This is a genomic window from Brevundimonas sp. UBA7507 (assembly GCF_002478355.1).
Taxonomy (GTDB): Bacteria; Pseudomonadota; Alphaproteobacteria; order Caulobacterales; family Caulobacteraceae; genus Brevundimonas; species Brevundimonas diminuta_D.
Genome location: NZ_DLNP01000018.1, coordinates 165,673 through 220,609 on the forward strand (window position 1 = coordinate 165,673; position 54,937 = coordinate 220,609).

Sequence of the window (54,937 nt, forward strand, 5' to 3'; positions counted from 1 at the left end):
ATCAAGGAGTCCGAGGCGGACGCTGCGGCGGAAGGCGCCGACGGCGACATGGCTGTGGTCGACGCCCTGATCGCCGAGCGCGATCAGTGGAAGGATCGCGCACTGCGCGCCGTGGCCGAGGCCGAGAACGTCAAGCGCCGCGCCGAGACGCAGCAGAACGACGCCCGCGCCTACGCCATCCAGCGCTTCGCCAAGGATCTGCTGAGCGTGGCCGACACCCTGGAGCGCGGCCTGGCGACGGCGCCGAAGGATGCGGACGGTCCGGCGGCCGCCATGGTCACGGGACTGGAGCTGACGCAGAAGTCCCTGCTGTCGGCCTTCGAGGCCAACGGCCTGACCCGCGTCGATCCGGCGCCGGGCGACGCCTTCGATCCGCACCTGCATCAGGCGATGATGGAGCAATCCTCGGACACCGTGCCGGGCGGGGCCGTCATCCAGACGCTGCAGCCGGGCTACGCCCTGTTCGGCCGCACCGTGCGCGCGGCCATGGTGGTGGTCGCGGCCAAGGGCTCGGGCCCGGCGGCGGGCGGCGCCTATGCGGACCCGAACACGACCGGCGGGAATTTCGACGCCAAGGCCTGATGGTCTTCGCGCGCTGAAACGACGACGGCCCGGCGCAGACGCGTCGGGCCGTTTTTCTTTGCTTGGCTTCCCGTGCCGCGCTTGCGGCCAAAGCACTGGGCCCCGGCGTCCGCCGGGGTGAGCGCAAGGAAGGGTCAGTTTTTCAATCTCGAATTGAACAGCGCCAGCAGCCGCCGCCAGCCTTCCTTCGCGTCCGCCTCGCGATAGGAGGCGCGATAGTCGGCGTGGAAGCCGTGCGGGGCGTCGTCATAGAGGATGATGGAGCTGTCGCTCCGGCCCGCGGCGCTCAGGGCGTCGTTCATCGCCTTGACCGTGTCGTTGGGAATGCCGCTGTCTGCACCACCGTAAAGACCCAGCACCGGCGCCTTGAGTTCGCCCGCCAGGTCGATGGGCCAGGGGCGGCCCGCCGCCATCTGCTCGTCGGTGGCGTTGGCGGCGGGGGACAGGCGGCCGTACCAGGCGACCCCGGCGTCCAGCGTCGGGAAGCGGGCCATGGCCTGCCACACCACCTTGCCGCCCCAGCAGAAGCCGGTGATCCCGACCTTGTCGGCCTTGGCCCAGGACTGGGCGCCGATCCAGTCCAGCGTGGCGCCGATGTCGCCCATCACCTGGTCGTAGCCGGCGGCGGCGACGATGCGTTGGATCGCCTGCATGTCGCTGAGCGGGGCGGGATCCTGGACGCGGACGAAGAAGGCGGGCGCCACGGCCGCATAGCCCGCCTTGGCCAGGCGGCGGCAGACGTCGCGGATGTACTCGTGCACGCCGAAGATCTCGGACACGACGATGACGACGGGGAAGTGGCCGGCGCCTTCGGGTCGGGCGACATAGGCGGGCAGGGCAAAGCCGCCGGGCGCTGGATAGGCCGCGTCGGCCGTGATCAGGCCCGCCGTGTCGGTGGCGATCGGCTGGGCCGACTGGCTGAGGGCGGCGGGGGCGTAGGCGGCGAAGAACAGGCCGCCCGCCGTCGCTGCGCCCAGGCTGCGGCGGCTGGGGGCGATCTGGTCGGGGCTCAGGCCCTCGGGCCGGGTGATCAGGGTCATCTCGGGTCTCCGGTCGGCGCTGTGGAAGGCGTGACAGTGCCCCGGCTTTTTGCGCGCCGTCGAGTCTTTCCGCCTAGCCCGCGACTCTCAGGGTCAGGTTGACTCGTCCGCCGCCGGGCAGCAGCCGCGACGAGCCCGCCAGCAGCCGGTCGATCCCGTGACGCGCCAACCGCGCCGGGCCGGTCAGGGCGCAGACGTCGCCGGAGGCCAGGCGCACGGCGGCGGTCGCGCCGCCCTCGGCCGGGCCGATGCGGAACACCGCCGTGTCGCCCAGGGAGATCGACAGCACCGGCGCCGTCAGATCGCGCTCGTCCCGGTCCTGATGCAGGCCCATCTTCGCCTCGCCCTGATAGAGGTTGATCAGGCAGGCGTCGGGCGGGCTCGGCCAGCCGGTCAGGGCGTCCCACAGGCTCAACAGCCGGGCCGGAATGGCGGGCCACGGCGCGCCGGTGGCCGGATGGGTCGGCTGGTAGCGATAGCCCTGACGGTCCGACACCCAGCCCAGGGCGCCGAAATTGCTCATCCGCACCGAGAAGGGCCGCCCGCCCGGCGTGACGGGGCGATAGAGGGACGCCGCCTCAAGTCCTCGCCGCACCTCGACCAGCAGTTCGGCCTGTTCAGCGGCGTCCAGCAGGCCGGGCCACAGGCGAAAGCCGGGCAGGGCCGTCGGCGCTTCCCTCAGCTCTTTTCTGGACGGTTGCGGGCGGTTTTGCGGGATCATCGACCGAATTTAGCGGCGCCGCGCCGCCTTGTCCGTCATAAGGCGCGGAATCTGGCCGGAACCGGGCGGAAGGCCTTGCAGCCCCTGCGGTCTTTCCCATATCCGAGCCAATCCGGCGATAACCCCCTTTTCGTTAGGGGTTTGTCCGCCGACCCCATCCACCGCCGAACCGGGCGTCGTCCGGCGAGGCATGATTTCAAAAGCCCAACTGGGGGCGGTCACGCGCGGCGCTTGATGTTACGAGGCCGCCGCATCGCCCGCCGCAAGGAGTGAAAAAGACAAGCCCATGGCCAAGATCATCGGCATCGACCTCGGCACGACCAACTCGTGCGTCGCCGTCATGGACGGCAAGAACCCCAAGGTCATCGAAAACGCCGAAGGCGCCCGCACCACCCCGTCGGTGGTCGCGATCCAGGACGGCGGCGAAATCCTCGTCGGCCAGCCTGCGCGCCGTCAGGCGGTGACCAACCCCGCCAACACCTTCTTCGCCATCAAGCGCCTGATCGGCCGCAACTATGACGATCCGGTGGTGGCCAAGGACAAGGGCATGGTGCCCTTCGAGATCGTCAAGGGTCCGAACGGCGACGCCTGGGTCCAGGCGCACGGCAAGGACTATTCGCCCCAGCAGGTCTCGGCCTTCACCCTGGGCAAGATGAAGGAGGCCGCAGAGGCCTATCTGGGCGAGAAGGTCACCCAGGCCGTCATCACCGTTCCGGCCTACTTCAACGACGCCCAGCGTCAGGCGACCAAGGACGCCGGCAAGATCGCCGGTCTGGAAGTCCTGCGCATCATCAACGAACCGACCGCGGCCGCCCTGGCCTATGGCCTGGAGAAGAACGACGGTCAGAAGATCGCCGTCTACGACCTGGGCGGCGGCACCTTCGACGTCTCGATTCTTGAGATCGGCGACGGCGTGTTCGAGGTGAAGTCGACCAACGGCGACACCTTCCTGGGCGGCGAGGACTTCGACCTGCGTCTGGTCGACTACCTGGCTGACGAGTTCAAGAAGGAGCAGGGCGTCGACCTGCGCCAGGACAAGCTGGCCCTGCAGCGCCTGAAGGAAGAGGCTGAAAAGGCCAAGAAGGAGCTGTCCTCGACGACCCAGTACGAGGTCAACCTGCCGTTCATCACCATGAACGCTTCGGGCCCGCTGCACCTGAACATCAAGCTGTCGCGCGCCAAGCTGGAAGCCCTGGTCGACGACCTGGTCCAGCGCACCATCGAGCCCTGCGCCAAGGCGCTGAAGGACGCGGGCCTGAAGGCCTCGGACATCGATGAAGTGGTGCTGGTCGGCGGCATGACCCGCATGCCGATGGTTCAGGAAGCCGTGAAGAAATTCTTCGGCAAGGAGCCGCACAAGGGCGTGAACCCCGACGAGGTCGTGGCCCTGGGCGCCGCCGTTCAGGCGGGCGTGCTGCAAGGCGACGTCAAGGACGTGCTGCTGCTGGACGTGACCCCGCTGACCCTGGGCATCGAGACCCTGGGCGGCGTGTTCACGCCCCTGATCGAGCGCAACACGACGATCCCGACCAAGAAGGCCCAGACCTTCTCGACCGCTGACGACAATCAGTCGGCCGTGACGATCCGCGTCTTCCAGGGCGAGCGCCCGATGGCGGCCGACAACAAGATCTTGGGCCAGTTCGACCTGATGGGCATTCCGCCCGCGCCGCGCGGCATGCCGCAGATCGAGGTCGCCTTCGACATCGACGCCAACGGCATCGTCCACGTGACGGCCAAGGACAAGGCGACGAACAAGGAGCAGTCGATCCGCATCCAGGCCAACGGCGGCCTGTCGGACGCCGACATCGAGAACATGGTCAAGGAAGCCGAGGCCAACGCCGCGGCCGACAAGGCCCGCAAGGAACTGGTCGAGGCCCAGAACGGCGCCGACAGCCTGGTCCACTCGACCGAGAAGGCTCTGGCCGAGCACGGCGACAAGATCGACGAGGCGACCAAGGCGACCATCCAGTCGGCTCTGGACGATCTGAAGTCGGCCAAGGACGGCACGGATCCCGAGGCCATCCGCGAGAAGACCAACACCCTGGCTCAGGCCTCGATGAAGCTGGGCGAGGCCATGTACGCCGCCCAGCAGGGCGGGGCCGACGGCGCCGCTGAAGGCCAGCCTGCCGACGACGGCGTGGTCGACGCCGAGTTCGAGGAAGTCTCGGACACGGACGAGAAGAAGGACGCCTAAACCGGCGTCTCGCTGATGTTCGGCCCCGCTTGCCAGACGGCAGGCGGGGCCGTTTCATGAAACTTGCATCATTCGACCGGGCGCCCATGTCATCAGGCAGGCCGTCGGTCATCCGCGAACGGAGCGCCTCCAGATCAAGAGAGGCCGAACAGAACCCTGACGCGGCGGGAAAGTAAGAGGACGAACGCCTGATGGCGCAACGTGACTATTACGAGATTCTGGGGGTCGAGCGGACGGTCGATGCGGCCGTGCTCAAGAGCGCCTATCGCAAGCTGGCGATGGAGCATCACCCCGACCGCAACGGCGGCTCCGAAGAGTCCGTGGCCCGCTTCAAGGAAATCTCCGAAGCCTACACCGTCCTGTCGGACGAGCAGAAGCGCGCGGCCTATGACCGTTTCGGCCATGCGGGCGTGGGCGGCGGCGCGGGCGGGGGCAATCCCTTCGGCCAAGGCGGCCAGGGCTTCCACGACATCAATGACATCTTCTCCCAGGTCTTCGGCGACGCTTTCGGGGACGCGTTCGGCGGCCGGGGCGGCGGCGGACGCCAGAACCACGGGCCGCGTCGCGGCTCGGACCTGCGCTACGACCTCGAGATCACGCTGGAGCAGGCCTATAAGGGCGCCGAGGTCGAGATCGCCATCCCGACCCTGATGACCTGCGAGGTCTGCGACGGCTCGGGGGCCAAGGCGGGCACCAAGCCGACCATCTGCTCCACCTGCGGCGGCGCCGGGCGCGTGCGCCAGGCCAACGGTTTCTTCCAGGTCGAGCGCACCTGCCCCCGCTGCGGCGGTTCGGGCGAGATGATCGCCGATCCCTGCACTACCTGCCGGGGGCACGGCCAGGTCCGCAAGACCCGCAAGCTCAGCCTCAAGGTGCCGGCGGGCGTGGACGACGGCTCGCGCATCCGCCTGTCGGGCGAGGGCGAGGCCGGCCAGCGCGGCGGGCCGCGGGGCGACCTCTATGTCTTCCTGTCGGTGCAGCCGCATGAACTGTTCGAGCGCGACAATCTGGACCTGCTGGTCACGGTGCCGGTGCCGATGACGGTGGCGGCCCTGGGCGGCATCGTCGACGCCCCATGCCTGGTCTCCGACGCCTGCGACGGCAAGTGCAAGGCGGCGGTCGAGGTGCCTGCGGGCGCCCAGACCGGCAAGACCGTCCGCATCAAGGGCAAGGGGATGCCGCACCTGAACGGGCGCGGCCGCGGCGATCTGGTGGTCGAGCTGTTCGTGGAGACGCCGACCGATCTGACCGCGCGTCAGAAGGAGCTGTTGTCCGAACTGGCCGCCTCCCTGGGCGAAACCCAGACGCCCCGCAACACCAGTTTCGCGGGCAAGGCCAAGCGTTTCTGGGCCGACATCCTGGGCGGCGACGCCGATAATCCGAAAGAGACCGCGTGAGCGACATCTTCCACGCCGGCATCTCCGGCGCCCGGGGCCGCATGGGCCGCGCCGTTTCACAGGTTCTGGACGCCCGCGAGGACGTGGTGGTCGCTGCCCGTTTCGACCGCGGCGAGACGGTCGACCTGAAGCTGTGCGACGTCATCATCGACTTCTCGACGCCTGAGGCTTCGGTCGCCCTGGCCAAGGCCTGCGCCGAGGCGGGCGGCCCCGCCCTGGTCATTGGCTCCACCGGCCTGACGCCGGAGCAGGAGGCCGAGATCGAGGCCGCCGCCGACAAGATCGCCATCGTCATGAGCGGCAACTTCTCGTTGGGCGTGAACATCCTGATCGGCCTGGTCGAGCACGCGGCCCTGCGGCTGGATGCGCGCGACTGGGACATCGAGGTGCTGGAGACCCATCACAGACGCAAGGTCGACGCTCCCTCGGGCACGGCCTTGATGCTGGGCGAGGCGGCGGCCAACGGCCGTGGCCGCGACCTGAAGGAACTGCGCAGCGCCCCTTACGACGGCATCACTGGCCCGCGCGAAACGGGCAAGATCGGCTTCGCCTCCCTGCGGGCGGGCGGGGTGATCGGCGACCACACGGTCATGTTCGCTTCGGAAGACGAGATGCTGACCCTGTCGCACTCGGCCATGGATCGCAGCCTGTTCGCCAAGGGCGCCGTGGCCGCCGCCGCCTGGGTGCGCAACCGCCGCCCCGGTCTCTACGACATGCAGGACGTGCTGGGCTTCCGTCAGGCTTGATGCTGGGGGCGCTAGCGCGCCCCTGCGCTATCGCTCGCCGCGCGGCGGCTCGCTGCTTGAGCGCAACGTGCTTCGGGTCAGGCGGGTTCGGCCAGAAGGGCGCCCATGGCCGCGCGCCAGGCGCCCAGATCGTTGGAGCGGCTGTCGATCAAGCGGCGGAGCGCCTCGCACCGGCCACGCGCCGGCGCCGTCATGCCCCAAGCCGGGAAGGCGCGGCGCTCGATCTGGCCACGAGCGACGACCTCGATTTCTTCATGCCGCTCATCGAAATGCAGATGGAGCATTAGAATATCCAGAGCTGTCGGCGTTCCTTCGAGAACCTGCACGAACACGCCGTCCTGCAGGGTCAGCGCGCCGGTGATGCCGTTGCGAGCGTTCAGGAAGGCGGCGATATGGACGATGTCCGTCATCGCCGACGCCTCCTCCTCCGGGGCCAGTCGCGAGCGGCTGCAATAGACGATCTGGTCCAGCGTGTTCATGGCGACCACGCTAGACCATTATCTACGGGTGTGAAAGCAAAGTCGCGGTCAACGTCCGGTTGAGCCGAAGCCTCCGGCTCCGCGTGCGGTCTCGTCCACCGCATCGACCTCGATCATTTGCGCCTGTTCGTATCGGGCGATGACCATCTGGGCGATGCGGTCGCCGCGCTTGATCTCGAACGGCAGCTCGCCGTGGTTGATCAGGATGACGCCGACCTCGCCGCGATAGTCGCTGTCGATGGTGCCCGGCGAATTGGGCGCCGAGATGCCGTGCTTCAGCGCCAGGCCCGAGCGCGGGCGCACCTGGGCCTCATAGCCCGGCTCCAGCGCGATCTTCAGGCCGGTGGGGATCAGCTTGCGTTGACCCGGCTCCAGCACCACGGTCTCGCCCTCGCCGAGGGCGGCGCGCAGATCCATGCCGGCCGAACCGGCGGTCTCATAGGCGGGCAGGGCCAGGCCCTCGGCGTGGGGCAGGCGTTCGACGCGGATGACGGTCATGTCGGGGAGGGTCTCTCTCAGGCCTTGAAGTGATCGGCGATGCGCAGGGCCAGCTTGCGCGCCACCTCGGTCTTGGACTGGCGCGGCCAGGGCTCGGCGCCGCCCTGGGTGAATAGGGTCACGGCGTTGCCGTCCGAGCCGAAGACCTCGTCGGACACGTCGTTGCCGACGATCCAGTCGCACCCCTTGCGCGACAGCTTGGCGCGGGCGTTGGTCTCCAGGTCGCTGGTCTCGGCGGCGAAGCCGACCACCAGTTTCGGGCGGCGCGGGCCGGGGGCGGAGACGCCGGCCAGGATGTCGGGGTTTTCGATCAGGGCCAGGGACGGCGGGCCGCCCGGCTTCTTCTTGATCTTGCCCGAGGCGACGCCGTCCACGCGCCAGTCGGCCACGGCGGCGCTCATCACGGCGATGTCGGCGGGAAGAGCCGCTTCGACGGCGGCCTTCATCTCTGTCGCGGCCTCGACCCAGACGCGGTTGACGCCGACGGGCGCATCCAGCGCCACGGGACCGGAGATCAGCGTCACCTGCGCCCCCAGCTCGGCCAGGGCGGCGGCGACGGCGTAGCCCTGCTTGCCGCTGGAGCGGTTGGTCAGGCCGCGCACAGGATCGATGGGTTCAAAGGTCGGTCCTGCGGTGACGACGGCGGTCTTGCCGGCCAGCGGGCGGCCGTCCGGTCCGGCCAGCAGGCGGGCGATCGCGTCGAAAATGACCGGCGGCTCGGCCATGCGGCCCGGTCCGAACTCGCCGCAGGCCATGATGCCGTCGTCCGGCCCGACCACGGCCATGCCGTGAAAGCCGTCGAAGCCTTTCAGCCGCGCGACATTGGCCTGAACCGCCGGGTGCAGCCACATGCGCACGTTCATGGCCGGGGCTAGCAGCACCTTCTTGTCGGTGGCCAGAAGGGTGGTCGAGGCCAGGTCGTCGGCCATGCCGTTGGCGGCCTTGGCGATCAGGCCGGCCGTGGCGGGCGCCACCACCACCAGATCGGCCCAGCGCGACAGCTCGATATGGCCCATGGCCGTCTCGTCTTCCGGCATGAACAGATCCTGCCGCACCGGATGGCCGGTCAGGGCGGCCAGGGACATGGGGGTGACGAACTCGGCCCCGGCCTTGGTCAGGACGGTCATCACCTCGGCGTCCGCCTTCCTGAGCAGGCGGATCAGCTCCAGCGCCTTATAGGCGGCGATGCCGCCGCCGACGATCAGCAGAACCTTGCGGCCGGAAAGCGAGGGTGCGGTCATGCGGAAATCTGTAGCCGCGTCGCGTGACGGCGTCGAGACAAAGCGGTCTTGTCGGTGCGGGCGCAAATGGAACATTGCCGGAACAAAAAACTTGTGCCTAACTGTGTTCGACGGAATGTCGGGAGGGGTTTTCATGCGGATGCGGGTGACGGCGGCGCTGGCCGCGACGGTGCTGGTGCTGGCCGGGTGCGACAACGGCGGTTCGGCGGTGGAGACGCGCGAGAGAAGCGCGGCCGAGCCGGTCGGCCTGACCTCGGCGGCGCCGCCGGATGCGGCGGTCGAGACGCCTGCGGTCGAAGCGGCCAAGCCGCCGGTCACGGCCAACCGGCGCGAAACCGCCGACGCCAAGGTGCAGAGGCTTTATGAGCGCAACGGCGCGGCCTTCGGCGCCAAGTCGGCCGACGACTACCTGCAGAAGGTGCGGGCCTTCACTGAGGAAACGCCGAAGGGAACCGAAACGGTCAAGCGGCCGAACGGCGACACCCTCTTCTATCAGGCCTCGACCAACACCTTCGCCGTCGTGGATCGCAACGGCGTGCCGCGCACCATGTTCAAGCCGGACGACGGCCCGGCCTATTGGGCGCAGCAGAAGGAGCGGGCGCCGACCTTCGGCCAGCGCCGCAACGCGTCGGGCGTCGCCGAGTAGGGGGCGTCGGCCTAGGCCGGATCGAACGTCAGGGGCGCGCCCCAGAACTGGGCGACCAGGTCCGACTGCGGGCCGGGCGTGCCCGTGGTCAGGAAGGCGCGGCGCGACGACGAGCCCAGATCGTACTCCGGGTGGCGGTCGAAATAGCGCTCCAGCGAGTCAGCCACGGCGGCGGGCTGGCTGATGACTTGGACGCCGGGCGGCAGGGCCTGGGCGAACAGGTCGGCCACGATCTCATAGTGGGTGCAGCCCAGGATGGCCTTGTCCGGATGGCGGCCGATGCGGCGGCGCAGGGCGTCGACATGGTCGTCGACGACCACCTTCAGCTCCTCGGGCGGGGCGCCCAGCTCGATCAGACCGGCCAGGCCGGGGCAGGCCTCGGTGAAGACGGCCAGGTCGTCGCGCCGCTTGTCGATCTCGATCTCATAGACGCGGCTCATGGCCGTGGCGGCGGTGCAGAAGACGCCCGTGATGTCGATCGCCTGCTTCTTCTCGCCTTCCAGGCGGCTTTCGCGCTCGGCTTCGAACGACCAGGGCAGGCCCGTGGCCGCCTCGATGGTCGGGACGATGATGCCCAGGACGTTGACCGGGCGGCCCAGCTTTTCGCGCATCCCCGGAATCCAGGTCTGCTGCAGACGACGCAGGGCGATGGCCGAGGCCGTGTTGCAGGCCAGGACGACCACGGAGGCTCCCGCCTCGAACAGGCGTTCGCACCCCGCGCGGGTCAGTTCGACGATGTCCTCGCCGCTGCGTCCGCCATAGGGAGCGTGGGCCTGGTCGCCCAGATAGATGAAGTCCCGCGTCGGAAAGCGGGTCGTGAGTTCGCGGTGGACCGTCAGGCCCCCCACGCCGGAGTCGAAAACGCCTATCGCCATGCAGCGGCCTTTAGACCCACGGGGTTTCGCCGTCCAATAGTTAGGACTAAACCGGATTTATGCGACGTCGGGGGCCGCTGCGCCGAAGGACGTCCGAAACAGCAATGGTTGGGAGACCTGGATGCACAGACGCCATCTTCTCATCGGGGGCGCGAGCCTCTTCGCCCTGTCGGGCTGCGCCTCGGCCGGGGCCGTGGAGAACGCCGTGAGCGGCGCCGTCATCGCCCTGACGACCGCCGATGAGGCCCACATCGCCCGCGCCGTCCTGCCGGCGACCGCGCCGCGCGCCGAGCTGCTGCAGCCCTGGACCGGCCCCTATGAAGGCGTGCCGCCGTGGGACAAGGTGACGGCGCCCAAGATGCGCGAAGCCATCCTGGAAGGCATTGAACTGCAACGCGCCGACATCGCCGCGATCGCGAACAACGCTGAAGCCCCGACCTTCGCCAACACCATGGCGGCGATGGAGATGGCGGGCGAGCCGCTGGACCGCGCCCTGAACGTGTTCAGCGTCATGACGTCGAATATCGGCGGCGAGCAGTGGGACGTTCTGGAGACCGAGCTGTCGCCGATCCTGTCGGCCGCCTCGGACGAGATCACCTTCAATGAGAAGCTGTTCGCCCGCATCAAGGCCGTGGCCGACGGCGCCGACGCGGCGGGCCTGAACGCCCAGCAGAAGCGTCTGGCCGAGCGCAGCCGCGACGCCTTCGTGCGCAACGGCGCCGCTCTGGACGCCGCCGGCAAGGCCGAGCTGGGCCGCATCAACACTGAACTGTCGAACGCCTTCACCAGCTTCGGTCAGAAGGTGGTCGCCGACGAGAACACCTGGACCGTCATCACTGATGAGGCCGGTCTGAAGGGCTTGCCGGAATCGAACAAGGCCGCCGCCGCGGCTGCGGCGCGCACGCGCAACGTTCAGGGCTGGGTCATCGTCAACACCCGCTCCAGCGTCGATCCCTTCCTGACCTTCGCCGACGACCGCGCTCTGCGTCAGCAGGTCTGGACCAAGTTCGCCAAGCGCGGCGACAACAACGACGCCAACGACACCAAGTCGACCATCGCCCGCATCGTCGCCCTGCGTCAGCAGCGCGCCCGCCTGCTGGGCTTCGGCAACCACGCCGAATGGCGCATGCAGGACACCATGGCCAAGACCCCGGCCGCGGCGATGGACCTGATGCAGCGCGTCTGGGCCCCGGCCAAGGCCCGCGTCGCCGAGGAAGTCGCCGACATGAAGGCGATCGCCGGTCACGACATCGAGCCGTGGGACTACCTCTACTACGCCGAGAAGGTGCGTAAGGCGAAGTACGACCTCGACCAGAACGAGCTGAAGCCCTACTTCGAGCTGCACGCCGTGCGCGCGGCCTCCTTCTACATGGCCGAGCGCCTGTACGGCTTCGTCTTCAAGCAACTGCCCAAGGGCCAGGTCTCGACCTTCGAGCCGGACGTGACCACCTATGAGGTCACGGACAAGGCCACCGGCAAGCTGATCGGCCTGTTCTACGCCGACGACTTCGCTCGTCCGGGCAAGCGTTCGGGCGCCTGGATGACCACCTACCGCTCGTTCTCGAAGCTGACGGGCTCCAAGCCGATCCTGGCCTCGAACAACAACAACTTCGTCAAGGCGCCGGACGGTCAGCCGCTGCTGATCTCGCTGGACGACGCCGAGACCCTGTTCCACGAGTTCGGTCACGCCCTGCACTACTTCTCGTCGGTGGTGACCTATCCGTCGTTCGGCAACACGCCGCGCGACTTCGTGGAATATCCGTCGCAGGTGCACGAGCACTGGGTGCTGAGCCGCCCGATCCTCGACGGCTACATGAAGCACGTCGAGACTAAGCAGCCGATGCCGCAGGCGCTGGTGGACAAGATCGAGGCCTCCTCGACCTTCAACCAGGGCTACGCCACGGTCAGCTACCTGTCCTCGGCCCTGGTCGACATGGACCTGCACACCCAGGCGACGCCGCCGACGGATATCGACGCCTTCGAGAAGGCCTCGCTGGGCCGTCTGGGCATGCCCAAGGAGATCGTGATGCGGCACCGCCTGCCGCAGTTCAATCACCTGTTCACCTCGGACGCCTATTCGGCCGGCTACTACTCCTACCTGTGGTCGGAAGTGATGGACGCCGACACCTGGGCCTACTTCGAGGAGTCGGGCGACGTCTTCAACCCGGACATCGGCGGCCGCTTCAAGTCGATCATTCTGGCGCCGGGCAACACCACGGACCGCGGCGACGCCTATCGCCAGTTCCGCGGCCGCAACCCGGACGTGGCGGCCCTGCTGAAGGTGCGCGGCTTCCCGACTTCTTAAGAGGGGGCCTACCGCCCTTCGGGCTGCTTGAGGCCCGTTAGGCGCCTAGGGCCGCGTCGGGTCGAGAAGGCGAAAGCCTTATGACCGCGGCCCAACCAAAGAGAGGGCCTGGCGGAGAAATCCGCCGGGCCTTTTCTATTTCGGCCGGGGTGGCGTAAGCCTTGGCTGTGTCACGGGCTGCGTCGGGTCGAGAAGGCGGAGCCTTCTGATCGCGGCCCAGCAAAGAAGGAGCGCCCATGAGCGTCGTCGCCTCCTACGTCTACAAGGACGGCAAGCGGGTGCGCGAAGCGCCGCTGACGGCTCAAGGGCTGAGCCTGGCCAAGGGCGAATACCTCTGGATCGGCCTGCATGAGCCGTCGGACGAGGAGTTCGACGTTCTGGTCCGCCGCTTTCACCTGCACCCTCTGGCGGTCGAGGACGCCTTGTCGGCGCATCAGATCCCCAAGCTGGAGGTCTACGGCTCCGAACTCTTCATCGTCGCCCGCACGGCCCAGGCCAAGGGCGACCGCATCCTGTATGGCGAGACCCACGTCTTCCTCGGCCCCAACTACGTCATCACCATCCGTCATGGATCGGCGCGGGCGCACACCCAGTTGCGCGCCCAACTGGAGGCCTCGCCGCACCAGTTGAGCCACGGGCCGGACTTCATCCTGCACGGGGTGCTGGACTTCATCGTCGACGGCTACATCCCCATCATCGACGCCATTGAAGACAAGGTTCTGGAGATGGAGCAGGTCGCACTGGACCGCTTCCTGTCGCGCGACGACATCCCCCGCCTGTTCCAGTTGCGGCGCGAACTGGTGAAGTTCAGCCGGGTGTTGGGGCCGATGGAGGAGCTCTGCGTCAAGTTGCAGTCGCTGGACCTGCCCTGCATCGACCGCGAGGTGCGGCCCTATTTCCGCGACGTGGCCGACCATGTGCGCCGCGTCGCCAGCCGCGCGGCGGGCCTGCGCGACATCCTGGCCTCGGTGTTCGAGGTGTCCAACCTGCTGGAGCAGCAGCGCCAGGGCGTCATCACCCGCAAACTGGCCGCCTGGGCCGCCATCCTGGCGACGCCGACGGCGGTGGCGGGCATCTACGGCATGAATTTCGAGCATATGCCCGAGCTGCGCTGGACCTATGGCTATCCGGCGGTGCTGGCCTTGATCGTGGCCATCTGCATCGGCCTTTACGTCACCTTCAAGCGGACCCGGTGGCTGTGATCAGCCGCTGTTCCTAAGACCCGCCGCCACGCCGTTGATGGCGAGCAGGATGCCGTTGCTGACGCGCGGGTCGTCGTCGCCCGCGCGGCGACGCCGGATCAGCTCGATCTGCACATGGTTCAGCGGCTCGACATAGGGCATCCGCTGGCGGATCAGCCGGTCCAGTTCGGGCTGGCCGCCCAATAGAGTCTGTTGGCCGGTGATCGACAGGACGGCCGCGACGGTGCGGTCCCATTCGGCGCGGATGGCGTCATAGATGCGCTCGGCCAGGGCGGCGTCGGGGACCAGCCCGGCGTAGCGGCGCGCGATGGCCATGTCGGCCTTGGCCATCACCATCTCCATGTTCTGGACCACGGTGCGGAAGAAGGGCCAGGCCTCGGCCATGGCGCGCAGTTCGGCCGGGTCTTCGCCCTGAACCGCCGAGCCGAAGCCGAACCAGCCGGGCAGCATGACCCGCGACTGCGACCAGCTGAACACCCAGGGAATGGCGCGTAAGTCCTCGATGGCGGGGGAGGCGGTGCGGCTGGCCGGGCGCGAGCCGATCTTCAGGTCGGCGATCTCGGCGATGGGGGTGGCGGCGCGGAAATAGTCGACGAAGCCGGGCGTCTCATAGACCAGCGCGCGATAGGCCTTCATCGAGGCCGCCGACAGGCGCGCGGCCGTGGCCCCATGCTCAAGGCTGTAGCCCGCGTCGGACTGCGGTCCCAGCGAGGCCAGCAGAGTCCCGCAGGTCAGGGCGTCGAGGTTGCGCTGGGCCACCTCCGGCTCGCCGTATTTGTTGGCGATGACCTCGCCCTGTTCGGTGACGCGGATGCGGCCCGCGACGGTCCCGGCGGGCTGGCCCAGCACGGCCGAGAAGCTGGAGCCGCCGCCGCGCCCGACGGCGCCGCCCCGGCCGTGGAACAGTTGCAGCCGCACCCCCGCCGCGCGCGTGACCTCCAGCAGGGCGCGCGAGGCTTCGTGCAGTTCCCAGCCCGAGGTCAGGTAGGAGCCGTCCTTGTTGCTGTCCGAATAGCCGATCATCACCTCCTGCACCCCGCGCGCTTCGGCCACGGCGCGGGCCGAAGGTTCGGCGAGAACGCGCTCCAGCGTGGCGCGGGCGGCGCGCAGGTCGTCGATGGTCTCGAACAGCGGGGCGGCCTGAATGGGGCAGGCTCCGGGGACGGCCGGGTCGTAGAGGCCGACTTCCTTGAGCAGAAGATAGACCTCCAGCATGTCCGAGGCGGCGTCGGTCTTGGACACGATGTGAGTGCGGATCGCCTGCGGGCCGAAGATTGAAAGGGCCTCGGCGGCCGCCTGAAGGATGGCGCGCTCCTTCAGCGTCTCGGGCGCATAGTCGGCGTAGGGCGAGAAGAGGGGGCGCGGGCTGGCCAGTTCGCGCGCCAGCACGGCCAGGCGTTCGGCTTCGGCCAGAGCGGCGTAGTCGGCGCAGACGCCCGCGACCTTCAGCAGGTCGGCGACCACGCGCTGATGCACGTCCGAATTCTGGCGCAGGTCCAGCGTCGCCATGTGGAAGCCGAACACGTCCGCCGCCGTGATTAGCCGCGCCAGCCGGTCGTCGGCGAAGACGGCGCCGTGGGTCCGCACCAGGCTGTCGTGCAGGACGGCCAGGTCGGCGCGGAAGGCGTCGGGGCCGTCGTAGGGTGGCGCGGCGAAGCGGGCGGGGCGCGGCGTCGGCTCGCCGGTCAGGATCGGATAGGCCGCCGACAGGCGGGCGTAGATCTGGCTGAGCGTCCGGCGATAGGGCTCGTCGGCGCGCTGGATGGAGGCGTCGCCCGACCCTTGCGCCAGGGCGGCCAGTTCGGGCGTGACGCGGGTCAGGTCGATGGACAGGCTGAGTTCGGCGCCTAGGGCGTGCACCTCGTCCAGGTAGAAGCTCAGCGCTGCACGGGCCTGGCTGCGGAAGGCGGCGCGCAGGGTGTCGGCGTCGACATTGGGGTTGCCGTCGCGATCTCCGCCGACCCAGGAGCCGATGCGCACGAAGGGCGTCAGGTCGGTCGCGCCCAGCAGGCGGCGCCACTCGGCCAGCTGGGCCGGGGCGACATGAAGAAAGATGCGCTGCAGCCAGTCGACCACGGTGTCGATCTCGTCCTGCACCACCAGGGCCGAGGCGCGGGTCAGCCGCGTGGCCCACAGGATGACGATCTGGCGGCGAAGCGCGGCCTTCAGGGTGTAGGCGTCGCAGGCGATCCCGTCGCGGTCGCAGCCGTCCAGCAGTTCGCCAACCGCCGTGGTGCGGTCGATGACGCTCTTGCGGCGCACCTCGGACGGGTGGGCGGTCAGCACCGGCGAGATCAGGGCCTGGGCCAGCAGGTCGCGCACGGCGTTCCTGTCGGCGCCCGCCTCGGCCAGACGCTTGAGCGCGCCTTCGGGGGTGTCGGCCCGTTCGCCGGCCTCGGCCTGGGCCTGGGCGCGGCGCTTGCCCGCCCGATCCTCGGCGACATTGGCCAGCAGGGAGAAGGCGGCGAAACCATGCGTCAGGCCGATGGCCTGATCCAGCGACAGCTCGCCCAGCAGCCGCTCCAGCTCCGAAGCGTCGTCCGAGGCCGGGTCGCGGTGATAGGCCACCGAGGCCCGCCGCACCGCCTCGATGCGGTCGTAGAGATTCTGCCCGCCCTCGTCGCGGATCACTTCGCCCAGCAAGGCGCCCAGAAGCCGGACCTCGTCGCGGAGGCGATCATGGGGAAACTCGGGGGCTTGGGTCATGTGGCCCTTCTCTCAGCGGGGAGGCCGGACAGGAACCGTATCAGCGGGATCCGAGCGCGCCAGCTCATGCTGCAACGCAGAAACCCTTTGTGTGGTCGCCTTTCGTCGCGAGAAACGGAGTCGACATCGCCTTGCTTTTCCGCCATAAGCCGCGACTTCCGGCGCAATTGAACCTGCGCCTCCACCGGGACGACCCCATCCTTTCATGGATGGATGAGCCCGGAGAGGGCCTCTGTCGACGTGATCGTTCGCAGAGGTCGCCCGCCTATGGGCGTTTCTCATGGAGGCTGACGGCCCAGGCGCATGAAAGGGTTTGAATGTTCGAGGCTCTGAACGAGCGGCTGACAGGCGTCTTCGACCGGATCACCGGGCGCGGCGCCCTGTCCGAAAAGGATGTCGAGGAGGCCCTGCGCGAGGTTCGCGTCGCCCTGCTCGAGGCCGACGTCGCCCTGCCGGTGGTCAAGGACTTCATCGCCCGCGCCAAGACGGCCGCGACCGGCGAGGAAGTCATCCGCGCGGTCAAGCCCGCCGATCAGGTCATCAAGATCGTCTATGACGGCCTGGTCGACATGCTGGGCGGTGAAGAGCCGGTTCCGCTGAACACCAATGCGACCCCGCCCGCCGTCGTGCTGATGGCCGGTCTGCAGGGCTCGGGCAAGACGACGACCTCGGCCAAGCTGGCCCTGCGTCTGTCGAAGTTCGACAAGAAGAAGGTCATGATGGCCTCGCTGGACACGCGTCGTCCGGCGGCCATGGAGCAGCTGGCCACCCTCGGCCAGCAGATCGAGGTCGCGACCCTGCCTATCGTGGCGGGCGAGAGCGCGGTCCAGATCACCCGCCGCGCGCTGCAGTCGGCCAAGCTTCAGGGCTTCGACGTCCTGATCCTCGACACCGCCGGCCGCATCACCCTGGACGAAGGGCTGATGAATGAGGTGGCCGAGGTCGCCGAGATCGCCAAGCCGGTCGAGACCCTGCTGGTGGCCGACAGCCTGACGGGTCAGGACGCGGTGCGCACCGCCGCCGCCTTCCACGAACGCCTGCCGCTGACGGGCCTGGTGCTGACCCGCGCCGATGGCGACGGGCGCGGCGGCGCCATGCTGTCGATGCGCGCCGTCACCGGCCTGCCGATCAAATATCTGGGCGCTGGCGAAAAGGTCGATGCGCTGGACGTCTTCGACGCCCGCCGCGTCGCCGGCCGCATCCTGGGTCAGGGGGACATCGTCGCCCTGGTCGAGAAGGCCGCGGGCGAGCTGGATCAGGCCAAGGCCGAGAAGATGGCCCGCAAGCTGGCCAAGGGCCAGTTCGATCTGGACGACTTGGCTGGTCAGCTGAACCAGATGAAGAAGATGGGCGGTCTTCAGGGCATCATGGGCCTGCTGCCCGGCGTGGCCAAGATGAAGGCCCAGATGGCCGAGAACAACGTCTCGGACAAGATGATCGACCGCCAGCTGGCCGTCATCAGCTCCATGACCAAGGCCGAGCGCAAGAAGCCGGACCTGCTGAACGCCAGCCGCAAGAAGCGCGTGGCCAAGGGCGCGGGCGTCGAGGTTCAGGACATCAACCGCCTGCTGAAACAGCACCGGCAGATGGCCGATATGGTCAAGTCCCTGTCCAAGGGCGGCGGCAAGAACCTGCAGAAGATGGCCTCCATGATGGGCGGCCTGCCCGGCATGGGGGGCGGCGGTCCCGACATGAACCGTCTGAAGGCGCTGGGCGGCGGCAAGATGCCGGAACCCTCGGCCGATGAAATGAAAGCCATTCAGGACCGCCTGGCGGGTCTGGGCGGCGGACAACTTCCGGGGGGCCTTCCGGGTCTGCCGGGCTTCCCCAAAAAGAACTAACGCCTTTCTAGAAAGAGACTGAAAATGCTGAAGATTCGTCTGGCCCGCGGCGGCGCCAAGAAGCGCCCCTACTACCACATCGTCATCGCCGACTCGCACAGCCCGCGCGACGGCAAGTTCATCGAGCGCGTCGGCAGCTACAACCCGATGCTGCCGAAGGACAGCGCCACCCCGCGCATCGTCCTGAAGGCTGACCGCATCTCGGAATGGCTGGCTAAGGGCGCTCAGCCGACCGACCGCGTGGCCCGCTTCATCAGCCAGAGCCAGGACGAAGTTCTGGTCGGCAAGGTCAAGTGGACCCAGAGTAACAACCCGAAGAAGGGCGAGCCGGGCAAGAAGGCCCAGGAACGCGCCGCCGAGCGCGCCCAGCGCGAAGCCGACCGCCTGGAAGCCGAAGCCGCCGCCAAGGCCGAGGCCGCTGAAGCCGCCGCCGCCGCTGCCGCTGCTCCGGCCGTGGAAGAAGCGCCTGCTGAAGAAGCCCCTGCGGCTGAAGTCGCCGCCGAGGCGACCGAAGAGCAGGCCTGAGCCTTATCTTCTCATCCGGCCCCGGCCGGTTGAGACGGGAAAGCAGCGTCCTTCCGGGGCGCTGCTTTTCTGCTATCTGGACGCATCGCATCGGCAAACGGAGCCCGGCCATGAGCAGCGAAGACAGACTGATCCTGGTCGGCCAGATCGGCGGCGCCTTCGGCGTGAAGGGCGAGGTCCGGATCAGCGCCTATACCGCCGACGCCATGGCCCTGGTCGGCTATTCGCCGCTGCTCGGCGCCGACGGCAAGCCGGTGCTGACCCTGCTTTCGGCGCGGCCGGACAAGGCCGGGGTGGTGGCGCGGGTCAAGGAGATCACGACGAAGGAAGAGGCCGACGCCCGACGCGGTCAGAAGCTGTTCGTCACCCGCGACGCCCTGCCTGAACCGGAGGAGGACGAGTTCTACCTGACCGACCTGATCGGCCTGGAGGGGCGCGATCCGGCCGACGTGGTTCTGGGCAAGGTGAAGTCGGTTCAGAACTTCGGCGCCGACGACATGCTGGAGATCGCTCCGGCCGAGGGCGGTCCGACCTGGTACCTGCCCTTCACCCGCGAGGCGGCGCCCGAGCTGCACATCAGCGAGGGCTGGCTGCGCATCGTCCGCCCGACCGAAGTCAGCGAACGCGACGAAGACTGACGCACGGACATTCGCCGCATGGGCGGTTGCGGATGGCGATGACGCCTCCAACATGAGCGGGATACCCTTGTTGGAGCGCTCCATGGCCGATCTGTCCGTCTTTCCCGTCACCCGCCAGTTTCCGCCGCAGCATCCGGATCGGCTTCAGCTCTATTCCCTGCCGACTCCCAACGGGGTGAAGGTCTCCATCCTGCTGGAGGAGCTGGGCCTGCCCTATGAGGCGCACCTGGTCGACATCAGCAAGGACGAGACCTGGACGCCGGAATTCCTGTCGCTGAACCCCAACGGCAAGATCCCCGCCATCATCGACCCCGACGGTCCGGGGGACAAGCCGCTGGCCCTGTTCGAGTCCGGCGCCATCCTGGTCTATCTTGCGGAGAAGGCGGGGCGCTTCCTGCCGACCGATCCGGCGGCGCGCTATGAGACGCTGCAGTGGGTCTTCTTCCAGATGGCGGCGATCGGCCCGATGTTCGGCCAGGTCGGTTTCTTCCACAAATACGCGGGCCGCGAATTCGAGGACAAGCGGCCGCGCGATCGCTACGTCGCGGAATCGCGGCGTCTGCTGGGCGTGCTGGAGGGGCGGCTGAAAGATCGCGCCTGGATCATGGGCGACGACTACACCATCGCCGACATCGCCATTCTGGGTTGGGTGCGCAATCTGGTCGAACACTATGGCGCGGGCGAGTTGGTCGGCTACGCCGACTTCCCGCACGTCGCGGCCTGGCTGGCGCGCGGCCTGGCGCGTCCGGCCGTGCAGCGGGGCCTGAACATCCCGGCACGGCCGTAAGGCGAGAGTTGCGGGGGCGGGCGATGCGCCGCGCCCCCGCGCAGGCTCAGATCTCTTCGGTCGGAGCGTCCGGCACGTATTTCTTGATGGACTCGATGGCGCGCTTGGCGCCGGACTTGTCGGAATAGCCCTCGGTCGAGAAGATGATCTCGGAGTTGTACTTGAATCGGACGCGGAACTCGCCCGCCTTGTCCTGATAGACTTCGAACTTGTGCGCCATGATCGCCTCGCTCTGACGGCCGCCAGTCGGCCGAGGCGGAGAAGCTGCCACGGCCCCGCTCGGGCCGTAAAGGGCGCGAAATGTAAAAGGCGGCGAAGCGGCTCAGCCGCGCGCGGGAATCCAGCGCCGCGCCGCCAGGGCCAGGAAGCCGACGGCCAGGCCCCAGAAGGCCGAACCGACCCCGAACAGGGCCACGCCCGAGGCTGTCGCGGCGAAGGTCAGCACCGCCGCCTCGCGGTCCTTCGCCTCGCTCATCATGGCGCTCAGCGATCCGATCAGCGGCGCGATCAGGGCCAGGCCGGTGATGGCGGCAAGGGCGCCGGTCGGCATGGCTATGAACAGGCCCGCCAGCGGCGCCGCGAACAGGGCGACGACCAGGTAGAACAGGCCGTAGATTACGCCCACGGTCCAGCGCTTCGTCGCATCGGGGTGGGCGTCCGGCCCGGTGCAGATGGCGGCGGTGATGGCGGCCAAGTTTACGCCGTGCGCGCCGAACGGCGCCAGCAGGGTGCTGGTCAGCCCACCCCAGAAGATCAGCTTGCCGGCGGGGGGGGCGTAGCCTGCGGCCCGCAGCACTACCAGACCGGGCAGGTTCTGCGACGCCAGCGTCACCAGATACAGCGGCAGGGCCAGACTGACCGCCGCCTTCCAGTCGAAGGCGGGCATGACCGGCGACAGGGCGCCGAACAGGCCGGCGCCTTCGGGCAGGGCGACCTGGCCGCGCAGCGCCAGGACGGCGAAGGCGGCGACCAGAACGGCGGGCAGGGACCAGGCGGGCGCCAGCCTGCGCATGACCAGAAAGACCAGCAGCAGGCCCGCCGCCAGCGTCAGATCGGTCGGAAACACCAGGAACAGCTTGAGGCAGAAGGGCAGCAGCACCCCCGCCAGCATGGCCGAGGCGACGGCCGCCGGAATGCGCTCGGCCAGCCGCCCCAGAGCGGGGACCAGGCCGGTCAGCACCATCATCAGCCCGGCGATCACGAAGGCGCCCACGGCCGTCGACCAGCCGAGGCCGAGCGTCGAGGCGGCCAGCAGGGCCGCACCCGGCGTCGACCAGGCCAGCACGACCGGCATCTTCAGCCGCCAGCTCAGCACCGCGCCGGGCAGGCCGATGCCCAGGCACAGGGCGGTGACCATGGAGATGATCTGGGCGGGCGCCGCCCCCATGGCCTGGCCGGCCTGCACCACCAGGGCGACCGTGCCGCCGAAACCGACGACGGTCGCCACGGCGGCGGCCGAGAAGCTGGCGGCCACAATGCTGGGAGAAGGCGGCAGGCGGGACGGGCTCATGCCCTATGGCTTAGGCTGCGCCGCAACGCTTCGCAAAGGGGAACGGCGCCGTTCTGGCGTCGTTTGAGTCGTCATGCTGGACCACACCGGAATCATCGTTTCGGACCTGACGGTGGCCCGCCGCTTCTATGACGCCGTGGCGGAAGCTCTGGGTCTGCAGACCGCCAGTAATTCGCCGGAGTCCTTCCTGTTCGGCCACAGCGCCGAACAGCCCATTCCCTATCTGTGGATCGGGATCACACGACCGTCCTATTGGGTCGAGGGTTCGCGCGCAGGGTTGAACCAGATGCACGTCGCCTTCGTCGCGCGGGACAAGGCCATGGTCGACGCCTTCCATCGGGCCGCCCTGGCGGCGGGGGGCCGCGACAACGGCGCGCCCGGCCCCCGCGAAGGGGCTGGGGACTATTACGGGGCCTTCGTGCTGGACCCCGACGGCAACAACATCGAGGCCTGCTGCCGGGGCGCTGCGGCCCGCTGAGGGCGGCGTGAGATCGAACCGGAAAAGTCTGCAACTTTTCCTGATCTCACTCGAGGGCTCAGCCCTCCATGTCGTCCGGCAGGCCGACGGCGTGGAAACCGGCGTCGACGTGGACGACCTCGCCCGTCGTCGAGCGGCCCAGGTCCGAGCACAGCCACAGGGCGGCGCCGGCGACGCCTTCCATCGAGGTCTCTTCCTTGATCAGGGAGAACTGCGCCGACTTGGAGTGCAGGCCGCGCCCGCCCGAAATGCCCGCCAGCGACAGGGTGCGCATGGCGCCTGCCGAGATGGCGTTGACGCGGATGCCCTTCGGCCCCAGGTCGCGCGCGATGTAGCGGGTCGCCGCTTCCAAGGCGGCCTTGGCCACGCCCATGGTGTTGTAGTTCGGAATGACCCGCTCGGACCCGAGGTAGGTCAGGGTGATCATCGACCCGCCGTTGGGCATCAGACGGGCCGAACGCTTGGCCACGTCGACGAAGCTGAAGGCCGAGATGTTCATGGCCAGCAGGAAGCTGTCGCGGGTGGTGTTGTCGACGAAGGAGCCCTTCAACTCGTCCTTGTTGGCGAAGGCCACCGAGTGGACGACGAAGTCGATCGTGCCGAATTCCTTCTCCAGCTCGGCGAAGGCGGCGTCCATCGAGGCGTCGTCGGTGACGTCGGCCTGGATCAGCAGCTTGGCGCCGACGCTTTCGGCCAGCGGGCGCACGCGGCGCTCAAGACCCTCGCCCAGATAGGTGAAGGCCAGCTCGGCGCCCTGGGCGGCCAGCTGCGAGGCGATGCCCCAGGCGATGGAGCTGGAGTTCGCGACCCCCATGATCAGGCCCTTCTTGCCCTTCATGAGGTCTCCGGTGGGCATGTCCCAGCCTTCGCTCGTCGCCATGGGTTCGTCTCCGTATCTAGAACTTGTTCCGCCTTTTGGACGGGCGCGCGGCGGGTGACAAGCGTTCAGGCCTCGGCCCGGCCTTAATCCGCGAGGCTGGCGTTTCTCCGCAGGCGGCCTAAGTTGAAGCCATGAGCTTCGACGTCGACAGTCCGAATGCGCAACCGGAGGCGGGGCCGGTCTTCTTCGACCGCCGCGAACTGGACCAGATGCTGCGGGTCTATGGGCGGATGGTGGCGGCGGGCGAATGGCGTGACTACGCCATGGCCGGCCAGAAGGACCACGCCGAGTTCGCCGTCTTTCGCCGCCACGGCGACGCGCCGCTCTATCGGATCGAGAAACGTCCGGCCCTGCGCCTGAAACAGGGGCAGTGGGCCGTGATCGGCGAGGGCGGCCATGTGCTGAAGCGCGGCCGCGACCTGGCCCAGGTTCTGCGCGTCTTCGACAGCCGCAAGTTCACAGTGGTGGAGTAGGCGGCGACAAAAGAAAAAGGCCCCGACGTCGCCGTCGAGGCCTCATTTTTCTCGGCCTATCGCCCTTCGAGCTGTTTGAGGCCTGCGCTCAAGTCGGCCGTGACCGCGTCACGGCCATAGTGCGCTTAGAAAACCCCTATTCGCGGCTGCCCATGAAGGCCAGCAGGAACTGGAACAGGTTGATGAAGTTGATGAACAGGCTCAGCGCGCCGAAGCCCGTCGCCACGCCCATCGCGTTCTTGTCGCCGCCCAGGGCGTAGTAGGTCATCTTCAGGCGCTGGGTGTCATAGGCGATCAGACCCGAGAAGATCAGCACGCCTGCGCCCGAGATCACCAGATACATCACGCCCGACTGCATGAAGATGTTCACGATCGAGGCGATGACCAGGCCGATCACGCCCATGATCAGGAAGGTGCCCATGCCGGTCAGATCCTTCTTGGTCGTATAGCCAACCAGGCTCAGACCCGCGAAGGCGGCGGCGGTGACGAAGAAGGTCGAGGCCAGCGAGCCGTTGGTGTAGCGCAGGAACAGCACGCCCAGGCCCGCGCCGATGGTGGCGACTACGGCCCAGTAGAGCATGTTCACGCCCTTGGCCGACGGGTTCTTCATGAAGAACATCGAGCCGAACAGCATGACCAGCGGCGAGAACTGGACGATCATGCCCAGCATCGTCAGGCCGATGCGGCCGTCGTCCATGCGCGCGAACAGCAGCTGCTGCACCGCTGGGACGTTGCCGGTGACGTAGGCCAGGGCGCCCGCGACGACCAGACCGATCGCCAGCTTGTTGTAGACGCCCAGCATGAAGGCGCGCAGACCGGCGTCGACGGACATGTCCGCCGACTGCGGAAGCGGGCGCGCATAGCCGTTGTTGAAATCGCTCATCGCGAAAGAAGTCTCCCATTCGGCCGGGAAGATCCCGACCTTTGGTTGAAATATCGGGATGCAGACGCATCCTTGCAAGAAAAACCGGACTTCCGGCCGCCGGTTCCGCCCGCTACCAAGGGTCGCATGTTGCGCCTGTTCACCGCCATCCCGATCCCTGAGGACGTCGCCGAGACCCTGGCGCGGCGTCAGTCCGGTCTGCCCGGCGCGCGCTGGCGGCCGCTGGACGCCCTGCACGTCACCCTAGCCTTCTATGGCGAGGCGTCCGAGCGCACGGCCGACGATCTGGCCTCGGAACTGACGCGAGCCGAGGGCGGCGGGGCGTTCGAGATCACCCTGAACGGCGTCGGCGCCTTCGGCGACGCGCACCGCAGCCATACCCTGTGGGCCGGGCTGGAGCGGTCCGAGCGGCTGAACGTCCTGGCCGGGCGCTGTCGGTCGGCGGGCGAACGGGCGGGCGTCCCGCCTGAAAAGCGCGAATACCGCCCGCACGTCACCTTGGCCTATCTGAAGCCCCAGGCGAACCCCGACCGCATCGGCGCCTGGATCACCGGGCACAATCTGCTGAAGTCGCCGCCGATCCGCGTGGATCGTTTCGGCTTGTACTCCAGCGTCCTGACCGGGGACGGCAGCGTCTACACCCTGGAACGCGAGTATCTGTTGTGATCGATCGCCCTACATCCCCTCTCGGTCCCACGCTGGAGACCGAACGCCTGTTCCTGCGTCCGCCGACGCTGGAGGATTTTCCGCGCTGGGCCGACTTCATGAGCGACCCCGAGACGACGCGCTTCATCGGCGGGGTGCAGTCCCGGCATGAGGTGTGGCGCGGCATCGCCTCGGTCGCGGGCATGTGGGCGCTGCACGGCGAAGGCATGTTCTCGCTGATCGAGAAGACGACCGGCCTGTGGATGGAGCGCATCGGGCCGCTGCATCCCTATGGCTGGCCGGGCCGGGAGGTGGGCTGGAGCCTGCACCGCGACGCCACGGGCAAGGGCTATGCGATCGAGGCCGCGGCGGCGGCGATGGACTACGCTTGCGACGTGCTGGACTGGCCGGATGTCATCCACTGCATCGACCCCGACAACCGGGCGTCGGAGAAGGTGGCCGAGCGGCTGGGCTCGACCAATCGCGGGCCGGGCGTCATGCCGCCGCCGTTCCATGAGCACGCGGTCAACCTGTGGGGCCAGACGCGCGAGCAGTGGCGCGTGAACCGGCAGCGCTTGCGGTAGGAACATAGGCGGAACATAAAGGCGGATGCCCGCCGCCGCGCTTCACCTCGAACTGGTCTTCAGCCGTCCCGAAACGACCCTGTCCGTCACGCGGGGGGCGGCGCGGCTGATGCTGGACATGGGCTATGCGCCCCTGCTGGAGGTCTGCCTGCCCAATGGGCGGCGCGCCGACGTCATGGCCCTGGGGCCCAAGGGCGACATCGTCATCTGCGAGGTGAAGTCGGGGATCGACGACTACCGCGTCGATCGCAAATGGCAGGAGTACGGCCCCTTCTGCGACGCCTTCTATTTCGCCGTCGCGCCGGAGTTTCCGCAGGGCGTATTGCCTGACGAGCCGGGTCTGATCGTCGCCGACGGCTTCGGCGGGGCGGTGGTGCGCGACGCGCCGGCGACGCCCCTGGCGCCCGCCCGCCGCAAGGCCCTGACCCTGGCCTTCGCCCGCCTGGGCGCGCTCAGGACGATGCGGGACTGAAGCCCTATCCGCCCACCGCGTGCAGGGCTGCGCCGTGATCGCGTAGCCAGCGGCGGTGCGGGCGATGATCTCCGACCAGGCGGCCGACCACCGCCCAATAGGCGGGGCTGTGGTCGGCGTGGACCAGATGGGCGACCTCGTGCGCGGCCAGGTAGTCGGCGATGGCGGGCGGGGCCATGATGACGCGCCAGGAATAACGGATCGAGCGATTGTGCGGGCTGCACGAGCCCCAGCGCGAACGGGTGTCGACGATGGACACCTTCACCGGTTTCTGGCCCAGGGTCTTCAGATGGACGTCGGTTCGCTCGACCAGGAAGTCGCGCGCGGCGCGGCGGAACCAGTTCTCGACGCGGCGCGAGAAGGCCTCGCCCTCTCCGCCCGAACGCAGCACCGGCCCCTCAGGCGTGTCGACGAGGCGGGCCGCGCCTGCGCCGCCCGTCGCCTCTAGCCGCACGGGGCGACCCAGCCAGGTCACGACGGCGCCCGGCTCGAACGGCTGAGTGTCGATCCGCGCGGCCAGCCGTTCGGCGATCCATCCGGCCTTGGCGCGGGCGAAGGCCACGACTTCGCCCAGGCGCCGCTCGCTGGGCGCGACGGCCACGGCCTCGCCGGCGCGGGCGTCGATGCGGATCGACAGCCGACGTGCGCGCGGATTGACCGACAGCCTCAGGGCGACGCCGCCCTCAAGCGGCAGACGCTGACCGTTCCGGTACGACACTGAGGTCTTCGTTGCTGGCGATGAAATCGCGCACGCGGGGATAGATCTCCTCGCGGAAACGGCGGCCGTTGAAGACCCCGTAGTGGCCGACCTTGGGCTGGACGTAGAGCAGGCGCCGGTCGTCGGGAATGTTGGGCGTCAGGCCGTGCGCGGCCTGGGTCTGGCCGACGCCGGAGATGTCGTCCATCTCGCCCTCAATGGTGGCCAGGCCGATGTCCGTGATCGCCGTCAGATCGACCGTCTCGCCGCGATGCTGCAACAGGCCGCGGGGCAGCAGATGCTGCTGGAAGACGATGTCGATGGTCTGAAGATAGAACTCCTCGGTCAGGTCCAGCACCGACAGATATTCGTCGTAGAACTGCTCGTGCTTCTCGACCCCGTCGCCGTCGCCTTCGACCAGACTGTCGAAATAGCGGCGATGGGCGTCGACGTGCTTGTCCTCGTTCATCGACATGAAGCTGTAGAGCTGGACGAAGCCCGGATAGACCCGCCGTCCGACGCCCGGATAGGGCCAGGGCACGGTGTGGATCATGTTCGACTTGAACCAGGTGAAGGGCTTTTCCTCGGCCAGCTGGTTCGTCACGGTCGGCGACAGGCGGGCGTCGATGGGCGAGCCCATGAAGGTCATGGAGGCGGGCCGGTTCGGGTCGTTCTGCGCCGCCATCACGGCGCAGGCCGCCAGCACCGGCGGCCCCGGCTGGCAGACGCCGACGACGTGGGCGCGCGGCCCCACCGCCGCCAGCATCTCGCGCACGTGGTCGATGTAGTCGTTGAAGTCGAAGCGCCCTTCCAGCATCGGCACCTGGCGGGCGTTGGTCCAGTCGGTGACATAGACGTCGTGATCCTGAAGGAAGGTCTCGACCGTGCCGCGCAGCAGGGTGGCGTAGTGGCCCGACAGCGGGGCCACGATCACCACGGCGGGCGCCGCCGCGGGTTTGCCCGCGCGCTTCAGGTCGCCGATGTTGCGGGCGAACCGCACCAGTCGGCACCAGGGCGAGGACCAGACGACCTGCTCGGTGGTACGCACGGGCTTGCCGTCGATCTCAAGCGTCTCCAGGCCCCAGTCGGGCTTGCCGTAGCGACGCGTCAGGCTCTCGAACACCTCGGCCGACGCATAGGCGGTGCGGCCGATGGCCGTGTCCGACGCCGGATTGAAGGGAGAGGTCCAGAACTGGCGGGCCATCTGGGCCCCGATCCGGAACGGCGTCGCCGAATGATAGGCGAGCTCGTGAAAAGCGTAGAGCATGAAACCCCGACTGCGGCCCCCGCCGATGCGGAACGCCGATCATACAGGGTGCTGCGCCGCAAAAAAGGCCGGTCGCGCTTCGTTCAGGGAAAGGTGATCAGCCCTTTTCCATGGCGTTTTCGATCAGGGTCGCGGTGCGGCTGGGCCCCAGGTCGTGCGCCACGGCGCTGCGGAACTGTCCATCCGGCCCCATCAGATAGACGGTCAGGCCGTGATTCATGGTGTAGCCCTCGCCCTCGCCGACCTTCTGATAGAAGGCGCGATAGGCCTTGGCCGCCTTGGCCACCTGTTCCGGCGTGCCGGTCAGGCCGATGACGCCGTCAGGGAAACCGTCCGACGAGAGATAGTCCTTCAGCATCTGCGGCGTGTCGCGTTCGGGGTCGATGCTGATGAAGACGATCTGCAGATCCTCGGCCTTGTCGCCCATCCGCTCCTGCACCGCGTTCAGCACGCCCAGGGTGGTCGGGCAGTAGTCGGGGCAATAGGTGAAGCCGAAGAAGACCAGGGTCCATTTGCCGTTCAGGATCGTCTGGTCGACCGTCTTGCCGTTCTGATCCGTCAGGATGAAGTCGCCGCCGACCAGGGGCTGGCCCGTCGCGACGTCCGTGGTCTGGGCCGCCTGCTGGCGACCGCCGACGACCACCATGGTGATCAGGCCCAGCGCCAGGGCGATGACCGCGCAGGCGGCGGCGAACAGGATCACGGGACGGCGGGGCATGGCGTCTCCTCATCGGGAACGGAAGTCGTTTCGGCGGCGGCGACACGGCGAACCGTGCAGCCGCTCTTCGCCCGGTCTATAGAAGAGCGGTGAGCCGTACAGAAGCCCCCATCCCGTCGCACGCCCATCCCTACGCCCCGCCGCATCTGCTGGCCCAGGCGGGCGGCGAGCTGGCGGGCCTGCCGGAACTGCCCCGGCGCGGGCGCGGCCTGTCGTTGCGCACCCTGATCGTGCTGCGCTGGCTGGCGGTGATCGGCCAGACCTCGGCCATCCTGACCGCCTATTTCGCCCTGCACTTCCCCTTGCCTCTGTGGGAGTGCCTGACCGTGATCGGCGCGGGCGTGGCGATGAACCTGGCCACCATGGCGCGGGCGCGGCGCATCGACGGCAGCCTGCCCGACGGGCCGCGCACAGCCGCCCAGCTGGGTTTCGACATCCTGCAGCTGGCGACGCTGCTGGCCCTGACCGGGGGGCTGGCCAACCCTTTCTGTCTGCTGCTGGTCGCGCCGGTGACGATCGCGGCGGCGGCCCTGCCTGCGCGTCAGGCCGTCATTCTGGGCGTCATGGCGCTGATCGCCGTGGGCTTCCTGTTTTCCTGGTCCCTGCCGCTGCCGTGGCGGCTGCATGAGCATTTGGAGCTGCCGGGCCTCTATCGCCTGGGGCTGGGCCTGGCCCTGGTGACGGGGGTGCTGTTCACGGCCGGCTACGCCTGGAAGGTGGCGGCCGACGCCGACAAGCTGGAGCTGGCCCTCGCCACCACCCAGGACGTGCTGCAGCGCGAGCAGAGGCTGGCGGCCCTGGGCGGTCTGGCCGCCGCCGCCGCCCATGAGCTGGGCACGCCGCTGGCCACCATCCAGGTCGTCGCCAAGGAGATGTTGCGCGACGCGCCCGCGGGCAGCCCGGCGGCCGAAGACGCCGCCCTGATCCTGCAACAGGCGGAACGCTGCCGCGCCATCCTCAAGCAACTGTCGTCGCAGCCTGAGGAAGGCGACGCCCTGTTCGCCGACATCGGCCTGAAGGCCCTGCTGGAGGAGGTGGCGGAACCGCACCGGGGCTTCGATCTCGACTTCGACATCGCCCTGAAGATTCCGCCCGGCCAGGAGGCCCCGCGCCTGCGTCGCCTGCCCGAGATCGTCCACGGCCTGTCCACCCTGGTCGAGAACGCCGCCGATTTCGCCACCGCCCGCGTCCAGCTGACCGGGGTGGTCGACGCCGGGTGGATCGAGATCGACATCGTCGACGACGGCCCCGGCTTCGCTTCCGAAATCCTGCCGCGTCTGGGCGAGCCCTATGTGACCAGCCGTCCTCAGGCCAAGGCCCGCCGCGCCCTGGCCGCCCAGATCGCCTCGGCCACCCGCCCGGCCCGCCGGGAACGCCGCGCGCCGCCTCCACCGGTCACGGCCCCCATCGCCCCCAGTCAGGGCGGCATGGGCCTGGGCTTCTTCATCGCCCGCACCCTGCTGGAACGATCCGGCGCCAAGGTTTCGGTGGGTTCAGGCGACGCCGCCAAGGGTCAACCGGGGGGCGCCCGCGTCTCGGTCCGCTGGCCGCGTCAGGCCCTGGAAGTCACCGCCTCGGCCATGGAAGGCGATGGAACCTGATGTCGCAGTCGCGAGCTTGGCCCTTGACCCTGCGTCCCTGACGCACGACCTGAACCCTCAGGAGAATTTCATGTCCGAACTCGAGACCCAGATCACGGAACAGATTGCGGCCCTCAGCGACAAGTCCTTGTTGCTGCTGGACGATGATCAGGCCTTGCGCACCCGTCTGGGGCGGGCGCTGGAATCGCGCGGTTTCGTCGTCGCCCTCGCCGGCTCCGTGGCCGAGGCGAACGACGCCCTGCGCCAGTCGGTCCCCGCCTTCGCCGTGCTGGACATGCGCCTGGAGGACGGCAACGGCCTGAAGGTGGTCGAAATGATCCGCGAGCGGCGCGAGGACGCCCGCATCGTCATGCTGACCGGCTACGGCGCCATCGCCACGGCCGTCGCGGCGGTCAAGGCCGGCGCCGTCGACTATCTGCAGAAACCCGCCGACGCCGACGACGTGGTCAAGGCTCTGCTGTCGACCGGCGAGGCGCCCGAGCCGCCGGAAAACCCCATGTCGGCCGACCGGGTGCGCTGGGAGCATATCCAGCGCGTCTATGAGCTGTGCGACCACAACGTGTCGGAGACCGCTCGCCGCCTGGGCATGCACCGCCGCACCCTGCAGCGCATCCTGGCCAAGCGCGCGCCGCGATAGGCCTTTTTTGCGCGCTATGCTCGCGGCGCGGTCGCTCGCGGCTTGAGCGCGCGCCTTATTGTCCTTCTCCCCTTGTGGGAGAAGGTGGCAGGCGAAGCCTGACGGATGAGGGGTCTTGCGTCCTCAATCCGTCTGCCTGTTCTCAGCGTGCAGAAACCCCTCATCCGGCCCTGGCGGACCACCTTCTCCCACAAGGGGAGAAGGGAGACTCTAGAAGAACAGCGCGTCCGGTTGGCGCTCTTGCGGCGGGCTGGGGCGCGCCGCTGGGGGCTGTTGCGGCTGCGGGGCCTGGCCGTCGATGACGACGGGCGGCGGCGCGTCCTCATAGGGCTGGGCCGTGGCGTAGGGATCCTCGACCTGACCCATCAGGTCGCCGACAGGATCGGGCGGGATCCAGCCTTCGGGCAGGGGCGGGCCGTTGGGGATGGCCTGGACCGCCAGCTTGGGCAGGGCCGCCTCCATGAAGCCGCGCCAGATGGCGGCGGGCGAGGAGCCGCCGGTGACGCGGGCCATCGGCTTGTTGTCGTCCTTGCCGACCCAGACGGCGGCGACGAAGCCGCCCGTGTAGCCGACGAACCAGGCGTCCTTGTAGTCCGAGGTGGTGCCGGTCTTGCCCGCGATGTCGCGCCCGCCGATGGCGGCTGAGCGGCCGCTGCCCGAGGTGATCACCCCGCGCAGCATCTGGTTCATGTAGTAGAGCGGCGGGTTGTTGATGGCCTGGCCGCCTTCGGACGGGCCGTGGGTGTAGATGACCCGGCCGGACGGGGTGCGGATGCGGCTGATGCCATAGGCGTCGACGCGGCGGCCGCCGTTGGCGAAGGCGTCGTAGGCCTGGGCCATCTCCAGCGGGCTGACCTCGACGGCCCCCAGCGCCATGGACGGCTGCAGGCCGATCTCGCTCGAGATTCCCAGACGGCGCGCGGCGCGGGCCACGCTGTCGCGCCCGACCTGATCGGCCACATAGGCGGCGACGGTGTTGGTCGATTGGGCCACGGCCTGGGCCAGGGTCATCTGGCCCGAGAAGCGGCCCGAGTAGTTGCGCGGCGACCAGCCGCCGATGGTCACGGGCTGGTCCACCACCGGGGTCTCGGGCGTGTAGCCGGCCTCGACCGCCGCCAGATAGACGAAGGGTTTCCAGGCCGAGCCGGACTGGCGACGCGCATCGACGGCGCGGTTGAACTGGCTGTCGCCGTAAGAGGCGCCGCCGATCATGGCGCGCACCCGGCCGTCGCCGTCCAGGGCGACCAGGGCGGCCTGTTCGACGCCCTTGCCCTTGTCGCGATCCAGGATGCGGCGCACGGCGCGCTCGGCGTCGGTCTGCAAGGTCAGGTCCAGAGTGGTCTCGACGACCAGATCCTCGGTCGGCTCGCCGACCAGGCCGCGGATCTGCTTGTCCAGCCAGTCGATGAAGTATTGGGCGTGTTGGCTGGCCAGGGTCTTGGACACCCGCACCGGCTCGGCCACGGCGGCCTCGCGCTGGGCCGGGGTGATAGCGCCGACCTCGACCATTTCGTTCAGCACGACGTTGGCGCGCGCAGCGGCGCGCTCGCTCTCGGACACCGGCGAATAGCGCGAGGGCGCCTTCAGCAGGCCCGCCAGCAGGGCGGCCTCGCCGACCGTCAGCTTGTCGGCGCTCTTGTCGAAATAGCGTTGCGAGGCGGATTCGATGCCATAGGCGCCGGCGCCGAAATAGACGCGATTCAGATAGAGGGCGAGGATCTCCTTCTTGGAGAACTTCATCTCCAGCCACACGGCCAGCATCAGCTCCTGAACCTTGCGCTTCATGTTCTGATCGGGCGTCAGGAACAGGTTCTTGGCCAGCTGTTGGGTGATGGTCGAGCCGCCCTGGACCACGCGCCCGGCCTTCAGGTTCGAGGCCATGGCGCGGCTCATGCCGATCGGGTCGAAGCCGGGGTGGTGGTAGAAGCGACGGTCCTCGATGGCCACGAAGGCCGCGGGGACGTAGTCGGGCAGGGCGTCCAGATCGACCGGCGGCGCCATCTGGGTGCCGCGCACCGCGATCAGGGCGCCGGAGCGGTCCAGATAGGTGATCGAGGGCTGGCGGTCGACCTCATACAGGCTGGAGGTGTCCGGCAGGTCGCGCGCGAAGACGGCGAAGAAGACGACGGCGAAGATCAGGCCCCAGACGGCCAGCACCGCGCCCCAGTAGAAGAGGCGGCCCATGAAGGTCCGGCGCGGTTTTCCTCCGCCCTGATCGTTCCCGTCGGGTCCGCGGTCTTTGCGCGCCATGAACATCCCTCTATGCCAGCGGCGCGAACCCTAGCCGTTCACGTCGCCGACGAAAACGCCCCCGTTTCCGATCACGCCAGCGTGAGCGCCTATTTCGCCGAAAGAATGGCTTATCTCGCCAGGAAGGCGTCCAGTTCGTCGTAGAAGGCCGTCGGCTGGTCGAACATGATGAAGTGGGCGCTGTCGTCGATGCGCTTCAGCTTGGCGCCGGGCAGGGTCGCGAACGACATCTGATAGATGGCGTCGGTGATCGCATCGGTCATGCGGGCGTCATTGAACTTGACGTAGAGCACCTCGGTCGGGGCGGTGATCTTCGCCAGTTCGGGGCGCAGATCGGTCGTGACCAGTTCGCGGAAGGCGGCGGCCGAGACCTTCTGGTCGCTGTCGCGCATGTCCTGAAGCGCCTCTTCGCGGCGGCTCTCGGTGTTGATCATGCCGTTGATGGCGGTGGTGGCCTGGGCGACGTAGGCCTCGCGCGGGCTGGTCGACTGGGCGGCCCAGATCTGATCGGCGACGGGGGTCACGCTTTGCGCCGTCGCGCCCGGCGCGCCGAACATGGCGCCCATGAAGGGGATCATGTCCACGACCATCAGCTTGCCGACCAGCTCGGGGTGACGCGCGGCCAGCATCATGCCCATGGTTCCGCCCATGGAGTGGCCGACGACGGCGGGCTTGTTCAGATGCTGTTCGCGGATGTAGCGGGCGATTTCCTCGGCCACGGGGGCGCCGACCGGCTGGGGCGCATCGCCTTGCGCATTGACCTGCGGCGCGGCGCCCGCGAAGCCGGCGACGTGGATGCGGTGGATGCGATAGCGCCCGGCCAGGTGATCGACCGCGCCCTGCCAGATGTCGGGCGAGGACGACAGGCCGGGGATCAGGATCAGATCGGGTGCGCCTTCCGGCCCGTCGACGCGGACGCTGAGGCGGTCGGAGGCGAAGGCGGCGTGCGCCGCGCCGTGGGCCGCGTGGTTGACGTGACCGTTCTGGGCGAGCGCAGCCGGAGCGGCGGCCAGCAGCAGGGCGGCGGCGATGAAGGCGACGGAGGCGGTGCGGATCAAGGCGTCTCTCCCAAAGAGAATTTGAGCCAGATTAATTCATCGGCTGAGGAAGGGAATGGCCTTTGGACGGCCGCCTGTCCCTGCTGCTACAAGGCGGCCATGACCGCTGACGCCGCGCCCGCACCTTCCGCCACGCCTGAAGCCAAGGCCCCGCCGACCGCCTTCGGCAAGGGCTTCATCACCGACGCCTGGTATTTCGTCGCCCTGGCGCGCGACGTGCCGGTCGCCAGCCTGAAACGCTATGAGATCATGGGCGAGCCGGTCCTGATCGGCCGCACGCGCGCCGGCGAGGTCTATGGGATGCGCGACATCTGCCCCCACCGCGCGGCGCCGCTGTCGGCCGGGCGGCTGGTCGAGAAGCCGGGCGAGGGCGAGACGATCGAATGCCCCTATCATGGCTGGCGCTTCCGGCCCGACGGCGTCTGTGCGGCCATTCCGTCCCTGGTCGAGGATCAGGCGTTCGAGGCGAACCGCATCAAGGTCCGCGCCTATCCGGTGCGCGAGAGCCAGGGCATGGTCTTCGTCTGGATGGCGGCCGACGCCCGCAACCCGTCCGAGCCGGATCAGGAGCCGCCGCAGTTTCCGGGCGCCGTCGGCCAGCCGCGCCTGGTCGAGTGGATGGATTTCGACAGCCATATCGACCACGCCGTCGTCGGCCTGATGGACCCCGCCCACGGGCCTTACGTCCATCAGCAGTGGTGGTGGCGTTCCGAACATTCGATGCACGAGAAGGCCAAGACCTTCGCCCCGGTCGACTTCGGCTGGGCCATGGTGCGTCACGCGCCGTCGTCGAACAGCCGCCTCTACAAGGTGCTGGGCGGGGCGCCCGCGACCGAGATCACCTTCCGCCTGCCGGGCTATCGCTGGGAGCATATCCAGGTCGGCGCCAAGCAGGTGCTGGCCCTGACCTGCCTGACGCCGGTGAGCGAAACCAAGACCCGCATCACCCAGATTTTCTGGTCCGACCACTGGGTGTTCGGCATCGCCAAACCCTTCCTGCGGATGGGGGTGGTGGCCTTCCTGAAACAGGACGGCGGCATGGTGAACCTGCAGAACGAGGGGCTGAAATACGACCCGGCCCTGATCTGGATCGACGACGCCGACAAACAGGCCAAATGGTACCAGCAGCTGAAGCGCGAATGGCTGAAGAGCCGCGCCGAGGGCCGCGCCTTCGTCAATCCGATCCAGGAGACGGTGCTGCGCTGGAAGAGCTGACGGCTGAAGTCCGGCGGCGGGGCTCTGGCCGTTCGCACGGAACGGCGCAATCATGCGGCCATGAAGCGGATCGCGCGCATCCTCCGTCTGCATTTCGCCCTGTGGCTGGGGCTCGCCGTCCTGGCGGTCGCGGTGATTTTAACGCCTGCCGCGTGGGACTGGCCGATGCGGATCGCCGCCGCCTGGGACGCCAGCGTCTGCATCTTCCTGACGCTCACCTTCATCCGCCTGTATCGCCATCGCACGGCCTCGGCCATTCGCAAGCGGGCGGCAGACCTGGACCAGGCGGGCGGCGCCGTCCTGCCGCTCAGTTTGCTGGCGGCGGCGGCCAGCGTTTTCGTGATCGTTATGGAGGCGGCGGACGGCGGCAAGCCGAGCCTGGGCGAGGCGCTGTTCTCCGTCGGCACCATCGCCGCCTCCTGGCTGTTCACCCACGTCCTGTTCGCCCTGCACTACGCCCATGAATTCTATGCGCCCGTCCAGGGCGGCGGCGACCGGCGCGGGCTGATCTTTCCCGGCGAAGAAGAGGCGGACTACGGCGACTTCCTGCATTTCTCCCTGATCATCGGCGTGGCCAACCAGACGGCCGACATCCAGATCAGCAGCCGTAAACTGCGCCGGATCGCCACCGTGCACAGCCTGATCGCCTTCGTCTTCAACACGGTGATCCTGGCCCTGGCGGTGAATATGGCCGTGAGCCTGCTTTAGGCTTCGCATGCTCATTCGAGCCGGCGCCTTGACTTGGCCGCTATTGAGGCCCATCTGCGCTGCATCGCACAATGCGATGACCGGCGCGTTCCAGCGCGTGTTTGGGCTTCCCTCTTGGAAGGCCTGTCTGTCGAGCGGCCGGATCATTCGATTTCATACGTCGTCCATACACGCGGGGCGGCGCCCGTTCCCCGCCCGAGCTTCGGGCAGGCGACGTGCGCCCTTTGTGAACCGGCCCTGTCCGGCTGCGCCCGTCGTCGTTCGTGAAAGATAGACGTGAGCGAAATTACCTTTGAATCCATGGGCCTGAACAAGGCTCTCCTGACCGCCCTGGCCGCGACCGGCTATGAGAAGCCGACGCCGATCCAGGCCAAGGCCATCCCCGACGTGATGAAGGGCAAGGATCTGCTGGGCATCGCCCAGACGGGCACCGGCAAGACGGCGGCCTTCGCCCTGCCGATCCTGCATCGCCTGGCCGAGAACCGCGTAGCGCCGCGCCCGCGCACCACGCGCGCCCTGATTCTGAGCCCGACGCGCGAGCTGGCCACCCAGATCGGCGACAGCTTCAAGCAATACGGCGCCCACCTGGGCTTCCGCGTGGCGGTTATCTTCGGCGGCGTGAAGTACGGCGCCCAGGAACGCGCCCTGCAGCAGGGTCTGGACGTTCTGGTGGCCGCGCCTGGCCGCCTGCTGGACCATATCCAGCAAAAGACCCTGGACCTGTCGACCTGCGAGATCTTCGTTCTGGACGAAGCCGATCAGATGCTGGACCTGGGCTTCATCAAGCCGATCCGTCAGATCGTCAGCCGCATTCCGGCCAAGCGTCAGAACCTGTTCTTCTCGGCCACCATGCCGTCCGAGATCGGCAAGCTGGCGGGCGAGCTGCTGAAGGATCCGGTCAAGGTCCAGGTCACGCCGCAGTCGACCACGGTCGAGCGCATCAAGCAGTCGGTGATCTGGATCGAGCAGGGCAAGAAGCGCGCCCTGCTGACCGAACTGTTCTCCGACCCCGCCTATACGCGCTGCCTGGTCTTCACCAAGACCAAGCACGGCGCCGACAAGGTCGCGGCCTATCTGGAAGCCGGCGGCGTCGAGGCCGGCGCCATCCACGGCAACAAGAGCCAGCCGCAACGCGAGCGCGCGCTGGAGGCCTTCAAGAACGGCAAGCTGCGCGTGCTGGTCGCCACCGACATCGCCGCGCGCGGCATCGACGTGGACAAGGTCACCCATGTGGTGAACTTCGAGCTGCCCTATGTGCCGGAAGCCTATGTCCACCGCATCGGCCGCACGGCCCGCGCGGGCAAGGACGGCACCGCCATCAGCTTCGTCGCCGGCGATGAGATGAAACTGCTGAAGGACATCGAGAAGGTCACGCGCCAGAAGATCCCCGCGATCGACCGCCGCAACGACAAGGCGCTGGCTCAGCTGGACGCCTCCATCATGTCGGCGGGCGTGGCCAAGAAGGCGACCCTGCCCGAGCGTGAAGGCAAGCCGCAGGGCGAAGGCCGGGGCGGCCGTGGTCGCGGCGGTCGCAATCCGCATCGCGAGGGCGTCAAGCTGGAGGGCGGCGGCCAGCCGCACCGTCAGCGTCGCGGCCGCAACGGCGCGCCTGCGGCCGAGCGTCCGGCGGCGGCCTATGATCCGATGGCGGGCGATCGCGCCCGTTCGGCCGCGCGCGCGACGCCTGCGGCCGAGCCCAAGCCGGTCGGCGAGCTGCAGCGCCGCCCGCGTCGTCGTCGCCCGTCGAACGGCGGCAAGGGCCACGCCGCCCAGGGTTGATGCTCTCGGCATGAGGCGAATAAAAACGGCGGCTCCTTTGCGGGAGCCGCCGTTTCCTTGTCCGCCGTCAGGCCGGGATCAGAAGGCCCAGCGCGCGCCGATCGAGGCGACCAGGGCCGAGCCTTCGGCCTCGCCGCGCAGGTGCGAGGTCACGGCCGCCGGGGTGCCGGCGTAGAAGGCGCGGTCGTCGTGGATGGTCGAGTCGCTGAAGGCGATGTAGGTCAGACCGGCGTCGAAGGTGACGCCTTCGGTCACTTCGGTCGAGCCGCCGACCGAGAACAGCCAGCGGTCGGCGTCGGGGATGCGGGCCGTGCGCAGGCTGTCGCGGGTCGGGGTCGGGTCATAGCCGACGCCGGCGCGCAGCGTGGTCTTGTCGCTGATGGCGTAGTCCAGGCCGATCGCGCCGGTGGTGACGTCCTTGTAGTTCTGATGGATGACGTCGCCGCCGCCCGGATATTCGACGGTGATGGCCTGGAACTCGGACCAGCCGATGCGGTTGACCTGGGCGTTCAGGGTCAGCTTGTCGTTGACGGCGTAACGGACCGACGCCGAGGCGAACCACGGGGTGTTGAAGCTGGCCGTGCCGCCCGTCGAGACGCTGTTCGGAGCCAGCGGGCCGGTCAGGACGATGTTCACGTCGCCGTCTAGCTCGTGCTCGATCTTGGAGCGATAGCTGAGACCGAAGTCCCACGGGCCCTTGTGGACCTGGGCGCCGACGTTCCAGCCGAAGTCCCAGCCGTCGCCTTCCAGCGAGGAGGAGCCGTCCGGCAGCAGGGGGGACACCGACGGCATGGCCGAGGTCAGCTTGGCCTTGACGAACTGGGCGTTCAGACCGGCGCCGACGTCCAGCCAGTCGTTGACCTGATAGGCCACGGTCAGGCTGGCGTCGCCTGAACGCAGCTCCGACGTCAGGGCGTCGTAGCGGGCGAAGGAGCCCTGTTCGTACTTGGTGGTGAAGTTGTAGGGCGCGGCCACGGAGACGCCGACGGCGAAGCGGTCGCCGATCGGCGTGGCGAAGGCGAAGTTCGGCACCAGACCGCTTTCGATCGGGTCGACCTCGGTGTTGCGCGGGTTGACCACCGGCACGTCCACGCCGCCCGGATAGGTGACGTAGGAGCCGGCGTTCTTCACTTCGGAGTCGATGCGGATGGCGTGAAGGCCGACCGAGACTTCACGGCCGCTGCGGGCGATGGAGGCGGGGTTCCACCACATCGAGCCGACGCCGCGATCGGCGGCTTCGCCCGAGAAGGCGCGTCCAGCGCCGCGCACGGACTGTTCCTGCAGATAGAAGGAGCCGGCGAAGGCTGGGGCGGCGACGCCCGTCATCAGGGCGGTGGTCAGTGCCAGGCCGCCGAGGCGGGCCATGTTCCTGGGGGTCATTACGCTTCACCTATGTCGTGGGCCGGCCATTGGAAAAGCGGACGGCCTTGGTTCGGGGAGAGCCGCCACGCTACTCATCACAGCGTCCGTGTCATGAAAGCGTTGCGTCCAAGGCCGGTGTCGGACCGCTTCTCGGCGAAAGAGTGGCGCAAAAATCGCACAATTTCACACCTTGGTGAGGTTACGTAACGGCAATTTCGATGCCTGAAGAACGCAGGTTTGCAGCAAGATCGTGTTCCGCTGCGTCAACTTCGGCCGAATCTCGTCCTCGGATCACGAGATGGGTTCCGACCTGGCCAGGCGTCTGATCGACGTTGAATCCGAAGGGGTAGGAGCCGAAGGACAGGTGCGGCCGCGCTTCGGCCGCGGCGCGCAGGATGTCGGCCACCGCGCCTTCGCCGACGCCGGTGACGCGCAACGACCGGCTGTGCACCGGGGCGCCCGTCTTCAGGCGCGGCGCCACGTCGTCCAGCATGGCCTCCATGATCTTGGGCACGCCGGCCATGACGAAGACGTTTTCGACCTGAAAGCCCGGCGCGCCGCTGACCGGGTTGGCGATCAGCACGCCGCCGTCGGGCACGCGGGCCATGCGGCGCCGCGCGGCGTTGAACTCGCCCGGCGCATAGCGGCGCTCTAGGATGGCGAGCGCCTCGGGGTGTTCGCGCACGCGAACGCCGAAGGCGGCGCCGACCGCATCGGCGGTGATGTCGTCATGGGTCGGGCCGATGCCGCCGGTGGTGAAGACGTAGTCGTGCGCCGCGCGCAGGGCGTTCAGGGCCCCGACGATCTGATCCTGACGGTCGCCGACGACCCGCGCCTCCATCAGATCGACGCCCAGCGGCGCCAGAAAGCGGGCCAGGGTGTTCAGATTGGCGTCGCGCGTGCGGCCCGACAGGATTTCGTCGCCGATGATCAGGACGGCGGCGGTGGGGGAGGGGGCGATCTGGGACATGGCTCGTAGATAGGATGGGCGCGGCCCTGCGTCAGCGGCGAACCCTGACGGGCTTGAGGTTTTGTGCTAGTCTGACCATCTGAAGTCCTGAAAGCAGCCTCTTCGCCCGTTCCGCGCCCTTGCGGAGCGCGCCTCCCCGAAAGCCGAGCATGTACGAGACCCCCGACCTGGAAACCGACGTCTTTGTCCGCAGCCACGAAATCCGCATCTATGATGCGGAAGGGTTCGAGGGCATGCGCAAGGCCGGCCGTCTGGTCGCCGAGGCGCTGGACATGATCACCGAGCATGTGAAGCCGGGCGTCACCACGTGCGAGTTGGACGATCTGGTGCGCGAGTTCACCCTGGACAACGGCGGCGTCCCCGCCTGCCTGGGCTACAAGGGCTACACCAAGACGGTCTGCACCTCGATCAACCACGTCGTCTGCCACGGCATTCCCGGCGACAAGGTTCTGAAGGAAGGCGACATCGTCAACATCGACCATACGGTCATCGTCGACGGCTGGCACGGCGATAGCAGCCGGATGTATCCGGTCGGCGAGATCAACGCTCGCGCCAAGAAGCTGATCGACGTCACCTATGACTCGCTGGACCTGGGCCTGGCCCAGATCAAGCCGGGGAACACCTTCGGCGACATCGGCTTCGCCATTCAGAAATTCGTCGAGGCCCAGCGCATGAGCGTGGTGCGCGACTTCTGCGGCCACGGCATCGGCCGCGTGTTCCACGACAGCCCCAACGTCCTGCACTACGGCCGTCGCGGCGAGGGCGCGGTGCTGAAGCCCGGCATGTTCTTCACGGTCGAGCCGATGGTGAACCTGGGCAAGCCTGCGGTGAAGGTGCTGTCGGACGGCTGGACCGCCGTGACGCGCGACAAGTCGCTGTCGGCGCAGTGCGAACATTCGATCGGCGTGACCGAGGACGGGCTGGAAATCTTCACCGCCTCGCCCAAGGGTCTTTTCCGCCCGAAATTCTGAGCTAGTCTCCCTCCCGGGGGAGGCTGATGCTCGATCAACCGCCGGAACGACCGAAGGCCAAGCCGCACCACGCCGGTCATCGCGAGCGGTTGCGCGAACGCGCCCGCGCGGCGGGCCTCCATCATCTGCCGGACTATGAACTGCTGGAGCTGTTCCTGTTCCGCAGCCAGCCGCAGGGCGACGTCAAGCCGGTGGCCAAGGCCTTGCTGGAGCGGTTCGGGTCGCTGGCGGCGGTGCTGGCGGCCTCGGTCGAGGATCTGATGACGGTCAGGGCCGAGGATTCGCGCGGCCGGGCCAAGGGGGTGGGCGCCGAGACGGCGCTGGACATCGCCGCCCTGCACGAAGTCTCGCGCCGCGTGGCCAAGGAAGAGGCGAACCGGCGGACCGTCATCTCGTCGTGGACGGCGCTGCTGGCCTATGTGCGCCTGTCCTTGCAGCACGAGCCGCGCGAGCAGTTCCGCGTGCTGTATCTCGACAAGAAGAACCAGCTGATCCTGGACGAGATCCAGAACCGGGGCACGGTCGACCACGCCCCCGTCTATCCGCGCGAAGTGGTGCGCCGGGCGCTGGAGCTGTCGGCCAGCGCCATGATCATCGTTCACAACCACCCCTCGGGCGATCCGACGCCCAGCCGGGCCGACATCGACATGACCAAACAGGTGATCGAGGCGGCGCGCGCCCTGTCGGTCCAGGTTCACGACCACCTCATTGTCGGCCGCGAAGGCGTGGCCAGCTTCAAGCAACTGGGATTGATGTGACTGTTCTTTCGACCGCGCGCCTGACGCTGGCGCCCGTCGCCGTCGGCGACATGGACGACCTGACCGCCCTGTGGGCCGACGCCGAGTTCACCCGCCACATCATGGGGCGCGGACTGTCGGAGGAGGAGGTCTGGTTCCGCCTGCTGCGCGACATCGGCCATTGGCAGGCCAAGGGCTACGGCAACTGGTCGATCCGCGAGACGACGACGGGCGCCTATGTCGGCAGCGTCGGGGTGCTGGACTATCGCCGCGAGATCGAGCCGCCGTTCGACGCGCCGGAGCTGGGTTGGGGCGTAGCGCCCGCCTTCCAGGGCGCGGGCCTGGCGCGCGAGGCGCTGGAGGCGGCCCTGGCCTGGACCGACGCCTATCGGCTGGAGCCGCGTACGGTCTGCATGATCTCGCCCGAGAACGCCCCTTCGGTGCGTCTGGCCGAACGGGTGGGCTATCGCCCCTACGCCCGCGCCGACTACAAGGGATCGACCGTCGACCTGTATGAGCGTCCCCGCGCCGGATGACCGGCTGACAGAAGGGACGCGGGACGATAAGCTTTACAATTCAGGCCCTGAGACGGCCTTTTGCCTTCTAGGAGTTCTGTGATGCCCATGTCCGTCGACGACCTTCGCGCCCATCTGGTCGAGGCCTTCCCTGACGCGGACATCGCCATTGAGGATCTGGCGGGCGACGGCGACCACTATCGCGCCCGCATCGTGTCCGAGGTCTTTCGCGGCATGAACCGCGTGCGGCAGCATCAGACCGTCTACGCTGCGCTCAAGGGCAAGATGGGCGGCGAACTGCACGCCCTGGCGCTGGAGACGTCGGCGCCGGTCGAGGCGAGCTGATCCCGTGCGCTATCGCCCCTTCGGCGCCACAGGGGCCGCGGTCTCCAGCCTGACGCTCAGCCTGGGGGCCGAGGCGACGGCGCGCGGGCCGAACCATGTCCGCGACCTGGTGTTCGCGGGGCTGGAGGCGGGGGTGAACGCCTATCACCTGGAGCGGCTGGACCCGACGTTGCTGCAGTCCGTCGGCGAGGCCCTGGGCCATGTCGAGCGGCGGTTGGTGTGGGTCAGCGCCAGCCTGGGGGCCGACAGGGATTTCTCGGCGATGGCCTTGGGGCGTTCGATCGAACAGGGGCTGCACGCCTCGGGTCTGGGCTGGTTCGACATGGCGGTGCTGGAGCGTCCGGCCGAGAATGAGCTGCCGCAGACCTCCCTGACCGCCCTGAAGGCGATGCGGAAGGCCGAATATGTGCGGATGCTGGGGGTGTCCGGCGACGAGCCGGTGACGGATCTCTATGTCTCGACCGGGGCCTTCGACGTCCTGTTCACGCCTTTCCACGTCAATGTGCCCTGGCAGGTGCGCTCGCGCATGAGGGCCGCGCGCGATCGAGAGATGAGCTTGTTCGCCGACGACTACTTCCCCGACAGTCTGGCGACCGAGCGCCGCGCGGCTGATGCGGGCGGGCCGAAGAAGCGGGGCCTATTCGGCGCCTGGGGCGCGGGGCGCGGCGAGGCCGATCTGGAGCGGCCGGGCTCCTTCGCCTTCCTGCACCGGACGCCGGGCTGGACCGGCGAGGCCATCTGCCTGGCCTACGCCCTGGCTGACCCGTCGGTGGCCAGCGTGCTGGTCCGGCCCAGGGATCGGGCGCACTTGGAGGAACTGGCGAGCGTGCCCGAGCGCGACCTGCCCGCCGGCCTGTCGGCCCAGATCGAGATGGCGCGGGTGGACGCTTCGGCCTGACCGCCCTCAGGCGCCGATGGCGGAGAAGGGGCCGTTGAGGAAGCTGGGCTTGCCATAGGCCAGGGGACGGCCGTCCTCGGCCAGGACGCGGCCGCCAGCCGCCTCCAACACGGCCTGGCCGGCGGCGGTGTCCCATTCGCTGGTCGGGCCGGTGCGCGGATAGGCGTCGAAGCGGCCCTCGGCGATCAGGCAGAACTTCAACGAGGAATCCATGCCCTGCCACTGGATGCAGCCGTTGCGGGCGGCCAGGCGTCGGGCGTCGTCCTCGCTGATGCTGTGGCTGACCAGGGCGACGGCGTCGGCTGGGCGTTCGCGCACCCGGATCGGGCGCCACGGCTCGCCGAAGGCGCGGCGCAGCGCGCCCTGGCCCGGCGCAGCCGAGCGCCAGCTGATCCCCAGGGCCGGAGCCGTCACCACGCCTGCCACGGGCGCGTCGTCGCGGATCAGGGCGATATTGACCGAATAGCTCTCGCGCCCCTGCACAAAGCCCTTGGTGCCGTCCAGCGGGTCGATCAGCCAGAACCAGGGACCGACCGACGGCGGGGCGCCGTCGGCGGCGACGGCCTCTTCGGCGACGGCCTCGACCTGGGGCCAGTGTTCGGCCAGGCGGCTCAGGATCAGGGCTTCGGCGGCGCGGTCGGCATCGGTGACGGGGCTGGCGTCGGCCTTGGTCTCCACGGCCGTGTCGGCCCGCCAGTAGGGCAGGATCAGGCGCGCGGCCTCCTCGGCGATGTCGGCGATGACCTCGGCCAGGCGGCCGGAGGCGAGGTCGGTTTCGAGGTCGGCGTAGGCGGAGACGATCATGAAGCGCTCGATAGACCATGCGGCCGGTTTAACGAACCGGCAAATCAGGCCACCTTGGCCTTAACCTTTTTGAAAACCTGCGCGCCGCGCCTTGGCATCATGACCGTTTCCGACGACCCCGCCTCCCTATCCGCCGCCGATCTGCCTGTGGACGGCGCCGAGCTGGCCGCCTTCATCGCCGCCAAGCTGTGCCACGACTTCATCAGCCCGGCAGGCGCGGTGATGTCGGGCTTGGACCTGCTGGACGATCCCACCGCTCAGGACATGCGCGACGACGCTCTGGGCCTGATCCGTCAGAGCGCGGCCAAGATGGTCGCCCTGGTGCATTTCGCGCGCGTGGCCTTCGGCGCGGCGACCAGCAGCGAACAGTTCTCCGGCGCCGAACTGCACGGCCTGGTCGCGGGCCTGACCGACGGCGGGCGCGCCACGCTGGACTGGCGCGTCGGCGAGGAAACCTTCACCAAGATTCAGGCTCGCGCCCTGATCAACCTAGCCTATCTGACCGTTTCGGCCCTGCCGATGGGCGGGGCAGCGGTGGTGACGGTCCGCCGCGAAGGGGACCAGCTGTTCCTGGTCGGCTCGGCCGAGGGCGCCCGCGCCCGGCTCAAGCCCGAGGCCGTGGTCGGCCTGAAGGGCGAGCGGCTGACCGAGGGACTGGCGGGCCAGTGGATCCAGCCCTATTGGCTGTGGCTGACGGCGCGCGAGGCGGGCGGACGGCTGGACCTGGCGACCGAAGAGGGCCGCGTGGCCTTGATGGCGCGTTTGCCGGGCGCTAATGAGCAAACCGCGTTCGTCGATCCAACGCTCCGTTAACCCGCCTGAACGACTATGGCGAGAGCGTGATTTCGATCTCGCGCGAAACGGGAAACGACCCAGTGGACCCCAGAACCTGTCTGATCGTTGATGACAGCCGCATCATCCGCAAGGTGGCGCGCCGCATCCTGGAGGATCTGTCCTTCGACGTGGCCGAGGCGGCCGACGGCGCCGAGGCGCTGGACTATTGCCAGGCCGCCATGCCGCAGGTGGTGCTGCTGGACTGGCAGATGCCGGTGATGGACGGCCTGGCCTTCCTGCGTCGTCTGCGCGATCTGCCGGAGGGGCGCGCGCCCAAGGTTCTGTTCTGCTCGGTCGAGACGCGGGCGGATCGAATCGCCGAAGCCCTGTCCGCAGGGGCCGACGAATATGTTATGAAGCCCTTCGACGGCGAGATCCTGCAAGCCAAGCTCGCCGAAGTGGGAGTGGTGCAGTCGCCGTCATGACGCCGGAGGATTTCGATCGTCTTCAGACCCTGCTGGCGTCCCGCGCCGGCTTCCGACTGACCCGAGACCGGATGCGGCTGGCCGAGCATCGGCTGGGGCCTGTGGCGCGGCGCGAAGGCTATCACAATGTCGAGGCCATGCTGACCAGCCTGTGGAGCCGCCCGGTCGCCTCCCTGGGCTGGAGCGTGATCGAGGCCCTGCTGAACGGCGAGACCTGGTTCCGGCGCGACCGTGCGGCCTTTGAGGTGATGGAGCGCGAACTGCTGCCCGCCCTGACGGCGGCGCGGCCGGGCGGTCGGGTGCGCATCTGGTGCGCCGGCGCCTCGACCGGGCAGGAGGCCTATTCCCTGGCCATCGCCGCCCTGGAGGCGGGGGCTCAGGTCGAGATCGAGGCCACAGACCTGTCGCGCCAGGCGATCGAGAAGGCCATGTCGGGCCTCTACACCTCGTTCGAGATTCAGCGCGGCCTGTCGGCGCGCGCCATGCTGCGCTGGTTCGAACAGGTCGACGACCAGTGGCGGGCGCGCCCCGAATTGCGCGCCGCCATCGCCTTTACGCGCGCCAACCTGCTGGACGAGCCGACGGATGAGGGTCGGTTCGATGTGGTCTTCTGCCGCAACGTCCTGGGCGACATGGCGCCGGAGCGTCGCGCCCGGGTGCTGGACGGGCTGGAGCGGCGGATGGTCGACGACGGCTGCCTGTTCCTGGGCCACGACGAGCGGCCGGACGGCGAGAGCGTGGCCTTCCGCCCGGTGGCCGGGCGCAAGGGCCTCTATGTGAAGAGCGCGGCCGCCGCACGCCGCGCCGCCTGAACCGTCAGGCCGCCGACAACAGGCCCTGAGCGGCGACGGCCTTGACGCCGGGGCCGGGAATCTCGGCGAAGGCCAGGTCCGTGACGCCGAAATACTCATGCTGGTTCAGGGCGCACCAGTCGGTGGTGACGATGCGGACGGTCTCGCGCTGTTCGTCGCCCTCGACCGCGCCATAGACGAAGTCCCCGGTGCGGCGTGCGAAGGGCATGACCCGGTCCTGATTGGCCAGGGCGGTCAGTTCGGCCAGGCGCGCGGCGGGCACCTCGGCTGCCATCAGCTTGCCGTCGAAGCGCACCACGGCGTCGAAGGCGTAGCGGCTGACCGGACCGGCGCTTAGGCCCGTGCCCAGGGTGGTGTGGCCGATGAAGCCCGCCTGGGCCCCGGCGAAGCGGGCGAAGGTTGCGGCGACGGCGCGGCCGGTGTCGCCCAGCGACAGGGAGGTCGAACTGGTCCCGAGGACGGCGCGCTCCTGATCGGTCAGATGCCGGTCCAGCGTCTTGCGGATCAGGACGGCCAGGGCCGGGTCGGCGAGGCCGTCCAGGGCGACGGTGCGCGACTGCGCCCGGACGCTTCCGTCGCTGAGATAGTCGGCCGCCGTATAGGCGTTGCTCCACGATCCGGTGTGGGCGTAGAGGCCGCGCCCCAGCGTCTCCTGGAACAGCAGGTGGTTGTGCCCGCCGATCATCAGGGCGCCCTCGGGCAGGGCGGACAGCATCCCACGATCGCCCGCCACCCCGGCGTGGCTCATCACCAGGGTCAGGTCCGCGCCGTCCGTCAGGGTCGGCAGCTGAGCGTTCGCCCATTCGCTCGGCTCGGGGATCGACAGCCAGTCGCGGCTGGCCTTGGGATAGGTGTTCAGCGCGTTCGTGCCGAAGCCGATGATGCGCAGCCGTCGATCGCCGAAGGCCAGTTCGGTCGCCGCCGGCGCATAGGGCTGACCGGTTCGCGCATCGATGATGTTGCTGATGACGGTGATCCCCAGGCCGCGCATGCGCGCGACCACTTCATGCAGGTCCGGCGTCAGGTCGTTGTCGTGGTTGCCCAGATTGACCACCGTCGGGGCGATGGCGGGCAGGGCGGTCAGGAAGGCCCAGTCGATCGCGCCTTCGGAGCGCACCGAGACGACGTTGCCGTGCTCGAAGATGTCGCCGTCGATCGCGATCAGATGCGGAACCGGCCGGCTGCGGACCTCGGCGCGCAGGGCGGCCAGCAGCTGGGCGCTGCGCTCATAGGCCGAATGCAGGTCCGACATGGCTAGGACGCGGCCGATCACGGCGGCAGGCCTTTCGTCGGCGAACGCAGGCGCGGCGCCGAGCAGAGGCAGGGCGGTCGCGCCCAGCATGAACAGGCGACGGGAGGGGGCGACGAGGGGCATGGGCGTCTCCTGCGCGGGTCGCGCGCTTCGTGCATCGGCGAACCGCAAAGGGGAAGGCGCAGCCGGTCTGCTTTGCATGTCCCGCTGCGGCGCACAATGTCGCACCCCGTCGATCTATGAATCGAACATCGGTTTCTTTTGGCCTGTGGCTGTGTCGTGAAAGGTTCACGGACGGGGGCGCTTCGACGCTGGAAACGGCCTCGCTTCGGGCCTAGGGGCTGCGGCCAAATTCATAACCACGATCATCAAGAAGGGGATATCTCTGATGACACGTCTCTCGGCTCTCGCCGCCTCCGCCAGCGGTCTGGCCCTGCTTCTCTCCACGCCGGCTCTGGCGCAATCCTCTGACATCCAGGCCGAACAGGCCGCCGCCGTCGGCGACATCGTCGTCACCGCCCAGCGTCGCAGCGAAAGCATCCGCGATGTGCCCTTCGCCGTCACAGCGATGAACACCGAGATGCTGAACGCCGTGAACGCCGGCGGCGGGGACATCCTGCAGCTGTCGGGCCGCGTGCCCAGCCTGCAGGTCGAGAGCTCGAACGGCCGTTATGCGCCGCGCTTCTACATCCGCGGTCTGGGCAATGTGGACTTCGACTTCACGGCCTCGCAGCCGGTGTCGATGGTGATGGACGAGCTGGTTCTGGAAAGCGTCTATCTGAAGGGCTTCCCCCTGTTCGACGTGAAGCAGCTGGAAGTGCTGCGCGGGCCGCAGGGCACCCTGTTCGGCCGCAACACCCCGGCGGGCGTCATCAAGATCGACACCACCAAGCCCGGCGACGAGTTCACCGGCTTCGGCTCGCTGACCTACGGCAACTACGGTTCGACCCGCGCGGAGGCGGCCGTGACCCTGCCGGCGTCGGACACTTTGTCGGTGCGCGTCGCCGCCCTGTGGAACCACCGCGACGACTGGATCAACAACGCCTATGACGCCCCCTTCGCCAAGAAGGACGGCAAGGATCTGGGCAATTTCGACGATGTGGCGGGCCGCATCCACGTCGCCTGGACCCCGACCGACCGCCTGTCGACCCTGCTGACCCTGCAGGCGCGCGACTATGTGGGCACGGGCACGATGAACCGGGCCAACGTCCTGACCAAGGGCTCGAACAAGCTGAACGACAACTTCGACCGCGACACGGTTTGGTATGACGGCGGCCGCAACAACTTCCAGAAGCAGAAGACCACCTCGCAGTCGCTGCAGGTCGCCTATGACTTCGGTCCCGCGACTCTGACCGGCGTGGTCGGCTCCTTCCAGGGCTGGTCGCAGGGCAATGGCGACATCGACGGCGGCGTCTCGAAGGGCGCGCCGGTCGGCGCCGGCTACAAGACCCCGTTCGCGGTCGAGTCCGGCACCCTGTCCAGCGACCTGCTGCAGAACACCTATGAGCTGCGCCTGACCTCGAACGGCGCGGGCCGTCTGGGCTGGCAGGTCGGCGCCTTCTATTGGGACGAGCGCATCAACCTGGTGTCGGGCGGCTTTGACGGCGTCGGCGGCGTCATGCCGACCAAGGTCACGGACATCGTGCAGAAGTCGGACTCCTGGTCGGTCTTCGGTCAGGCCAACTATCAGGTCACGGAGGCTCTGAAGCTGACCGGCGGCCTGCGCTACACCGACGACAGCCGCGACTATCACGGCCGCCTTCTGGTCGGCACGCCGGCCGGCGCCGAGGGCAAGGTCTCGGTCGGCGACGAGCAGGTCAGCTGGGACGTCAGCGCCCTGTACAAAGTCAACGACAGCCTGAACCTGTTCGCCCGCGTGGCCAGCGGCTATCGCGGCCCGTCGATCCAGGGCCGCAACCTGCCGGTTCTGACCACGGCGGATTCGGAAACCGTCATGTCCTATGAGGCCGGTTTCAAGGCCCGCCTGTGGGACGGCCGCGCCCGCCTGAACGCCACCGCCTATCTGTATGACGTCAAGGACATGCAGTTCACGGCCATCGGCGGCATCGACAACTCCAACCGCCTTATCAACGCCGACAAAGGCCAGGGCTACGGTCTGGAGATCGACGGCGACGTCTATCTGGGCGCGGGCTTCACCCTGGCCGGCGGCGTGGCGTGGAACCACACCGAGATCAAGGACAAGGATCTGCTGGTCGCCATCTGCGGCAACCACCTGTGCACCATCACCGATCCGATCGTGAAGGTCGGCGCCAATGACCGCGCCAACATCGACGGCAACCCCTTCCCCCAGGCGCCGGAGTATTCGGCCAACCTGACCCTGTCCTACGTCCGCCCCATCGGCGACGCTCAGGAGCTGTTCGCCTCGACCGACTGGGTGATGCAGAAGGACTTCAACCTGTTCCTCTATGAGGCGGTCGAGTTCCGTCAGGACACCAACTTCGAAGGCGGCCTGCGCGCGGGCTGGCGCGACCTGAACCAAGGTCTCGAGGCGGCCGTCTACGTCCGCAACATCACGGACGAAGCCAACGTCATCGGCGCCATCGACTTCAACAACCTGACGGCCTTCGTCAACGAGCCGCGCATGTACGGCGTGGAGCTGTCGAAGCGCTTCTAAGCCTTTACGGCGGATCGCATCGGAGGGCGGCGGCGGGGAGACCTGTCGCCGCCCTCTTGCCATTGCGGCCCAGCTTGGTCCTATTGCCGGAAGGATCAGGGAGGATTTCACATGCGGCTGGCCTTGCTGTTCGGATCGCTGACGCTCGCCTTCTTGCTGGCGGTATGGACCACCCAGGCGCCGAAGCCGCGCGCGGCCGACGCGCCCGCCGTCGCCTTCTCGGCCGCGCGGGCCATGACCGACATCGAACAGATCGCCCGCGCCCCGCACCCGGTTGGTTCGCCCGAGCACGCGCGGGTCCGCGCCTATCTGAGCGCCCGGCTGACGCAGCTGGGGCTGGAAGTCAGCGAGCAGGCGGGGCCGTTGTCGCCCGCCTCGGTCAAGCGGCTGGCGCGCGCGGGGGGCGATCCGGCGGCGGCGAACAATCAGGCGATCAATCTGATCGGCGTCCTGCCCGGCAAGGACCGCAGCCAGCCCGCCGTCATGCTGATGGCCCACTATGACACCGTGGTCGGCTCGCCCGGCGCGGCCGACGATTCCGCCGGGGTCGCCGCCATTCTGGAAGCCGTGCGGGCGATCAAGGCGCGCGGTCCGGTCGAGCGTGATCTGGTCGTCCTGCTGACCGACGCCGAGGAGTTGGGTCTGGACGGGGCGCGGGTCTTCTTCGGCGGCCATCCCCTGCGCGATCGCATCGGGGCGGTGGTGAACCTTGAGGCGCGCGGCGGCGGCGGCCGCGCCGCCATGTTCGAGACGGGGCGCGAGGCCGGGCCGACCGTGCAGTTGTTCCGTCGTGCGGCGGCCAGGGCCGACGGCGGGACGACCGCCACCTCCATCGCCGCCTTCATGTACGAGCGTATGCCCAACGGCACCGACTTCACCGTGCCCAAGGACCGGGGGATCGGCGGACTGAACCTGGCCTTCATCGGCCGCCCGGATCAGTACCATTCGGCTGACGCCACGCCCGCCAACCTGGATCGCGGCGCGGTCCAGCATCTGGGCTCCCAGGCGCTGGAGGCGACGGATGCGTTGGCGCGCGCGTCCAGCCTGCCGGCCAAGGGCGAGAACCTGGTCTACTCAGACGTCTTCGGCCGCTGGATGATCGCCCATGCGCAAGGAACCGGCTGGGTTCTGCTGGCGCTGGCGGCGGCGTTGGGCGGTTTCGCCGCCTGGCGGGCGCGGCGCCGGGCGGGGCTGACGGCGGGGCAGGTCGGCCTGGGCGTGCTGGACGGGCTGTGGTTCCTGACCGGGGGCGTGATCCTGGTGCAGGCGACGCGCCTGCTGGCCGGGCCGCTATCGAGCCGCGCCGATTCTCCGGACGTCTACTACACCCTGCTGCGCCGCCTGCCGTGGATGGAGGCGGGGGCGATGCTGGCGATCATCGCCCTGGCCTTGGTCCTGCTGACCAGCGCCCGCCGGGCGCGGCCGCGCGTGATCGGCGGGGCGTTCGCCGTCTTGACCGCCGTTGTCCTGCTGGTCGGCGGGTTCAGTCTGGTGATGCTGGGGCTGGGCGTGGCCGCTATCATCCTGTCGCTATGGCCAGGGCGCGCCGAGCGTTCGGCCTGGGGCGGCTGGCTGGGTCTGATCGCCCTGATCTTCGTCTTCGGCTGCGCCTTGCAGAGCGCAGCGCCCGAAGCGGCCCTGCTGTTCGTCTGGCCGGTGCTGTTGGCCGCCACGGCGGCGGCCCTGGCGGCCTTGATCGACCCAGACCTGACGCGGCCGCTCGGCCTTCTGCCCGTCGCTGTGGCGACGGTGCTGGGCGGCGCCTGGCTGTTGGCGATCGGCCATTTCGTCTTCCTGGGCGTCGGGATGGACATGCCGGGCGCCCTGGCCTTGATCGCCTTGCTGGTCCTGCTGTTCGCCCGGCCCCTGGCGCCGGGCGCGAAGGCGACGCGCCTGGTGCTGTTGGCGGCGGCGGCCTGTCTGATCGCGGGCGTCGGGCTGAACATCTCGGCCCAGCTGCTGGCGCCGTCGCCCGCCGTGGCGGAGGCCCTGCCCTAGAGCGTGGGTGCTGGCGTCCGGCCGCGTGAGCGTTTATCGCAGCCGATCATGAGCGATCCCGTCCTGGTCACCGGCTCCGCCGGCTTCATCGGTTTCCACACCGCCCGGCGTCTGCTGGAGCGGGGCGAACGCGTCATCGGCCTGGACAACCTCAACGCCTATTACGATCCGGCGCTGAAGCAGGCGCGCCTGGCCCAGCTTCAGGCCTATCCGAACTATCGTCACTACACGCTGGACCTGGCCGACCGCGACGGCGTCGCCGCCCTGTTCGCCGAGCACGGGCCGAGCCGGGTGGTTCACCTCGCCGCCCAGGCGGGAGTCCGCTACAGCCTGGAAGCGCCCGAGACCTATGTTGATTCCAACGTCGTCGGCTTCCTCAGCATCCTGGAAGGCTGCCGCGCGGTCGGGGCGGCCAACCTGGTCTTCGCCTCGACCAGTTCGGTGTTCGGCGCCAACCGCGCCCTGCCGTTCTCGGTGCGCCAGCCCGCCGACCATCCGCTGACCGTCTATGCCGCGACCAAGCTGGCCAATGAGGCCATGGCCCATTCCTACGCCCATCTGTTCGGCTTTCCGGCGACGGGGCTGCGCTTCTTCACGGTCTACGGGCCGTGGGGCCGCCCGGACATGGCCCTGTTCAAATTCACCCGCGCCATCCTGAAGGACGAGCCGATCGACGTGTATGGCGAGGGACGGATGAGCCGCGACTTCACCTATGTCGACGACATCGTCACCGGCGTGATCGCCGCCCTGGACCGGCCCGCCGCCATCGATCCGACGTGGGACGCGACCGCCCCCAATCCGGCGACCAGCGGCGTCGCGCCCTGGCGCATCCTGAACCTGGGCGCAGGCCGCCCGGTGCCGCTGATGCGCTATATCGAGGTGCTGGAGACCAAGCTGGGCCGCAAGGCCAAGCTGAACCTCATGCCCATGCAGGATGGCGACGTGGCCGACACCGAGGCCGACGTGACCGACACCCTGGCCGCCCTCGACTACGCCCCTTCGACGCCGGTGGAGGAGGGCGTCGCCCGCTTCGTCGACTGGTATTGCAACTTCTACCGCGAAAATTGAGGCGCAGAGGCGGTCGCCCTGGAGGGCTGGCTCACGCAATGATTTCGCAGAGATGCCCTGGTGGAGCCGAGGTCCGTCTAACCCTGCTCTATAGTCGTCAATAGCGGTCGTAGGCCGCGTTGAAACTATTGACCTTTTCGGTCTGCGTCTCCGTATTGCTCCATAGTGATCTACTGCAATCGAAAGGCTCGGTTAGGGTAAGAGTTAGGGTAAAGCCCCGCTCAACCCGCCGTGCTGTTCCTGTTAGGTTCCCTATGGCTCGGCCCCTGAACATCCTAAGCGCGCGGTTCGTCGCCACCACGAAGAAGGCGGGTCTGCATGCCGACGGCGGTGGTCTGTATCTAGAGGTCGACCCGTCGGGCGCCAAGCGATGGACGTTCATCTGGCGCGTCGGAAAGGTAAGGCGTCAGATGGGCCTCGGAGGCACCCTCGTCACGACCCTGGCCGAAGCCCGCGACGCTGCCGATGCGGCCCGCCGCTCCATCGCCAAAGGCGGCGACCCGATAGAGGCGCGACGCTCCGAACGAGGCGCAGGGCGCACCTTCGGGGAAGTCGCAGATGAGTTGCTCAAATCGCTCAAGCCGGAGTGGCGGAACGCGAAGCACGCCTATCAATGGCGACATAGCCTCGAGACAATAGCAGCTCCGCTTCGCGGCTTGTCTGTCGAGGCCGTGACGACCGAGGACGTGCTCGGCGTCCTGACGCCGATCTGGGCTACAAAGAATGAGACGGCCGCCCGGACGCGCGGCCGGATCGAGCGCGTGCTGGACGCCGCCAAGGCGAAGGGACTCCGATCAGGTGAGAATCCCGCTCGATGGAAGGGACACCTCGCGGTCCTGTTGCCTAAGCGCCAGAAGCTGGCGAAGGGCCATCACCCGGCGATGCCATTTGCCCAGATCGGCGAGTTCATGGTGCTGCTGAGGGCGCGGCCGGCGCTGGCAGCCCGTGCGCTGGAGTTCACGATTCTGACGGCTGCGCGAACCAATGAGGTGCTCGGCGCCAGGCGCTGCGAGTTTGATTTGGCCAAGAGGCT

Annotated in this window: 53 protein-coding genes (2 of these 53 running past the window's edge); 33 read left to right on the top strand and 20 right to left on the bottom strand. The window is 68.4% G+C overall.

The features are described from left to right. Window positions 1-582 carry the 3' portion of a nucleotide exchange factor GrpE gene (gene grpE / locus B3D50_RS14385; RefSeq protein WP_269296381.1) on the top strand. The gene continues 45 nt to the left of window position 1, outside the view, so 582 of the gene's 627 nt are visible here — the last part of the coding sequence; its start codon lies beyond the left edge, outside the window; the stop codon is at window positions 580-582. A 134-nt stretch (window positions 583-716) separates the two neighbouring features. On the opposite strand, the gene B3D50_RS14390 is transcribed toward grpE, so the two are convergent. Both B3D50_RS14390 and B3D50_RS14395 read right to left on the bottom strand, forming a co-directional pair. Continuing rightward, window positions 717-1,622 carry a dienelactone hydrolase family protein gene (locus B3D50_RS14390; RefSeq protein ID WP_286952208.1) on the bottom strand — a complete coding sequence of 302 codons (906 nt, stop codon included), beginning with the start codon at window positions 1,620-1,622 and terminating at the stop codon, window positions 717-719. Window positions 1,623-1,695: 73 nt separating this feature from the next. Continuing rightward, window positions 1,696-2,343 (bottom strand): alpha-ketoglutarate-dependent dioxygenase AlkB, encoded by a 648-nt coding sequence (locus tag B3D50_RS14395; protein WP_286952210.1) that lies wholly within the window; start codon window positions 2,341-2,343, stop codon window positions 1,696-1,698. A 286-nt stretch (window positions 2,344-2,629) separates the two neighbouring features. Here B3D50_RS14395 and dnaK point away from each other — a divergent pair, with 286 nt between their 5' ends. The 3 genes from dnaK to dapB all read left to right on the top strand — a co-directional run bounded on the left by dnaK (window position 2,630) and on the right by dapB (window position 6,680). After that, entirely contained in the window at window positions 2,630-4,537 is a 1,908-nt protein-coding gene (dnaK, locus tag B3D50_RS14400) for a molecular chaperone DnaK (protein WP_269296378.1), read from the top strand. Between the two features lie 191 nt (window positions 4,538-4,728). Continuing rightward, complete coding sequence (gene dnaJ / locus B3D50_RS14405; protein ID WP_269296377.1) at window positions 4,729-5,934, top strand: molecular chaperone DnaJ; 1,206 nt, start codon at window positions 4,729-4,731, stop codon at window positions 5,932-5,934. After that, window positions 5,931-6,680: a 4-hydroxy-tetrahydrodipicolinate reductase gene (gene dapB / locus B3D50_RS14410; protein WP_286952213.1), complete on the top strand. Its 750-nt coding sequence runs from the start codon at window positions 5,931-5,933 to the stop codon at window positions 6,678-6,680. The genes dnaJ and dapB overlap by 4 nt, the downstream gene beginning before the upstream one ends. 77 nt (window positions 6,681-6,757) lie before the next feature. Here the strand turns inward: dapB and B3D50_RS14415 are convergent, their stop codons facing one another. From B3D50_RS14415 to coaBC, 3 genes are read right to left on the bottom strand one after another with little or no spacing between them, the layout of a single operon-like run. After that, window positions 6,758-7,159: a BLUF domain-containing protein gene (locus B3D50_RS14415; RefSeq protein WP_269297153.1), complete on the bottom strand. Its 402-nt coding sequence runs from the start codon at window positions 7,157-7,159 to the stop codon at window positions 6,758-6,760. Between the two features lie 48 nt (window positions 7,160-7,207). Continuing rightward, the gene (gene dut, locus B3D50_RS14420) at window positions 7,208-7,657 is read right to left on the bottom strand and encodes a dUTP diphosphatase (RefSeq protein WP_286952215.1); all 450 of its coding nucleotides are present in this window, start codon (window positions 7,655-7,657) and stop codon (window positions 7,208-7,210) included. A gap of 17 nt (window positions 7,658-7,674) precedes the next feature. After that, a complete protein-coding gene (gene coaBC, locus B3D50_RS14425; protein ID WP_286952217.1) occupies window positions 7,675-8,898 on the bottom strand; it encodes a bifunctional phosphopantothenoylcysteine decarboxylase/phosphopantothenate--cysteine ligase CoaBC in 1,224 nt (407 codons plus the stop codon). Window positions 8,899-9,031: 133 nt separating this feature from the next. Between coaBC and B3D50_RS14430 the strand changes: the two genes are divergently transcribed. After that, window positions 9,032-9,544, top strand: a complete 513-nt coding sequence (locus B3D50_RS14430; protein ID WP_286952219.1) for an S-type pyocin family protein — start codon at window positions 9,032-9,034, stop codon at window positions 9,542-9,544. A gap of 11 nt (window positions 9,545-9,555) precedes the next feature. Here the strand turns inward: B3D50_RS14430 and B3D50_RS14435 are convergent, their stop codons facing one another. After that, entirely contained in the window at window positions 9,556-10,419 is an 864-nt protein-coding gene (locus tag B3D50_RS14435; RefSeq protein WP_286952222.1) for a glutamate racemase, read from the bottom strand. A 121-nt stretch (window positions 10,420-10,540) separates the two neighbouring features. Between B3D50_RS14435 and B3D50_RS14440 the strand changes: the two genes are divergently transcribed. Then, window positions 10,541-12,724, top strand: coding sequence for a M3 family metallopeptidase (locus B3D50_RS14440; protein WP_286952224.1), 2,184 nt, complete (start codon window positions 10,541-10,543; stop codon window positions 12,722-12,724). Window positions 12,725-12,960: 236 nt separating this feature from the next. Further along, the gene (locus tag B3D50_RS14445; protein WP_286952226.1) at window positions 12,961-13,926 is read left to right on the top strand and encodes a magnesium and cobalt transport protein CorA; all 966 of its coding nucleotides are present in this window, start codon (window positions 12,961-12,963) and stop codon (window positions 13,924-13,926) included. On the opposite strand, the gene ppc is transcribed toward B3D50_RS14445, so the two are convergent. Further along, a complete protein-coding gene (gene ppc, locus B3D50_RS14450; protein ID WP_286952228.1) occupies window positions 13,927-16,632 on the bottom strand; it encodes a phosphoenolpyruvate carboxylase in 2,706 nt (901 codons plus the stop codon). Window positions 16,633-16,949: 317 nt separating this feature from the next. Between ppc and ffh the strand changes: the two genes are divergently transcribed. From ffh to B3D50_RS14470, 4 genes are all read left to right on the top strand, one after another. After that, complete coding sequence (ffh, locus tag B3D50_RS14455) at window positions 16,950-18,473, top strand: signal recognition particle protein (RefSeq protein ID WP_286952230.1); 1,524 nt, start codon at window positions 16,950-16,952, stop codon at window positions 18,471-18,473. 24 nt (window positions 18,474-18,497) lie between these two features. Further along, window positions 18,498-18,998 (top strand): 30S ribosomal protein S16, encoded by a 501-nt coding sequence (rpsP, locus tag B3D50_RS14460; RefSeq protein WP_003166663.1) that lies wholly within the window; start codon window positions 18,498-18,500, stop codon window positions 18,996-18,998. Between the two features lie 110 nt (window positions 18,999-19,108). After that, the gene (rimM, locus tag B3D50_RS14465) at window positions 19,109-19,636 is read left to right on the top strand and encodes a ribosome maturation factor RimM (RefSeq protein ID WP_286952233.1); all 528 of its coding nucleotides are present in this window, start codon (window positions 19,109-19,111) and stop codon (window positions 19,634-19,636) included. An 82-nt stretch (window positions 19,637-19,718) separates the two neighbouring features. Continuing rightward, window positions 19,719-20,423, top strand: coding sequence for a glutathione S-transferase N-terminal domain-containing protein (locus B3D50_RS14470; RefSeq protein ID WP_286952235.1), 705 nt, complete (start codon window positions 19,719-19,721; stop codon window positions 20,421-20,423). A 46-nt stretch (window positions 20,424-20,469) separates the two neighbouring features. Here the strand turns inward: B3D50_RS14470 and B3D50_RS14475 are convergent, their stop codons facing one another. Both B3D50_RS14475 and B3D50_RS14480 read right to left on the bottom strand, forming a co-directional pair. Beyond that, the gene (locus B3D50_RS14475) at window positions 20,470-20,643 is read right to left on the bottom strand and encodes a YegP family protein (protein ID WP_286952237.1); all 174 of its coding nucleotides are present in this window, start codon (window positions 20,641-20,643) and stop codon (window positions 20,470-20,472) included. Between the two features lie 102 nt (window positions 20,644-20,745). Further along, window positions 20,746-21,933 carry a benzoate/H(+) symporter BenE family transporter gene (locus tag B3D50_RS14480; RefSeq protein ID WP_286952238.1) on the bottom strand — a complete coding sequence of 396 codons (1,188 nt, stop codon included), beginning with the start codon at window positions 21,931-21,933 and terminating at the stop codon, window positions 20,746-20,748. A gap of 73 nt (window positions 21,934-22,006) precedes the next feature. On the opposite strand from B3D50_RS14480, the gene B3D50_RS14485 reads away from it, so the two are divergent. Next, the gene (locus tag B3D50_RS14485) at window positions 22,007-22,411 is read left to right on the top strand and encodes a VOC family protein (protein WP_286952239.1); all 405 of its coding nucleotides are present in this window, start codon (window positions 22,007-22,009) and stop codon (window positions 22,409-22,411) included. Between the two features lie 58 nt (window positions 22,412-22,469). Here B3D50_RS14485 and B3D50_RS14490 read toward each other — a convergent pair whose 3' ends face one another. Next, window positions 22,470-23,267, bottom strand: coding sequence for an enoyl-ACP reductase FabI (locus B3D50_RS14490; RefSeq protein ID WP_286952321.1), 798 nt, complete (start codon window positions 23,265-23,267; stop codon window positions 22,470-22,472). A gap of 155 nt (window positions 23,268-23,422) precedes the next feature. Here B3D50_RS14490 and B3D50_RS14495 point away from each other — a divergent pair, with 155 nt between their 5' ends. Continuing rightward, on the top strand, window positions 23,423-23,764 hold the full coding sequence (locus B3D50_RS14495; RefSeq protein ID WP_003166665.1) for a DUF2794 domain-containing protein: 342 nt from the start codon (window positions 23,423-23,425) through the stop codon (window positions 23,762-23,764). Window positions 23,765-23,900: 136 nt separating this feature from the next. Here the strand turns inward: B3D50_RS14495 and B3D50_RS14500 are convergent, their stop codons facing one another. Next, window positions 23,901-24,647 carry a Bax inhibitor-1/YccA family protein gene (locus B3D50_RS14500; protein WP_286952241.1) on the bottom strand — a complete coding sequence of 249 codons (747 nt, stop codon included), beginning with the start codon at window positions 24,645-24,647 and terminating at the stop codon, window positions 23,901-23,903. A 126-nt stretch (window positions 24,648-24,773) separates the two neighbouring features. On the opposite strand from B3D50_RS14500, the gene thpR reads away from it, so the two are divergent. From thpR to mmcB, 3 genes are read left to right on the top strand one after another with little or no spacing between them, the layout of a single operon-like run. Then, window positions 24,774-25,313, top strand: coding sequence for an RNA 2',3'-cyclic phosphodiesterase (thpR, locus tag B3D50_RS14505; protein WP_003166667.1), 540 nt, complete (start codon window positions 24,774-24,776; stop codon window positions 25,311-25,313). Beyond that, on the top strand, window positions 25,310-25,876 hold the full coding sequence (locus B3D50_RS14510) for a GNAT family N-acetyltransferase (protein ID WP_286952244.1): 567 nt from the start codon (window positions 25,310-25,312) through the stop codon (window positions 25,874-25,876). The genes thpR and B3D50_RS14510 overlap by 4 nt, the downstream gene beginning before the upstream one ends. Before the next feature lie 25 nt (window positions 25,877-25,901). Further along, window positions 25,902-26,348, top strand: a complete 447-nt coding sequence (gene mmcB, locus B3D50_RS14515) for a DNA repair putative endonuclease MmcB (RefSeq protein WP_269296365.1) — start codon at window positions 25,902-25,904, stop codon at window positions 26,346-26,348. Between the two features lie 4 nt (window positions 26,349-26,352). On the opposite strand, the gene B3D50_RS14520 is transcribed toward mmcB, so the two are convergent. The 3 genes from B3D50_RS14520 to B3D50_RS14530 form a co-directional block, all read right to left on the bottom strand. Continuing rightward, window positions 26,353-27,066 carry a M48 family metallopeptidase gene (locus B3D50_RS14520; RefSeq protein WP_286952247.1) on the bottom strand — a complete coding sequence of 238 codons (714 nt, stop codon included), beginning with the start codon at window positions 27,064-27,066 and terminating at the stop codon, window positions 26,353-26,355. Further along, on the bottom strand, window positions 27,032-28,312 hold the full coding sequence (locus B3D50_RS14525; RefSeq protein WP_286952249.1) for a polyhydroxyalkanoate depolymerase: 1,281 nt from the start codon (window positions 28,310-28,312) through the stop codon (window positions 27,032-27,034). The genes B3D50_RS14520 and B3D50_RS14525 overlap by 35 nt, the downstream gene beginning before the upstream one ends. 97 nt (window positions 28,313-28,409) lie before the next feature. After that, the gene (locus B3D50_RS14530) at window positions 28,410-29,030 is read right to left on the bottom strand and encodes an SCO family protein (RefSeq protein ID WP_286952251.1); all 621 of its coding nucleotides are present in this window, start codon (window positions 29,028-29,030) and stop codon (window positions 28,410-28,412) included. Between the two features lie 89 nt (window positions 29,031-29,119). Between B3D50_RS14530 and B3D50_RS14535 the strand changes: the two genes are divergently transcribed. Both B3D50_RS14535 and B3D50_RS14540 read left to right on the top strand, forming a co-directional pair. After that, window positions 29,120-30,631 carry an ActS/PrrB/RegB family redox-sensitive histidine kinase gene (locus B3D50_RS14535; RefSeq protein WP_286952253.1) on the top strand — a complete coding sequence of 504 codons (1,512 nt, stop codon included), beginning with the start codon at window positions 29,120-29,122 and terminating at the stop codon, window positions 30,629-30,631. Window positions 30,632-30,701: 70 nt separating this feature from the next. After that, entirely contained in the window at window positions 30,702-31,268 is a 567-nt protein-coding gene (locus tag B3D50_RS14540; RefSeq protein ID WP_076224487.1) for an ActR/PrrA/RegA family redox response regulator transcription factor, read from the top strand. 210 nt (window positions 31,269-31,478) lie between these two features. On the opposite strand, the gene B3D50_RS14545 is transcribed toward B3D50_RS14540, so the two are convergent. Then, entirely contained in the window at window positions 31,479-33,524 is a 2,046-nt protein-coding gene (locus tag B3D50_RS14545) for a transglycosylase domain-containing protein (protein WP_286952256.1), read from the bottom strand. A 104-nt stretch (window positions 33,525-33,628) separates the two neighbouring features. Then, on the bottom strand, window positions 33,629-34,576 hold the full coding sequence (locus B3D50_RS14550; RefSeq protein WP_286952258.1) for an alpha/beta fold hydrolase: 948 nt from the start codon (window positions 34,574-34,576) through the stop codon (window positions 33,629-33,631). Between the two features lie 99 nt (window positions 34,577-34,675). On the opposite strand from B3D50_RS14550, the gene B3D50_RS14555 reads away from it, so the two are divergent. The 3 genes from B3D50_RS14555 to B3D50_RS14565 all read left to right on the top strand — a co-directional run bounded on the left by B3D50_RS14555 (window position 34,676) and on the right by B3D50_RS14565 (window position 38,278). Beyond that, entirely contained in the window at window positions 34,676-35,791 is a 1,116-nt protein-coding gene (locus tag B3D50_RS14555; protein WP_286952260.1) for an aromatic ring-hydroxylating oxygenase subunit alpha, read from the top strand. 60 nt (window positions 35,792-35,851) lie between these two features. Beyond that, on the top strand, window positions 35,852-36,499 hold the full coding sequence (locus B3D50_RS14560; protein WP_286952262.1) for a DUF1345 domain-containing protein: 648 nt from the start codon (window positions 35,852-35,854) through the stop codon (window positions 36,497-36,499). 276 nt (window positions 36,500-36,775) lie between these two features. Next, window positions 36,776-38,278, top strand: a complete 1,503-nt coding sequence (locus B3D50_RS14565) for a DEAD/DEAH box helicase (protein WP_374560175.1) — start codon at window positions 36,776-36,778, stop codon at window positions 38,276-38,278. Between the two features lie 78 nt (window positions 38,279-38,356). Here B3D50_RS14565 and B3D50_RS14570 read toward each other — a convergent pair whose 3' ends face one another. Beyond that, on the bottom strand, window positions 38,357-39,658 hold the full coding sequence (locus B3D50_RS14570; RefSeq protein WP_286952263.1) for an OmpP1/FadL family transporter: 1,302 nt from the start codon (window positions 39,656-39,658) through the stop codon (window positions 38,357-38,359). A 181-nt stretch (window positions 39,659-39,839) separates the two neighbouring features. After that, window positions 39,840-40,610 (bottom strand): competence/damage-inducible protein A, encoded by a 771-nt coding sequence (locus B3D50_RS14575; RefSeq protein WP_286952265.1) that lies wholly within the window; start codon window positions 40,608-40,610, stop codon window positions 39,840-39,842. A 149-nt stretch (window positions 40,611-40,759) separates the two neighbouring features. On the opposite strand from B3D50_RS14575, the gene map reads away from it, so the two are divergent. The 5 genes from map (at window position 40,760) to B3D50_RS14600 (ending at window position 44,076) form a co-directional block, all read left to right on the top strand. Then, window positions 40,760-41,581, top strand: coding sequence for a type I methionyl aminopeptidase (map, locus tag B3D50_RS14580; protein WP_286952267.1), 822 nt, complete (start codon window positions 40,760-40,762; stop codon window positions 41,579-41,581). Window positions 41,582-41,607: 26 nt separating this feature from the next. Next, on the top strand, window positions 41,608-42,339 hold the full coding sequence (gene radC, locus B3D50_RS14585; RefSeq protein WP_286952269.1) for a RadC family protein: 732 nt from the start codon (window positions 41,608-41,610) through the stop codon (window positions 42,337-42,339). After that, window positions 42,336-42,854 (top strand): GNAT family N-acetyltransferase, encoded by a 519-nt coding sequence (locus tag B3D50_RS14590; RefSeq protein ID WP_286952271.1) that lies wholly within the window; start codon window positions 42,336-42,338, stop codon window positions 42,852-42,854. The genes radC and B3D50_RS14590 overlap by 4 nt, the downstream gene beginning before the upstream one ends. A gap of 81 nt (window positions 42,855-42,935) precedes the next feature. Then, entirely contained in the window at window positions 42,936-43,178 is a 243-nt protein-coding gene (locus B3D50_RS14595; RefSeq protein ID WP_286952272.1) for a BolA family transcriptional regulator, read from the top strand. Between the two features lie 4 nt (window positions 43,179-43,182). After that, on the top strand, window positions 43,183-44,076 hold the full coding sequence (locus B3D50_RS14600) for an oxidoreductase (protein WP_286952274.1): 894 nt from the start codon (window positions 43,183-43,185) through the stop codon (window positions 44,074-44,076). A 6-nt stretch (window positions 44,077-44,082) separates the two neighbouring features. Here B3D50_RS14600 and cysQ read toward each other — a convergent pair whose 3' ends face one another. Next, a complete protein-coding gene (gene cysQ, locus B3D50_RS14605) occupies window positions 44,083-44,880 on the bottom strand; it encodes a 3'(2'),5'-bisphosphate nucleotidase CysQ (RefSeq protein ID WP_286952276.1) in 798 nt (265 codons plus the stop codon). Window positions 44,881-44,979: 99 nt separating this feature from the next. On the opposite strand from cysQ, the gene chpT reads away from it, so the two are divergent. From chpT to B3D50_RS14620, 3 genes are all read left to right on the top strand, one after another. Beyond that, a complete protein-coding gene (chpT, locus tag B3D50_RS14610) occupies window positions 44,980-45,693 on the top strand; it encodes a histidine phosphotransferase ChpT (protein WP_050796775.1) in 714 nt (237 codons plus the stop codon). A 62-nt stretch (window positions 45,694-45,755) separates the two neighbouring features. Beyond that, window positions 45,756-46,139 (top strand): response regulator, encoded by a 384-nt coding sequence (locus B3D50_RS14615; protein WP_003166687.1) that lies wholly within the window; start codon window positions 45,756-45,758, stop codon window positions 46,137-46,139. Continuing rightward, window positions 46,136-46,951, top strand: a complete 816-nt coding sequence (locus B3D50_RS14620) for a CheR family methyltransferase (RefSeq protein WP_286952280.1) — start codon at window positions 46,136-46,138, stop codon at window positions 46,949-46,951. Before B3D50_RS14615 ends, B3D50_RS14620 begins: the two co-directional genes overlap by 4 nt. A gap of 4 nt (window positions 46,952-46,955) precedes the next feature. Here B3D50_RS14620 and B3D50_RS14625 read toward each other — a convergent pair whose 3' ends face one another. Then, on the bottom strand, window positions 46,956-48,326 hold the full coding sequence (locus tag B3D50_RS14625; protein WP_286952282.1) for a metallophosphoesterase: 1,371 nt from the start codon (window positions 48,324-48,326) through the stop codon (window positions 46,956-46,958). Between the two features lie 265 nt (window positions 48,327-48,591). On the opposite strand from B3D50_RS14625, the gene B3D50_RS14630 reads away from it, so the two are divergent. The 4 genes from B3D50_RS14630 to B3D50_RS14645 form a co-directional block, all read left to right on the top strand. Beyond that, the gene (locus B3D50_RS14630) at window positions 48,592-50,838 is read left to right on the top strand and encodes a TonB-dependent receptor (protein ID WP_286952284.1); all 2,247 of its coding nucleotides are present in this window, start codon (window positions 48,592-48,594) and stop codon (window positions 50,836-50,838) included. A 111-nt stretch (window positions 50,839-50,949) separates the two neighbouring features. Further along, window positions 50,950-52,836, top strand: a complete 1,887-nt coding sequence (locus B3D50_RS14635; protein WP_286952286.1) for a M20/M25/M40 family metallo-hydrolase — start codon at window positions 50,950-50,952, stop codon at window positions 52,834-52,836. 48 nt (window positions 52,837-52,884) lie between these two features. Then, complete coding sequence (locus tag B3D50_RS14640) at window positions 52,885-53,904, top strand: NAD-dependent epimerase (RefSeq protein WP_286952288.1); 1,020 nt, start codon at window positions 52,885-52,887, stop codon at window positions 53,902-53,904. A gap of 254 nt (window positions 53,905-54,158) precedes the next feature. Beyond that, window positions 54,159-54,937, top strand: partial view of a tyrosine-type recombinase/integrase gene (locus B3D50_RS14645; protein ID WP_286952290.1) — the 5' portion only. 427 nt of this gene lie beyond the right edge of the window; 779 of the gene's 1,206 nt are visible here — the first part of the coding sequence; its start codon is at window positions 54,159-54,161; its stop codon lies off the right edge, out of view.

Coding starts and splice junctions, on each gene's coding strand:
- B3D50_RS14630 (WP_286952284.1), top strand. CDS start 48,592: ATGACACGTCTCTCGGCTCTCGCCGCCTCCGCCAGCGGTCTGGCCCTG.
- B3D50_RS14540 (WP_076224487.1), top strand. CDS start 30,702: ATGTCCGAACTCGAGACCCAGATCACGGAACAGATTGCGGCCCTCAGC.
- B3D50_RS14635 (WP_286952286.1), top strand. CDS start 50,950: ATGCGGCTGGCCTTGCTGTTCGGATCGCTGACGCTCGCCTTCTTGCTG.
- B3D50_RS14390 (WP_286952208.1), bottom strand. CDS start 1,622: ATGACCCTGATCACCCGGCCCGAGGGCCTGAGCCCCGACCAGATCGCC.
- B3D50_RS14495 (WP_003166665.1), top strand. CDS start 23,423: ATGAGCTTCGACGTCGACAGTCCGAATGCGCAACCGGAGGCGGGGCCG.
- rimM (WP_286952233.1), top strand. CDS start 19,109: ATGAGCAGCGAAGACAGACTGATCCTGGTCGGCCAGATCGGCGGCGCC.
- B3D50_RS14575 (WP_286952265.1), bottom strand. CDS start 40,610: ATGTCCCAGATCGCCCCCTCCCCCACCGCCGCCGTCCTGATCATCGGC.
- map (WP_286952267.1), top strand. CDS start 40,760: ATGTACGAGACCCCCGACCTGGAAACCGACGTCTTTGTCCGCAGCCAC.
- B3D50_RS14500 (WP_286952241.1), bottom strand. CDS start 24,647: ATGAGCGATTTCAACAACGGCTATGCGCGCCCGCTTCCGCAGTCGGCG.
- rpsP (WP_003166663.1), top strand. CDS start 18,498: ATGCTGAAGATTCGTCTGGCCCGCGGCGGCGCCAAGAAGCGCCCCTAC.
- B3D50_RS14595 (WP_286952272.1), top strand. CDS start 42,936: ATGCCCATGTCCGTCGACGACCTTCGCGCCCATCTGGTCGAGGCCTTC.
- B3D50_RS14430 (WP_286952219.1), top strand. CDS start 9,032: ATGCGGATGCGGGTGACGGCGGCGCTGGCCGCGACGGTGCTGGTGCTG.
- B3D50_RS14435 (WP_286952222.1), bottom strand. CDS start 10,419: ATGGCGATAGGCGTTTTCGACTCCGGCGTGGGGGGCCTGACGGTCCAC.
- B3D50_RS14415 (WP_269297153.1), bottom strand. CDS start 7,159: ATGAACACGCTGGACCAGATCGTCTATTGCAGCCGCTCGCGACTGGCC.
- B3D50_RS14555 (WP_286952260.1), top strand. CDS start 34,676: ATGACCGCTGACGCCGCGCCCGCACCTTCCGCCACGCCTGAAGCCAAG.
- B3D50_RS14560 (WP_286952262.1), top strand. CDS start 35,852: ATGAAGCGGATCGCGCGCATCCTCCGTCTGCATTTCGCCCTGTGGCTG.
- B3D50_RS14440 (WP_286952224.1), top strand. CDS start 10,541: ATGCACAGACGCCATCTTCTCATCGGGGGCGCGAGCCTCTTCGCCCTG.
- B3D50_RS14620 (WP_286952280.1), top strand. CDS start 46,136: ATGACGCCGGAGGATTTCGATCGTCTTCAGACCCTGCTGGCGTCCCGC.
- B3D50_RS14485 (WP_286952239.1), top strand. CDS start 22,007: ATGCTGGACCACACCGGAATCATCGTTTCGGACCTGACGGTGGCCCGC.
- B3D50_RS14530 (WP_286952251.1), bottom strand. CDS start 29,030: ATGCCCCGCCGTCCCGTGATCCTGTTCGCCGCCGCCTGCGCGGTCATC.
- ffh (WP_286952230.1), top strand. CDS start 16,950: ATGTTCGAGGCTCTGAACGAGCGGCTGACAGGCGTCTTCGACCGGATC.
- dnaK (WP_269296378.1), top strand. CDS start 2,630: ATGGCCAAGATCATCGGCATCGACCTCGGCACGACCAACTCGTGCGTC.
- dut (WP_286952215.1), bottom strand. CDS start 7,657: ATGACCGTCATCCGCGTCGAACGCCTGCCCCACGCCGAGGGCCTGGCC.
- mmcB (WP_269296365.1), top strand. CDS start 25,902: ATGCCCGCCGCCGCGCTTCACCTCGAACTGGTCTTCAGCCGTCCCGAA.
- B3D50_RS14545 (WP_286952256.1), bottom strand. CDS start 33,524: ATGTTCATGGCGCGCAAAGACCGCGGACCCGACGGGAACGATCAGGGC.
- B3D50_RS14445 (WP_286952226.1), top strand. CDS start 12,961: ATGAGCGTCGTCGCCTCCTACGTCTACAAGGACGGCAAGCGGGTGCGC.
- B3D50_RS14475 (WP_286952237.1), bottom strand. CDS start 20,643: ATGGCGCACAAGTTCGAAGTCTATCAGGACAAGGCGGGCGAGTTCCGC.
- dnaJ (WP_269296377.1), top strand. CDS start 4,729: ATGGCGCAACGTGACTATTACGAGATTCTGGGGGTCGAGCGGACGGTC.
- B3D50_RS14525 (WP_286952249.1), bottom strand. CDS start 28,312: ATGCTCTACGCTTTTCACGAGCTCGCCTATCATTCGGCGACGCCGTTC.
- B3D50_RS14640 (WP_286952288.1), top strand. CDS start 52,885: ATGAGCGATCCCGTCCTGGTCACCGGCTCCGCCGGCTTCATCGGTTTC.
- B3D50_RS14570 (WP_286952263.1), bottom strand. CDS start 39,658: ATGACCCCCAGGAACATGGCCCGCCTCGGCGGCCTGGCACTGACCACC.
- radC (WP_286952269.1), top strand. CDS start 41,608: ATGCTCGATCAACCGCCGGAACGACCGAAGGCCAAGCCGCACCACGCC.
- thpR (WP_003166667.1), top strand. CDS start 24,774: ATGTTGCGCCTGTTCACCGCCATCCCGATCCCTGAGGACGTCGCCGAG.
- ppc (WP_286952228.1), bottom strand. CDS start 16,632: ATGACCCAAGCCCCCGAGTTTCCCCATGATCGCCTCCGCGACGAGGTC.
- cysQ (WP_286952276.1), bottom strand. CDS start 44,880: ATGATCGTCTCCGCCTACGCCGACCTCGAAACCGACCTCGCCTCCGGC.
- B3D50_RS14625 (WP_286952282.1), bottom strand. CDS start 48,326: ATGCCCCTCGTCGCCCCCTCCCGTCGCCTGTTCATGCTGGGCGCGACC.
- coaBC (WP_286952217.1), bottom strand. CDS start 8,898: ATGACCGCACCCTCGCTTTCCGGCCGCAAGGTTCTGCTGATCGTCGGC.
- B3D50_RS14480 (WP_286952238.1), bottom strand. CDS start 21,933: ATGAGCCCGTCCCGCCTGCCGCCTTCTCCCAGCATTGTGGCCGCCAGC.
- B3D50_RS14470 (WP_286952235.1), top strand. CDS start 19,719: ATGGCCGATCTGTCCGTCTTTCCCGTCACCCGCCAGTTTCCGCCGCAG.
- B3D50_RS14395 (WP_286952210.1), bottom strand. CDS start 2,343: ATGATCCCGCAAAACCGCCCGCAACCGTCCAGAAAAGAGCTGAGGGAA.
- chpT (WP_050796775.1), top strand. CDS start 44,980: ATGACCGTTTCCGACGACCCCGCCTCCCTATCCGCCGCCGATCTGCCT.
- B3D50_RS14490 (WP_286952321.1), bottom strand. CDS start 23,267: ATGCCCACCGGAGACCTCATGAAGGGCAAGAAGGGCCTGATCATGGGG.